Source organism: Vibrio sp. B183, from assembly GCF_000740665.1.
Taxonomy (GTDB): domain Bacteria; phylum Pseudomonadota; class Gammaproteobacteria; order Enterobacterales; family Vibrionaceae; genus Vibrio; species Vibrio coralliilyticus.
In genome coordinates this window covers 1-43,190 of record NZ_JPQB01000034.1, presented here as the reverse complement: position 1 = coordinate 43,190, position 43,190 = coordinate 1, and the positions used below count along the sequence as shown (strand labels likewise).

Genomic DNA, 43,190 nt, shown 5'->3' with positions numbered 1-43,190 from the left:
TATGCAGGTGGATTTTTACTTGTTTTTGAAGTCTTAAGATTTGTGTTGAAAGAGGGCTTATTTCACAAAATCGCAATTTTTAGCCAGCGATTCTGACACAAGGCTGTCATATAACTTTTTTGTGTTTTCGGTAAAACTATCTACTTTCAAATAAAAGAAAGGTTTTTTCGAGTTATTGTTGTCATCTGAAGGTTCTGCTATAACCATAGCCATATGTAATACAGAGAGATTTTTCATGTCGCACTTAAATTACAACCATCTCTATTACTTTTGGATGGTATGTAAACAGGGTTCAGTGACCAAGGCGGCCGATGCTTTGTTCCTTACTCCTCAAACGGTAACAGGGCAAATTAAAGCTCTAGAAGAGCGCATGGATGGCAAACTGACCAAAAGAAATGGCAGAAGTATTGAGCCCACGGAGCTGGGACAGCTAGTGTTTAAATACGCTGATCGTATGTTCGGTCTGAGTTACGAGATGCTGGATATCGTCAACTATAGCCAACGCTCTAATATTCTGTTTGATGTGGGGGTGGCGGATGCCTTATCTAAACGATTGGTCAGTAAGATTTTAATGACTACAGTGCCACCCGATAACAGCATTCATCTGCGTTGTTTTGAATCAACGCATGAAATGCTGCTTGAGCAGCTTGCTCAACACAAATTGGATATGATTTTGTCTGATTGCCCGGTCGACTCTAGTCAAAGCCCTGGTTTGTACAGTAAAAAACTGGGGGAGTGCAATATGAGCTTTTTTTCTAGTAGCACTGTGGATCAGGCGCGTTTCCCGGCAGTATTGGAGCAAAGAAAGCTGTTGATACCGGGTAGCCGCACGGCAATGGGACGTAAGGTCTTACAATGGTTTGATCGACAAGGTCTTCAGCCGAATATTCTGGGAGAGTTTGATGACGTTGCATTAATGAAGTCATTCGCTCGTTACCATCATGATGTCATCTTTCTTGCACCTTCTTTATATGTATCAGAGGTAGAAAGTGATTTACCTTTGCAGTTGATTGGACACATCGATGAACTCAAAGAGGAATATTACGTTATTTTTGCTGAGCGAATGATTCAACACCCAGCGGTGAAGAATGTCTGTGATGCAGACTTCACGAATCTCTTCCAGTGAGGTTCTTTTTCATTTCTACAAATAGATTACTGGATGTAAATAGATTAGTATCAGCTATAAATGTATCAATTTATAAATTGCAGGCTGAGATTTGTTGATGTTTTGTTGTTTCAAGGGGTACTAGCCGATGAATTTACAAGAAATGGAAAAGAATTCTGCCAAAGCGGTGGTACTACTGAAAGCGATGGCGAATGAGAGGCGCTTGCAGATTTTATGCTTATTGCATAACCAGGAATTGTCAGTAGGGGAATTGTGTAGCAAGCTTGAGCTGAGTCAGTCTGCGTTGTCGCAACATTTAGCCTGGCTGCGCCGTGATGGCTTAGTGAATACACGTAAAGAAGCACAAACTGTGTTTTATACATTGAGTAGTGAAGAAGTTAAGTCGATGATCCATCTATTGCACAGTTTATACTGCAGCGAAGCTATGGATTAGGTGTGACATGAGAGCTGGGCGGCTCAGTACTGAATTTGAGATATAAAAAAACCGGCGTTAGCCGGTTTTTTCTTCACTGGGGAATCAGAGTTCTATTAAAGAGCTTTGATTGCAGCAGCGAAACGAGACTTATGACGAGCTGCTTTATTCTTGTGAATAAGGCCTTTAGTTGCCATACGGTCTAGGATAGGTGTAACTACAGCGAATGCAGCAGTTGCAGCTTCTTTGTCGCCTGCTTCAATAGCAGCAACAGTTTTCTTCATGTAAGTGCGCATCATAGAACGACGGCTAGCGTTGTGCTGGCGACGTTTCTCAGCTTGGATAGCGCGCTTCTTAGCAGATTTACTATTTGCCAAGGGTCTAACTCCCAAAAACTTAAGTTCGGTGACAATTTAAGGGCGAGGAATATCCCTCATTTGCGCTTAAATGTCAAATGATTTGTGTAAAAACCAATCGGAGCCAAACAAATTTTGGATTAGATAGGTCTTCACGGTTAAGATGGCGGGGATTCTATCAGTATTTTTTTTTCATTGCTAATACTAATCTGCTCTAGCCCTGACATTCCTGTCATAGAGTGGAGCCTTATTGAAAGTATTGCAGGATTCCCGAGGTAGCTGTGAGTAAACGTCTGCTCAAGTCAGGCATGATTGTTAGTGCTATGACTTTGATTTCTCGTGTGCTTGGTTTAGTGCGCGATGTAGTAGTGGCGAATTTGATGGGGGCGGGCGCCAGTGCTGACGTCTTCTTCTTTGCCAATAAAATTCCGAATTTCTTACGCCGCTTGTTCGCCGAAGGGGCGTTTTCTCAGGCGTTTGTACCAGTATTGACAGAGTACCATGCCGCAGGCGATATGGACAAAACCCGCCAGTTGATTGCCAGAGCAGCGGGTACTTTAGGCGTGCTGGTCTCTATTGTTACAGTGCTAGGAGTTTTAGGTTCTGGTGTGGTTACTGCACTGTTTGGCTTTGGCTGGTTCCTTGATTGGTTGAACGGTGGTCCATCGGCTGAAAAATTTGAGTTGGCGAGCTTTATTCTCAAAATCACCTTTCCTTATTTATGGTTCATTACTTTTGTCGCGTTATCTGGTGCGATTCTCAATACCATGGGTAAGTTCGCGGTGTCGTCTTTTACTCCAGTGTTTCTCAACGTCATGATCATCCTCTCTGCGTGGTTTATTTCGCCGAATATGGCGCAGCCTGAAATCGGTCTTGCTATTGGGGTATTCCTTGGTGGCTTGGTTCAGTTCTTGTTCCAGATCCCTTTCCTTATTAAAGCAGGCGTCATGGTTAAGCCTCAATGGGGATGGCGTGACCCTGGAGTAGTGAAAATCCGCACTCTAATGATCCCTGCTTTGTTTGGTGTATCGGTCAGTCAGATCAATTTGCTGTTTGATACCTTTATTGCCAGTTTCCTTCAGACGGGCTCTATCAGTTGGCTCTACTATTCTGATCGCCTGTTGGAATTTCCGCTCGGATTGTTTGGTATTGCCATCGCAACGGTCATTTTGCCGGCACTATCACGCAAACATGTCGATTCCCACAGTGATGGTTTCTCACACACGATGGATTGGGGAATCCGCATGGTGACACTGCTTGGCATTCCCGCGATGCTAGGCTTGATGGTATTGGCGAAACCTATGCTGATGGTGTTGTTTATGCGCGGTGAGTTCAGCCCACAAGACGTCCAGTTTGCTTCGATGTCTCTGGTTGCCTATGCCTCTGGCTTGCTCAACTTTATGTTGATCAAAGTGTTAGCGCCGGGGTATTACTCTCGCCAAGACACTAAAACACCAGTCAAATATGGCATCATTGCCATGGTGACCAACATGGTCTTTAACGCCATCTTTGCTTGGTTCTATGGTTATGTTGGTTTGGCAATCGCAACGGCATTGTCTGCGTTTGTTAACATGTCTCTATTGTATAGAGGTTTACACGTAGCGGGTGTTTACAAGCTTACTCGTCGCACGGTTGTCTTTGTGACTAAGCTGGCTGTTGCAGGAGGGCTGATGGTGGCAGCGATTCTTTGGCAGTTGGAAGAGATGTCGGTGTGGCTGACGTGGAGCCTGTTTGAGCGAGTGATGTCACTGACCATTTTGATTGGATTAGGTGCGGGTGTTTACCTGGTATCGCTCCTCATAATGGGTGTGCGTTTAAAAGATTTAAAAGCAGCGACAGAATAAGTAGGATTAGTATATAATCCGTCAGTTTCACGCTTTGCTAATAATAAAAGAGACAGGAATTAGAAGCTTCCAATGGAATTGATCCGAGGTATTCACAATATCAAAGCACACCATTCAGGGTGTGTCCTGACGATAGGAAACTTCGACGGTGTGCATTTGGGTCACCAAGCAGTACTGCGTCAAGTATCTGAACAGGCAGCTAAATTAGGCTTACCTGCAACGGTCATGACTTTTGAACCTCAACCTTTGGAATTGTTTGCAAAAGAGAAAGCACCAGCACGATTAACTCGGTTGAGGGACAAATTTGTTCAACTGAGCAAATTGAACATAGAACGCTTACTTTGTGTGAATTTCAACAAGCGCTTTGCTAATCAGACTCCAGACGAGTTTATTAGCGACTTGTTGGTGAAGCGATTGGGTGTTAAGTTTCTCGTCGTTGGTGATGATTTCTGCTTTGGCAAAGGCCGCAAAGGCAACTTCAAGATGCTCAAAGAAGCCGGTGAAAAATATGGTTTTGAAGTGGTGAGCACACAAAGTTTCTGTCTTGAGCAATTGCGTGTCAGCAGTACTGCGATACGTAAAGCATTGGCAAGCGATGAGTTGAACTCAGCAGCCGAAATGCAGGGTCGAGATTACAGCATCAGTGGTCGAGTATCACACGGTCGTAAGTTAGGAAGAACCATTGGTTTTCCTACCGCGAATATCCCACTGAAGCGTTGCGTGTCACCTGTATCGGGTGTTTATGTCGTTGAGGCCTTAGGCCTTGGAGGCAAACCGATTGGGGGCGTAGCAAATATTGGCAACCGACCAACCGTGAACGGGGTTCGCCAGCAACTAGAAGTGCATTTATTTGACTTTCAAGCCAATTTATATGGCAAGCAGCTAGAAATTGTACTTTTACATAAGCTTCGCGATGAGCATAAATTTGACTCATTTGAAGCATTGAAACAACAAATTGAATTGGATGCTGAAGCAGCAAGGGTGTGGCTGCGTCAGCGTAATCGCTAAACGGTCTAGTCCACCGCTTGGCATAATGTCTAACATTCGCCCAACACAACGGAATTAAGAATCGATGAGTGAGTATAAAGATACCCTGAACCTTCCTGAAACAGGGTTTCCGATGCGCGGCAATCTGGCGAACCGCGAGCCAGAAATGCTTAAGCGTTGGTATAAAGAAGACCTTTACGGCGAAATCCGTAAAGCGAAGAAAGGCAAAAAATCTTTTGTTCTACACGATGGCCCTCCATACGCCAACGGTGACATTCATATTGGTCACGCACTAAACAAGATTCTTAAAGACATTATTATTAAATCCAAAACACTTTCAGGTTTTGACGCTCCTTACATTCCTGGCTGGGACTGCCACGGTCTACCTATTGAACTAATGGTAGAGAAAAAGGTTGGTAAGCCAGGTCAAAAAGTGACAGCGGCTGAGTTCCGTCAGAAATGTCGTGACTATGCTGCGGGTCAGGTTGAAGGTCAAAAAGAGAGCTTCAAACGCCTAGGTATTATGGGTGAGTGGGACAAGCCTTACCGCACTATGGATTTTGCTACTGAAGCAAACATCATCCGTGCTCTAGGTAAGATTGCAGACAACGGCCACCTACTAAAAGGTTTCAAACCTGTTCACTGGTGTACAGACTGTGGCTCTGCGCTTGCAGAAGCAGAAGTAGAGTACAAAGATAAAGTATCGCCATCTATCGACGTGCGCTTTAAAGCGGCAGATGAAGCAGCGCTTCTCTCTAAGTTCTCATTGAACGAAGGTCATGAAGGTGAAGGCGAGATCTCAATCGTTATCTGGACCACCACTCCATGGACATTGCCAGCAAACCGTGCAGTCTGTCTACGTGATGATCTAGAGTACGTATTAATTCAAGTAGAAGGCGATTCTAAAGAGCGAATCATCGTTGCTTCTGAGCTAGCGAAAGACGTGATGGATCGTGCGGGTATCGAGCACTTCCATAACCTTGGTTTTGCCAAAGGTAGCGATCTTGAACTATCTCAGTTTAACCACCCGTTCTACGATTTCACCGTTCCTGCGATCCTTGGCGATCACGTAACAACGGATTCTGGTACTGGTGTGGTTCACACTGCACCTGGCCACGGCCAAGAAGACTTTGCAGTCGGTAACAAGTACAACCTAGAAGTCGCTAACCCTGTAGGTTCAAACGGCGTTTACCTGCCGGATACTGAGCTGTTTGCTGGTCAACATGTATTTAAAGCGAACGATGCAGTTGTTGAGACGCTAAAAGAAAAGGGCGCGCTTCTACATCACCACGCTTACGAGCACAGCTACCCACATTGTTGGAGACACAAAACGCCAATCATCTTCCGTGCAACACCACAATGGTTCGTCTCTATGGACCAAGCGGGCCTACGTGCAAAGGCACTAGAGTCAATCAAAGGTGTTGAGTGGATGCCTGAGTGGGGTCAAAGCCGTATCGAAGGTATGATTGAAGGTCGCCCAGAGTGGTGTATCTCTCGTCAACGTACTTGGGGTGTGCCAATCGCTCTATTCGTTCATAAAGAAACGGCAGAGCTTCATCCAAATACGATCGAATTAGTAGAGAAAGTGGCTCTGCTGGTTGAAGAAAAAGGCATCCAAGCTTGGTGGGATCTAGAAATCTCAGACCTACTAGGTGAAGAAGCTGATAAGTACGAGAAAGTACTGGATACGCTAGACGTATGGTTTGATTCAGGTGTGACTCACTACTCAGTGGTTGACGCTCGTGAAGAGTACAACGGCGCGTCGGCAGACCTCTATTTAGAAGGCTCTGACCAACACCGTGGTTGGTTCCAGTCTTCGCTCATTTCATCTATCGCGATGAAAGATGAAGCGCCATACAAGCAAGTGCTTACTCATGGTTTCGTGGTTGACGGTCAAGGCCGTAAAATGTCGAAATCTATCGGTAACGTGGTTGCGCCAAAAGATGTGACTAATAAGCTAGGTGCTGACATTCTGCGTCTATGGGTTGCTTCAACGGACTACACGGGTGAAGTGGCGGTTTCTGATGAAATCCTAAAACGCTCTGCAGATGCGTACCGTCGTATCCGTAACACTGCGCGTTTCTTCCTTGCCAACCTAAGCGGCTTTAACCCAGCAACGGACCTTGTTCCTGCTGAGGAAATGGTGGCGCTAGACCGTTGGGCTGTAGGTCGTGCACTGGCTGCTCAAGAAGAGATCGTGAAAGCGTACGGTGAGTACAACACGCACGCAGTTACCCAGCGATTAATGCAGTTCTGTTCTATCGAAATGGGTTCATTCTACCTAGACGTGATTAAAGATCGTCAGTACACAGCGAAACTTGGCGGCCACGCTCAACGTAGCTGTCAGACTGCGCTTTACTACATCGTAGAAGCGCTTGTTCGTTGGATGGCGCCAATCATGTCGTTCACTGCAGACGAGATCTGGAACGAGATGCCGGGCGAACGCGATAAGTTTGTCTTCACAGGCGAGTGGTACGAAGGTCTGTTCGGTTTAGCTGAAGGTGAAGAGCTTAACAACGAATTCTGGGCTGAAATCCAAGCGGTTCGTGGCGGTGTGAACAAACTTCTAGAAGATGCTCGTAAAGAGAAGACCATTGGTGGTTCTCTGCAAGCAGAAGTGACGCTTTACGCTGATGACGCACTAGCGGCGAAACTAAGCAAACTTGAAGATGAGCTGCGCTTTGCACTACTGACGTCAGCGGCTGTTGTTAAGCCTCTAAGCGAGAAGTCAGAGGCGGCACAAGCAACTGATGTTGAAGGTCTGTTTGTTGAAGTGAAAGCAACGGAAAACGAGAAGTGTGACCGTTGCTGGCACCACACTCCAGACGTAGGCACAATCGAAGGTCATGAGAAGATTTGTGGTCGTTGTGTGTCTAACGTTGATGGTGAAGGTGAAACACGTCGCTTCGCGTAATTTATAGCAACTAGAAGTTGAACTTTATTGAGATAATATAGCCCCAGTACTGACTGGGGCTACTTTTAGGAATTGTATGAGCGAACAAGCACTCACTTTGAAGCAATCTGGCGTGCGCTGGTTGTGGCTAGCATTGGTTATCTTTCTAGCAGATATCGGTATTAAGCTGTTTGTGATGGATAACATGGGTTATGGCTGGGCGAACCGCATTGAGGTGTTGCCTTTCTTTAATCTGCTTTACGTACATAACTACGGTGCTGCATTTAGCTTCCTGAGCGATCAGGCTGGCTGGCAACGTTGGTTGTTTACGGGGATCGCTTTTGCGGTAACCGCTATGCTGACTTACTGGATGAGTAAACTGCCAGCAAAAGAGAAATGGAACAATGTGGCTTATGCCATGATCATCGGTGGTGCGGTGGGCAATGTGTTTGATCGTGTGGTGCACGGTTATGTTGTCGATTACCTAGACTTTTTCTGGGGTGACTACCACTGGCCAGCGTTTAATTTGGCAGACAGTACAATTTGTATTGGTGCTGCAATGATTATCCTTGATGGATTTCGTAAAAAAGACGCTGAAAAAAAAGCGTAAGCTGATAATGTTTGAATAACCCTAAGCGCTGTCTGTTGATTCAGAGAGCGCTTTTTACTATAACGAAGCCTCTATTGAATAGAAGCCAATATCTCCAATAACAAGGAAACAGTATTGTGACCACTATTGTCCATGAATCCGCAGTAACGCTGCATTTTACTATCAAACTTAAAGATGGCTCGGTTGCGGATAGCACGCATAACATGGGTAAGCCTGCCAAGCTTGTGATTGGTGATGGCAGCCTGAGTGAAAATTTTGAGCAATGCTTGCTAGGACTTGAAGTGGGTGAGCAAAAAGCGATTGAACTGAAAGCGGAAGATGCCTTTGGTGCGCCGAATCCAGACAATGTGCATCATATGGATCGTGCGAGATTTGTTGGTGATGCAGAAGTTGAAGTGGGCACAATCATGGCTTTCTCTGGTCCTGATGGCATGGAAATCCCTGGAATCATTACCGAAATTGCGGGTGACTCAGTGACGGTTGATTTCAACCACCCGCTAGCAGGGCAAGATGTGACTTTTGAAGTTGAAATTTTGTCAGTAGAATAGCGGCCTGAAGCGATAAAATAATCACTATGAGCAATGAAATGAAAATTCTTTTAGCCAACCCACGTGGCTTTTGTGCAGGTGTTGATCGCGCGATCAGCATTGTTGAGCGTGCATTAGAAATGTATCAACCACCGATTTATGTTCGTCATGAAGTCGTGCACAACCGATTTGTGGTCGAGGGTCTTAAGCAAAGAGGCGCTATCTTTGTAGAGGAGCTTCATGAAGTGCCAGATGACAATATTGTGATTTTCTCTGCTCATGGTGTGTCTCAGGCTGTTCGTAAAGAAGCGAAAGAGCGTGATCTGACCGTCTTTGATGCGACTTGCCCACTGGTAACCAAAGTTCATATGGAAGTGGCTCGTGCAAGCCGTCGTCATATGGAAGTGGTCTTGATCGGTCATGCTGGACACCCAGAAGTCGAAGGTACAATGGGCCAGTATGCCAGTGAACAAGGTGGTATGTACTTAGTTGAGACGCCAGCGGATGTGGCCGCTCTCAAAGCAAAAGTCAAAGACCAGAGTAATCTGCATTACGTAAGTCAGACGACATTGTCTGTAGATGAAACCGCTGATGTTATAACTGAGCTGCGTCGCGTCTTCCCAGAGATTCAGGGGCCACGCAAGGACGATATCTGTTACGCCACACAGAATCGTCAGGATGCAGTACGAGAAATGGCAACAGACGTTGATGTAGTGATTGTTGTCGGTTCTAAAAACTCATCTAACTCGACTCGTCTGAAAGAGCTGGCTGAAAAGCTGGGTACTCCAGGGTATCTGACAGACTGCCCGGAAGATATCGAGCCCGAATGGTTTAACGATAAAGTGAAAGTAGGTGTAACGGCGGGGGCGTCAGCGCCAGAAGAGTTGGTTAATCAGATTCTGGAACGCATCAAAGAGCTTGTTGGCACACGTTCGGTAGAAGAAGTACTCGGCCGTGAAGAAAACATGTTCTTTGAAGTACCAAAAGAGCTACAGATTAAACAGGTCGACTAGAGACTTGAAAGGATAACAAGGCGACACTAAGTCGCCTTTTTTACATCTGATTTAAATGCAGAAAACTGGCTTTAATCTGATTTTTCGCTATCGTGAGTATTTTGCTCATCGACGCTTGTTTAGCAGTTTCAGACAAAAGAAAAGGCTCCCTAAGGAGCCTTAATCAATATGCCAATCTATAGACTTAAGCGGTTTCCGTCGCCACTTTGGGCTTGTCTTCATCCGCTAGGTCAGTTTCCCCTTTGCCTTTAGACTTTTTGATGACGTAGGCCGTTGTCGCGAGTGAGAACAAGATACCAGCGATGGTAGAAACGTTCATTGGTAGACCAAACCCTAGCGTGCTGTTGTTTAGGATAAAGGTCACCACGACAGTCGTCATAAAGATTGCTGGAATCGTAGTGATCCAGTGCAGCTTGTTGTGACGAAGTAGGTAAGCTGAAGCCGTCCACAGCATCATAACTGCTGTCGTCTGGTTAGCGAAGCCGAAGTAACGCCAGATAACACCGAAGTCTACCTGAGTTAGGATGCCACCAATCACGAAAAGAGGGACAGCCATCAGTAGGCGGTTACGCAGCGTTTTCTGTTCCATGTTGAAGTATTCAGCCAAGATCAAACGGCTAGAACGGAACGCAGTATCACCGGATGTAATTGGTAAAATCACGACACCTAAGAAGGCAATCACACCACCAAATACACCAAGCAGGCCAAACGAAGAACTGTATACTACGTTACCTGGGCCGCCGTTTTTCACGGCTTCAGAAAGCGCATCAAGGTTACCGAAGAAAGACAGAGCAATCGCACACCAGATAAGCGCAATCACACCTTCACCAATCATGGCGCCGTAGAAAACGAATCGACCGTTTTTCTCATTCTCCATACAACGAGCCATCAAAGGTGACTGAGTAGCGTGGAAACCAGAGATAGCACCACATGCGATGGTGATAAATAGCGCTGGCCATAGTGGCATGTCGTTCGGGTTCAGGTTAGTGAACATATCCGTTACCTGAAAATCACCCATTACGGTGTGCTCGCTAGATAGCGCAACCGCTGTCATTAGGCCAACCGACATAAAGATCAGCAGAGCACCAAACAGTGGGTAAAAGCGACCAATGATTTTGTCGACAGGAACGATAGTGGCGATGATGTAGTAAGCAAAAATAGCAATGACCATGGTCGTCATGCTGACAGACAGGCTGGTCTGATCGTTGATCAGGTTAGTGATCATCCCTGCTGGTGCTGAAACGAATACCACACCGACCAGAAGCAATAGGACAATGGCAAAGATATTCATAAAGTGTTTTGCACCATTGCCTAGATAGCGGCCTGTGATTGTTGGCACAGAAGCGCCACCGTTACGTACCGACAGCATGCCGGAGAAGTAGTCGTGCACGGCACCAGCGAAAATACAGCCAATGACAATCCATAGCATGGCCGCTGGGCCGTAAAGCGCGCCCATGATAGGACCGAAGATAGGGCCAACACCAGCGATGTTCAGAAGCTGAACCAGATAGACTTTCTTAGTCGACATTGGAACATAGTCGACGCCATCAGCTTGTGTGTGGGCTGGAGTTTGGCGTTTTTCATTGATGCCGAAAACTTTCTCAACAAATGCCCCATAAATGAAGTATCCACCTATCAAGGCTGCAACACAGGTTAAAAACCACAACATAGCACTCGTTCCTTAGTGATAATTTAATAAGTTCAGCCTGGATATTACGCTGACTCGAAACAATCCACATTCGGATCTCAATTGAGTGGTCGTATACCCAATTGAGTGGTATTTGGCACCATTAAGTGGTTTTTCCTCTTTGTGAGTGGCAATGTTGAGGATTTAGTGGTTTCATTAATAGAGTTTCTATAAAAACAAGGAAAAACAATGAGAAAACTCATTTTTCTGATGTTGGTATCGACCTTGATGGCTTGCGCCGCCAGTACTGAACAACTGGCCAAGGAAGGGGACTGGTATGAGATTGGGTACCAAGACGGCGTACGTGGTCAAGCTCAGCGTCCGTTTAAAGAGCTGGCCAGCTTGGGCAGTGTCAAACAGGGCGACTATGATCAGGGTTACCTGAGCGGAATTAAAGAGTACTGCAACCCGAATGTTGCCTATCAGATTGGCTTAACGGGGCAATATTATGAGGGCGTGTGTGAAGGCACGGAAGATGCGCAGAAGTTTCGTATGGAATGGAAGCGTGGTTGGGATGAGCACGCTAACGAGTATTACTAAATAAAAAGGCTTGGTGTTTACCAAGCCTTTTTACGTTAATGATTGTGATTTTCTACTGCTCGTCTCAGGAAGCCTTCCTGATGTTGGAGCTGGTTTCTGGCACTGTCGACGTCCATTCCGGTCAGGATCATTAAGATGGCAAGCTTTACGTCATATTCCGTTTGCTCTAACACCGTGACTGCCTGCAGCTTATCACACTCAGTCGCCTGCATGACGATACGAGCGGCACGTGCGACCAGCTTCTTGTTGGTCGCTTTCACATCAACCATCAAGTTTTGATAGCTTTTGCCCAGTCGAATCATACTGGCTGTAGTCAGCATGTTGAGAACCAGCTTCTGCGCCGTTCCTGACTTTAATCGTGTTGAGCCTGTTAACGCTTCAGGGCCTACTACTGGGCTAATCGCGATTTGTGCGACTTCTGCAATGATGGAATCCGGGTTACATGATAGAGCTACTGTAGTCGCTCCAAGGTCGTTGGCGTATTCCAGCGCCCCAATGACGTAAGGTGTTCGACCGCTAGCGGCAATTCCTACTACAACGTCTTTGTCGCTGAACTCTATCGACTTCAAATCAGCAACGCCAAGCTCTGGCGAATCTTCCGCGCCCTCTTTGGCTTTGAGGATCGCATCCGGACCGCCTGCAATCAGACCTATGACCATTTGATCGGAAACACCAAACGTAGGTGGGCACTCCGAGGCGTCAAGGATCCCCAAACGTCCGCTGGTACCAGCGCCCATATACACTAAGCGACCACCCGATTTGAATGCTTGGGTGATTTTGTCCACCGCCTGAGCAATTTCAGGCAGCACTTTTTCTACCGCGAGTGGAACGAGTTTATCTTGCTGGTTAATTCTTTTAACGATTTCCAGAGAAGGCAGCAGGTCAATATCCATCGTTTCTGGGTTACGACCTTCAGAAACCAAATGGGAAAGCGCTGCGATTAGTGCATCGTTGGTCATAATCGTCCTTATTTAATCGGCAAAGTACATCACACCAAGAGAAGCAGGATGGCTCGCTCCGGTGACTTCTGGCAAATTGCTTGGCAGGTTGTGAATGCGGCGATAGGCAAGCCAAGCAAATGCCATCGCTTCCATATTCTGACTGTCGACACCTTGTGAGTCTGTAGAGTCAACAGACCAAGCAGGTAGTAGTGCTTTCAGGCGGCTCATCAACAGTGGATTACAGGCGCCACCGCCACAAATCAATAGTTGTGGCTGCTCTCCCAGCGAGTATTTCTCTACCTCGGAGCTGATGGTTCGCGCGGTGTATTCGCACAGTGTTCGCTGAACATCTTCAGCGCAGCAGTTATGGTTGCTCAGAATAGCCTCTAACCAAGGCAAGTTAAACAGCTCTCGCCCCGTGCTCTTGGGTGCTTTTTGAGCAAGGTAAGGCTCTTGAAGTAAGGTACTGAGCAGTGCTGTATCGACATGACCTTTCTGTGCGAACAAGGCGTCTTTGTCGTAAGGCTGGCCTTGGTGCTGGTGACACCAAGCGTCCATCAACATGTTGCCCGGTCCGGTATCGTAACCGATGACAGGGTGATCAGGTCGAAGCACGGAGATGTTGGCAATCCCGCCGATATTGAGCACTACTATGCTCGATGTATTTGATTGAAACAGCGACTGATGGAAGGCTGGAACCAGTGGTGCGCCTTGCCCACCCAGAGCCATGTCTTTACGCCTGAAATCGGCAATTGTTGTAATGCCGGTTCGTGTTGCAATGATATTGGCATCACCGATCTGAGTCGTAAACGGCGCGTCACCTGTTGGCTGGTGGAAAACCGTCTGACCGTGGTTACCGATCGCGGTAATTTGCTCTTTACTGTGACCTGTTTTTTCAAGTAAAGCTAACACTGCATCGGCATACAATTGGCCCAGTTGGTGATCCAGCGTGCCTACCTGTTTTAAATTGGTTTGTTGGCCGAGACAGATATCGAGCACTTGCTCTTTGACCGCCAAAGGTATTGGGTAATCGGCATGGTCGATTAACTGAATGTGTCCGTCACGTACTTCTACCAGTGCGACATCAATACCGTCCAAGCTGGTGCCAGACATGATGCCAATATAAAGCTCTTTATCCATTACGAATTTCCACCTGTTGTCTGGCTAACAGAGTTGCACCATCAAGTGCATCTCCTTTTGCAGTGATGAGGCGTGAGCGCCATTTATCACTGATATGTTGCTGATAGTATGCGCCCAAACCTCCTAAAAAAGCGATATCTAACTCATTATTTTCACAGCACTTTGTCACAAGCTCATCAATATGATTCTGCCCACGTCTAACAATCTCATGGCTTAATGGACAGCCTTGATGCGCATGGTCCAAAAGGGCAGGGACCAATTGTGCAAAGCGTGAAGCATTCGCTGTGGTCAGCCATTGCAAAATATCACCGCGCTGGCTTCCCAGATGCTGAGACAAATAGTCGGTCAGTGGGCTGATGGTATGTTGCTCAATGGCTTCAATTAATGCCTGCACGGCCTGTTGCCCTAGCCAAGCGCCACCACCTTGATCGCCAATTGGAAAGCCCCAACCGCCATACATGTGAGTTGAGCCGTCGGTCTCTAGCCGGGTAGCGACACTGCCTGTACCAATGGCGAGGCAGTTCACGGCCTGACCTTGATTGACACCTAACAAAGAAATATGAGCATCGGTTGTAACTAAGCAGTTAGGGTATTTGAGTAGCGACTGCTCAAGTGCTTGTTTTGCATTGACGTTGCCAGCGCCGGCAACGCCAATGACAATGAATACCTGCTGAGGCGTCAGTTTTACTTGTGCTAGGCAAGTTTCAATTGCCTCCCGTATTTGATGATGCGCTTGCTCTTTTTGTTGAGTTAGAGAAGACGGGCCCACAGTCAAGATGAAAGCCGGGTTAGTCGCTAGCGAGTCTAAAGCTGTCAGACGTAAGGCGGTTTTGGTTCCGCCTCCGTCGATTGCAAGTAAATGCGTAATCATAGTCGAGCCGTTTGCAACTGCTCTTGTGGCTGTGCTTTACCACACAAGCAGACACCAAATGAAACTAAGGTACCGATACAAAGCTGATAAGGGAACGCTAAGCTCAGCCCTGCCCAATCTGGATTGATGAGCCCGAGCGTGTTGTCCCAAACGTAAGCCTGCAGCAACAGTGTGGTCAGGAAGCCTGCGACCAGTGCCATCGCAACCGAACGCTCACTGCCTCGGTCCGTAAACAGAGCGGTGAAATAGACACCAAGGAGACCCGTGTAGGCAAATACCATCACACTGAGTGCGAACGCGAGCAGTGGCATGTCCGTGTATTGCTGCCAGTAGAAACACAAGATTCCCATGCTACCCAGTGCAACTGCCGCAATTGCCATTCCAAATCGACCGACTTTGACATAGTGGACGTCATCTTGCTGGCCATCACGAGCTTCTTTCCATGGCTTGTACAAGTCTTGAGTGGCAACGGAGGACATTGAATTAAGACCAGAATTCAGCGTCGATAGCGCCGCAGCGACAACCCCTACTGTCACTAGGCCACGTAAGCCTGCTGGCATTTCGTTCAGTACGTAGTACATAAAGATAGTGACATTTTCGCCATTGAAGCTCTGTACGACATCTTGCCCTTCGACTCCCATCAGATCAGGACGCTGGTAGAACACATACAATAGCAAGCCAATAGTCATAAAAATCAGAACAATCGGCAGTGAAAAGATAATCGAGTTCACCATCGCCTGTGAGCCTTGTTTGGCGTTCTTACAGGTTAAAACACGCTGAGTCATATCTTGATCGAGGCCAAACGCACCGATATTCAGTAGCACGAAGCCTGTGATACAGGCCCAGAAGCTAAAAGTTCCTGCTGGTGAGAAATCAAGGCTAAAGTCGAGCAAGGTAAGCTTTGAATCTTGATCTGGCCCTGGGTTCTCTAGAACGTGCATGATCTGACTAAAATCAGCTGGAATCTGACCCAGCAGGTAAATAATTACAGCCAGCGCCGCGCCGACGTAAACAATTAACTGGATCAGGTCACTCCAGATTACAGAGCGAATCCCACCCATGTAAGTGTAAGCAAGGCCAACAACGACCAAAATAACAACCGAAGCGATAACGCTGGTTGGGTTGATGTTGGTAAACAGAATCATCGAGACCGCAATCGCTGCCATATACAGGCGTGAGCCAGAAGCAAAAACGCGTCCAACCAGATACATCAGCCCGGCACGTTGTTTGGTTTTCTCGCCAAAACGTACTTTGAGTAATTCATAAACAGTCGACACTTTATTCTGGTAGAAGCGTGGGATCAGAATCCAAGCAACGAACAGAGCGCCGAGAATACCGCCTATATTAGTGGCTAGGTAAGTTAAGTCACCACGGTAACTGGAATCTGGGCCACCCAGAAATGTCGCCGCTGACTGAGATGTTGCCAGAACGGAAACGGCCACTACCCACATTGGCATACTATTCCCACCAAGGAAGTAATCCTTAGTGGAAGTAATTTTGACTCGGCTGAAATGCCAGCCAGTATAGGCAATGATCGCAAAGTATAAGGCGAACACAGCCCAGTCGAGAGAGGTAAATAAAGAATTCATCGCAGCTCCATAGCCTGAATCATGTAGGGAATCTATTTATCGTTTTTTAGCAGTATGCTGATATGAATAGTTCATTCCTAAGTCTATTCTTTGATGGAATAATGACCGCTTTGATTCTATGATCCTGTTCTCAGTTCACGCGTTAGTCTATTCCAAATTTATGCTTGGATTGGAATAACTATTCCCCTGCTTCACGTGGCTGAGTACACTGCAAATCAAACAGAGGAGGGGAAGATGAAAGGTTTAGCTCGAATTCGTGCACTGTTACCTCAGCTTTCACCAGCAGATAACAAGATAGCTCGATATTTACTCGAATATCCTCAACAGGTAAAACAGTTCTCTTCTCCTGAGCTGGCAAAAGCCATCGGTGTCAGCCAATCGACAATCGTGAAGTTTAGTCAGAAGGTAGGCTACAGTGGCTTCTCCGATTTGAAAATTCGCTTATATGAGAGTGAATTGGCGTATCAACCCAGTTCAAAGAAAGCGATTCACGGCACCATTTCACGTAGCGATAACATGGCTCTGGTGATGGCTAAGTTATTATCGAGTAAACAGCAGTCACTTGACCGAACTGTGGCACTCAATGATGCAGACACGATTCAGCAAGCAGCAGGCTATCTGCACTTAGCCGGGAAAATTCAGATTGCAGGCGTTGGCGCTTCTTCGCTGGTCGCCAAAGATTTGAGCTATAAGCTGACCAAAATTGGTCATGCGGTGCACTGCGAGTACGATGCACATATTCAGATAGCCAACGCCGCAGCGCTGAGTGAGAACGATGTGCTGGTTGCGTTGTCGTATTCCGGGCGAAGTCGAGAGGTGCTGAGCATTGCTCAACTGGCTCGCAGCAAAGGCGCTAAGGTGATTATCATTAGTCAGCTGGCTCCTACACCATTGGATAGATACGCCGACATCAAACTGATGACGGCGGCAGATGAGGAGCAGATAAGAAGCTCTTCCATTACAGCACGAGACAGTCAGCTGCTGATGACAGACTTGCTCTTCATTGCGTTAACTCAGCAGGAAGAGAGCGCTGACCAATTAATTGAACAAAGTAAATCCGCTGTTGCGGTTTTAAAACAGTAAGGAATGATTATGGGACCTTTATGGGTTGATGTAGAAGGTTGCGAACTGACCGCAGAAGACAGAGAAATTCTTGAGCACCCAACCGTCGGTGGCGTCATTCTGTTTGCCCGCAACTATCACGATAATGAGCAGTTGCTGGCCCTGAACAAGTCGATTCGTCAGGCTGCGAAACGTCCGATTCTTATTGGCGTCGATCAGGAAGGCGGCCGAGTTCAACGTTTCAAGGAAGGCTTTTCCCTTATCCCTGCGGCGGAATCCTATGCCAAGCAAGCGAATGGCGAAAAGCTGGCTGAACAAGGCGGTTGGTTAATGGCGGCAGAACTGATTGCTCATGACATCGATCTAAGCTTTGCTCCGGTACTGGATAAAGGTCATGAGTGTAAGGCGATTGGTAGCCGCTCATTTGGTGAAGATGTCGATACCATCATCCGCCACAGCAATGCTTACATGCGCGGCATGAAAGCGGTGGGCATGGCAACGACAGGCAAACACTTTCCCGGCCACGGCGGTGTGATTGCGGACTCGCATCTGGAAACCCCTTATGATCAGCGAGATACCATTCTCGAACAGGATATGGCGATTTTTAAAGCTCAGATCGAGGCAGGGCTATTGGATGCGATGATGCCTGCGCATGTGGTGTTCCCTCATTATGACGACCAGCCTGCCAGTGGCTCTGAGTTCTGGCTCAAGAATGTGCTGAGAAAACAATTGGGCTTCAATGGCATTATTTTCTCTGATGATCTGACGATGGAAGGCGCATCTGTAATGGGTGGCCCAGCTGAGCGTGCTCATCAGTCTCTGGCATCGGGCTGCGACATGGTGTTGGTGTGCAATAAGCGTGATGCGCAGATTGAGGTGTTGGATAACCTGCCTGTAATGGAAACGCCACAAGCGACTGAGCTATTGAAGAAACAATCTTTCACTTTGTCTGAGCTGCGTAGCAGTGATGAGTGGAAGCTAGCATCCGAAGCCATGAAACGCGTTATTGGATAAGTTGAAAGTAACGAGAGAACAAGAGCCGCAATAGCGGCTCTTTTTAGTGGAAGCCGAGCATTTCTTTTAGCGTTTTCAGGTAGCGACGGCTGACAGGAATCGGGTGGTCACTGACAGTGATGATCTCTGCCAATCCGTTCTCTAGCAACTTGATTTCTTTGATCGCTTTGATGTTAACCAGAAACTGGCGGTGGCAGCGCACCAGAGGTGTTTTTTCTTCGAGCACTTTGAGCGTCAGCTGTGAAGTGGCTTTTTGTTCTTCTGTCTGGACATGAACGCCGCTGATATCACTGTAAGCAAACTCCACATCTTGAGTCGGAATGATGACAATTCTATTCAGGCCAATACAAGGCACCTGATCTAGGCTGGATGGGGTGATCGCTGAGAGTTGTTCCTGAGTATTACTGCTGACTGACCTAAGAAGGCGTTTAATGGTTTTGTCCAACCGACAGGTATCTACCGGTTTCAATAAGTAATCGAACGCGTTGTCTTCAAACGCCTGAATAGCGAACTCATCGTAGGCGGTGACAAACACAACTTTTGGCATGGTTTCAGGATCAAGCATCCCAAGTAGCTCAATGCCCGTGATTTGCGGCATCTGAATATCGAGAAAGACCACATCGGGTTTAAGCTGGTTAATCTTTTTCAGACCTTCAATCGCATTACTGGCCTGATCTATGACAGTGATTTGGCCCGATTCTTCGAGCAGCTCAGTCAGCTCTTCACGCGCAAACAGTTCGTCATCTATGACTAAAGCAGAAAGCATATCCGTGTCCTAATCCATTTTCTTTTCGGGAATGAGGAAGCTCATTCTCGTCAGTTGGTGTGGCGTTACATCAATATTGAGTGATGCCGTCTGACCAAATTTGTTGGTCAAACGCTTATCGACGATTTGCATCCCCAGCCCCTGATGATTGTCGGCTGGTGGTGTGTAACTGCCGGCATTGTCTTCCACACACAGCTGATAACCCTGCGCAAGTTTCTGGCTGTAAATGCGGACCTTTCCTCCTTCCAGTAGGTTCGATATGCCATGCTTAATGGCATTCTCGACTAAAGGTTGTAGGGTAAAGGTCGGCAGCTTACGCTTCAGCAATGCGGAATCAATATCAATATCCACCTCTAATCGGTCGGTAAAACGTGCTTTTTCGATGGTGAGATAAGCATTAACGTGCGCCAATTCTTCCTTAAGAGTAACCGTTTCTACGTCTTGTTTGAGGTTACTGCGGAAGAAATGTGATAAGTGCTGAATCAGCTCACGAGCTTTTGGAGGGTCGCGACGAATGACGGCACTGATGGTGTTCAGCGCGTTAAACAGAAAGTGTGGGTTTACTTGCGCATGGAGCAATTTTATCTCTGCTTGAGAGAGTAAAGTGCGTTTCTGTTGGTAGTCACCAAACAGGATCTGACTGGAAAGCAGCTGTGCTATCCCTTCGGCCATCGACATATTGATGGTTGAAAACAGCTTACGTTTCGGTTCGTACAGCTTAATGGTGCCAATTACCTTATCTCCTGAGTGCAAAGGAATAATCAGTGCGGAGCCCAGTTTGCAACTTTTAGAAATTGAACACTGATAAGGTTTGTCTTTGCCGTCGAGGTAGATGATATCGTTGCGTGAGATGGCATCGAGTGTACTTTGCGAAGAGATCGGCGTTTCCGGCTCATGGTGATCGTCACCAATGCCAACAAACGCGAGGATTTTCTCGTTATCAGTGATGGACACGGCGCCCACATTGGTTTCCTCGTAAACGATTCGGGCAATTTTCTCCGCATTTTTCGTGTTGAAACCAGAAGCGAGAATACCAACTGACCGTTCGGCGATATTCAATGCCCGGCGTGAGAAGGTGGCGGAATATTCTTCAAAGATAGTTTTGCGATCCTGCAGTATGCTCATAAACAGCGCTGCGCCGACTGAGTTTGCGATGATCATTGGGGCGGCAATCGCAGAGACTAATGAATACGCCTGATCAAATGGCTTAGCGACGATCAGAATGATCGCCATCTGGGCAATTTCTGCTACTAAGGTGACCGCAAATACCACGCTTGGGTTAAACAGTTGGGCACCTTTGCCTCGCCTGAGCAGGTAGGTGTGTAACAAGCCACCAATCAAACCTTCTGCGGTGGTCGAGATAGCACAAGCCAGGTCGGTAAACCCGCCAAGCGAGTAACGATGCAAACCGCCCGTTAACCCGACAAAGAAGCCAACCACAGGCCCACCAAATAAACCACCCATCACGGCTCCGATCGCACGCGTGTTGGCAATCGCATCATTGATCTGCAAGCCAAAGTACGTCCCCATGACACAAAACAGGGAGAACAGTACGTAGACGCTGAGTTTGTGTGTCAGGCGATTAGAGATACTCAGCAGTGGTAGGAAAATGGGGGTTTTACTTAGCATGTAAGCAAGGACTAAGTAGACACACATCTGCTGAAGTAAGGAAAGAATGAGATCCATGAGTGAAATAAGATGCTGGGTTATAGGCTTATTTTAGAAAAGATAAGTTGAAGAAAACATGCATGAGTCGAAGTTTTTCAACTAACTAGCTCTAATTACAATTATGTAAACTAGGGTTTACAGTGTGTTTTTTTATGTGTACACCTTGAAATTTGTTTTTAGGCTGTTATTTTATGCTTAATCCAGCCCAATAGAGATACTTTAAATTGGGTGTAAAAAAATATATACAGGTTTAAGTTATGCAAAAAAGTGAATTGAGCAACATTAATATTAGTGAAGAACAAGTTCTGATTACACCTGAAGAACTGAAAGCCAAGATACCACTGAGTGATAACGCTCGTCGCTTTATTCAGGAGTCTCGTCAGACTATCGCTAACATTATTCATAAGAAAGATCATCGACTACTGGTAGTATGTGGCCCTTGTTCAATTCACGATCTGGACGCTGCGAAAGAGTACGCTAAGCGTCTTAAAGCATTGTCTGAGCAGCTCAGCGATCAACTGTACATTGTTATGCGCGTTTACTTCGAAAAACCACGTACCACAGTGGGTTGGAAAGGTTTGATCAACGACCCGCATCTAGACGGTACTTTCGATATCGAGCACGGTCTGCACGTAGGGCGCAAACTGCTAGTTGAACTAGCAGAGATGGAGATTCCATTGGCGACCGAAGCGCTGGATCCGATCAGCCCTCAATACCTCGCGGATACATTCAGCTGGGCAGCAATTGGCGCACGTACGACTGAATCTCAGACTCACCGTGAAATGGCGAGTGGTCTATCTATGCCAATCGGCTTCAAGAATGGTACTGATGGCAGCTTAGCAACAGCCATTAACGCGATGCAGGCTGCGTCTTCAAGCCACCGCTTCATGGGTATCAGCCGTGAAGGTCAGGTTGCATTACTGACAACTCAAGGTAACCCAAATGGTCACGTGATTCTGCGCGGTGGTAAACAAACCAACTACGATTCAGTGTCAGTCACCGAGTGTGAGCAGGATATGGCGAAAGCGGGTCTGGATGCTTCTCTGATGGTGGATTGTAGCCACGCTAACTCGCGTAAAGATTTCCGTCGCCAGCCTTTGGTTGCTGAAGATGTGATTCACCAAATTCGTGAAGGTAACAAATCGATTATTGGCCTGATGATTGAGAGTCATATTAATGAAGGTAATCAGTCATCCGATATTCCTCTCAACGAAATGCAATATGGCGTTTCAATTACCGATGCCTGTATCAATTGGGATACAACTGAGGCACTATTGCGTCACGCACACACAGAACTGGTCCCATTCTTGGAAGATCGTCTGAAAGGTTAAGAGAAGAATAACAAGGAACATCATGGCCGTTGAATTGAATGAATTGCGTGATCAAATTGACGCAGTAGACAAACAAATTCTGGATTTATTAGCACAGCGACTGTCTCTGGTGGAGAAGGTCGGTGAAGTGAAAAGCGAACACGGTCTGCCGATTTATGCGCCAGATCGTGAAGCGGCCATGTTAGCTTCACGTCGCGAAGAAGCGGAAAAGAAAGGCGTACCGCCTCAGCTGATTGAAGACATTCTTCGCCGTACTATGCGTGAGTCTTACGCGAGTGAGAAAGATTCTGGTTTTAAGTGTTTGAATCCAGAATTGCGCTCCGTGGTGATTGTCGGTGGTAACGGCCAACTGGGTGGTCTGTTTGGTCGTATGTTCAAGCTGTCTGGTTATGATGTCAAAGTACTTGGCAGCAAAGACTGGGATAAAGCGGATGAAATGCTGGTAGACGCAGGCCTAGTGGTCGTTACTGTTCCGATTCATCTGACCCAGGGCGTGATTGAGAAGCTAGGCAAACTGCCAAAAGATTGCATCTTGTGTGACTTAACCTCGATCAAGTCTAAACCGTTGCAAGGTATGCTCAATGTGCATCAAGGTCCTGTTGTTGGATTACATCCAATGTTTGGCCCTGATGTACCGAGTTTAGCTAAGCAGGTGATTGTTTACTGTGACGGTCGTGGTGAAGAGCACTACCAGTGGCTACTGAAACAGTTCTCTATCTGGGGCGCGAGTTTATGTCAGATTGATGCCTCAGAGCACGATCATGGTATGACTTTGATTCAGGCATTGCGTCACTTTACGTCTTTTGCTTACGGCCTGCACTTGAGCCGTGAAAACCCGAACATTGATAAGCTGTTGAAGCTAAGCTCACCAATCTACCGCTTGGAGCTGGCGATGGTTGGGCGTCTTTTCGGTCAGGATCCAAACCTATATGGCGATATTATCCTTTCCTCAGACGAAAACATTGAGATGATCAAACGTTTCCATCAATGTTTTGGCGAAGCACTGAAAGTGCTGGATGGCAAAGATAAGCAGGCGTTTGTTACAAGTTTTAATAAGGTGAGCGAGTGGTTTGGCGATTACTCTCAGCAGTTTATGCATGAAAGCCAGAATCTACTGAAGCAAGCGAATGATTCCATTCATCGTGGCTAACCTGTAACTCCTAACCAGATATCGTAAGAGCTGTCCTAGGCAGCTCTTTTTTATTGTATGGTGAGAGTATCGGCTAGGTTTTCGTCACGCTTTACCGTATCTACCGGGGCATTCTGATAAGGATGGTTGGTCAGGTTGACCTGTAATCTGACCGTATTGTCTATCAACTCTACCAGTGGTGCCCATTTCACTTTCTTCTCTTTCTCAAACAGATAGTTAAAGTTCTCTGGCGTCCAATCCATGGTGTATTGAGGGTTCAGCGCTCGGCCAAGAAAACGGATCTCATAATGCAGGTGAGGGCCGGTCGAGCTTCCTGAGTTACCACACGTCGCAATTAACTCTCCCTTACTCACAAACTGACCACTGCGTACTTTAAATTTCGCAAGGTGGGCGTATGAGCTCATAAAGCCAAACGAATGCCTCAGAGTAAGGAAATTTCCAAAGCCTTTTGAGCTTGGTCGAACCGTTTCCACCACACCATCGGCTGGGGCGTAGATCGCCTCGCCACGCTTACAGGTCAGATCGATCCCCGTATGGGTATGACGTTTGCCCGTGATTGGATTAATACGTCGACCATAAGATGAAGAGATGCGCAGATAGTCCATCGGTGTATCGTTCGGGATCATGCGAAACATGGTGGCACGTACGGCAGAGTCCACTGCTGCAGCGTCAATACGATTCGCCAAGTTGTACTCTTCAACCTGCGTATCGTCAGCAAGGCCAAGCACTGACTCCACATCATAAACTCGCTTGCCTAGGGTATGGATTTGATCGCGCTTTTCTTCCAGCTCTTGAGACAAAGTATGAGTTTCATTGACCTGCTGTTGGTATTGTTGCTCGGCTTGCTCAAGTTGGTTGCGCAGTTGAACGACTTGAGATTGAGAAGAATTTTGCTGCTGCCAGCTGTAATAGGCGACAGACGCACTGAAGGCAATCGCACTGATTGAACCAGCAATTGTTAGAAGAAGGGCTTTTCTTGAAACGTGAAAATGTTGCTCCCCAGATGAAGAGGGGATAGAGATTATTATCTTTTTGGACATACTGCTTAGTTAGGTGTATTCACCTAAATCTGACAGGTGCTCAATGTCTCTGTGTAGGAGTTCATCGTCACCGACATTCAATTCAATTAACCGCTTCAGATGTCCGATACTTTCAATGTCAATATGATCAATACTCAGACGGATCACATTGTTATTGAGGCCCACAATTTTGCCGACCAGCTCAATCGTGATATCGCTGTCTTGAAGCGAAAACTCTACATCTACCATACTGTCGACATCAAGCGAGTCTGCGTCATCTGACGTCAGCAGCAGTCCATGCAGGGATAAATCACACAAAGAGGATTTCACCACTTTGTTTTCTTGAGATAGCAACGCTTGTGTCTGGTAAACAATGCGCGAAAAGCGACGGCGTTCGATCATAGTTGTCTCTCTTAATGGTATCCAGTAAGGCTATCAAATCAGAAGTGACTGCTATACGCGTCGGTTCGCATTATTGATTCAAAACACGGTAACAACCATAATTATTGTGAACCAATATACAATAAAGGCCGCTAATATTAGCGGCCTTTGCACAAATTTCAAGCAAGATTACTTAGTAATACGCTTGTATTTGATTCGGTGCGGTTCCGCTGCTTCCGGACCTAAGGTCTTCTTCAGCCACTCCATATACTCAGTATAGTTACCTTCGTAGAAGTTCACCTGACCTTCATCACGGTAGTCGATGATGTGCGTTGCGATACGGTCTAGGAACCAACGGTCGTGCGAGATAACCATGGCACAACCAGGGAACTCCAGTAGTGCTTCTTCTAGTGCACGCAACGTTTCAACATCAAGGTCGTTGGTTGGTTCATCGAGTAGCAGTACGTTGCCGCCAGCTTTAAGCAGTTTAGCAAGGTGCACACGGTTGCGTTCACCACCTGATAGTTCACCGATGATCTTTTGCTGGTCTGAGCCTTTGAAGTTAAAGCGAGAACAGTATGCACGTGCAGGAATTTCAAAGTTGTTGATCTTGATGATATCTGCGCCTTCAGAGATTTCCTGGAAGACAGTCTTGCTGTCATCCATGCTGTCACGGAACTGGTCGACAGACGCCAGTTTGACCGTATCACCCATCTCAATGGAGCCCGAATCTGGCTGTTCTGTGCCACTCAGCATCTTGAAGAGGGTAGATTTACCTGCACCGTTGGCACCAATGATACCGACGATGGCACCTTTTGGCATACTGAATGAAAGATCATCAATAAGAACACGGCCGTCGAACGATTTAGTCAGGTTATTCACTTCAATAACCTTATCGCCTAGACGCTCACCTGGCGGGATGAACAGCTCGTTAGTCTCATTACGTTTCTGGTGATCACCGCTTTGAAGCTCTTCAAAACGTGCCATACGTGCTTTTGATTTTGCCTGACGACCTTTTGGATTCTGGCGAACCCATTCCAGTTCTTTCTCAATGGTTTTCTGACGAGCTTTTTCCTGAGATGCTTCTTGTTGTAGACGTGCATCTTTTTGCTCTAGCCATGAGGTGTAGTTACCTTGCCATGGGATACCTTCACCACGGTCTAGTTCTAGAATCCAGCCTGCTGCATTGTCTAGGAAGTAACGGTCGTGCGTGATAGCAACGACAGTACCGGTATAGTCAACCAAGAATCGTTCTAGCCAAGCGACTGATTCTGCATCCAAGTGGTTGGTTGGTTCGTCGAGAAGCAACATATCTGGCTTCTCAAGTAGCAGACGACAGATAGCCACACGGCGACGCTCACCACCAGACAGGTGCTCGATCTTTTGATCCCACTCAGGAAGACGTAGTGCATCCGCCGCACGCTCAAGCGCGTTATCTAGATTGTGGCCGTCTTTGGCTTGAATCAAAGCTTCCAGTTCGCCTTGCTCTTTTGCGAGCGCATCGAAATCAGCATCTGGTTCTGCGTACGCAGCATATACTTCGTCAAGACGCTTCATTGCACCCGCAACATCGGATACCGCTTCTTCAACGATTTCACGTACGGTCTTAGACTCGTCTAATACAGGCTCCTGCGGTAGGTAACCGACATTCAGACCTGGTTGTGGACGAGCTTCACCATCGATATCAGTGTCAATACCCGCCATGATACGAAGTAGGGTCGATTTACCTGCACCGTTCAGACCAAGAACACCGATCTTGGCACCAGGGAAAAAGCTTAGCGAGATGTCTTTCAGAATTTGACGCTTAGGTGGCACGATTTTGCTCACCCGCGACATGGTATATACGTATTCAGCCATTGCCGATCGTTCCTAAAATTTCAATTCACGTAGAGAGGCATTTTATACCAAGATGGGGGGCTTTGTTACCTTCGAAATGAGGATGATGAGGAACTAATTAGTGTTATTGATGGATAAGTGAACAATTCATTTATAGCGATGCCACTTATGTCACAGTTGTGTGAATTTATTATTATTTACATCTATACGCTTTACATGGCTGCTTACAATAAGCATAAATTAATAACCACACTAATTATTCTCAACAGGACGAGAATTTATGATGCTGACGTTTTCAAAGTCGCTGCATCGCATTCCTTCATCGATTCTGACCTGGGTCTCGATGGTTTGCAGCGCAAGCTTAGCCACTTCAGCAATGGCGAGTGATCTCCAGCAACAACGGAAAATTTATGACCAGGCGCAAGAATACCTCGACAATAATCAGGTAACTCAATATCAAAAAATCCGTAATAAAATCAAAGATTACCCTCTAACACCTTATACGGATTACCGTGCTTTTTTAGTTGATATCGGGCAACACTCACCGGCGGAAGTAGAAGCGTTTATTGATACTTATAGTACGTTGCCATTTTCAGCTCGCATTCGAGCTCCATATATCGACAGTCTTGCCAGACAAAAACAATGGCAAAAGCTGACAGAATTTCAGACCGTAGAACCACGCGGTGAAACGTATCAATGTCACTACTACCATGCGCTTTATCGAACAGGTCATAAGGACCAAGCTTTTGAAGGCGCAGAGAAACTTTGGCACTCTGGGCAGAGTATTGCTGATGCTTGTGACCCGCTGTTTGAGGTTTGGGACAAAGCGGGATTAAGAACCGATCAGCAAATTCTTGAGCGTATGCTGCTAGCGTTTGAAGCACGTAATGGCTCGCTAATGAACTACCTCAAAAAGCAGCTCAACTCTGATAAAGCACGTAAGCAAGCCTCTGATATGAAGGCGTTGTTTAATCGACCAGAAAATGTCGTTAACTTTGCTCGCCAGCACAGCGATAGTGATTTCAACCATTCTCAGACAGGGCTGGCGTTGAAAAAGCTGGCGCGAAAAGACGTTAGAATGGCGCAGCAAGCATTTGACCAGGCCACCTCTGCACAAAAAATGCCTAAAGAAGAGGCGCAGAAGCTGGCTGACTATATAGCCTTCCGGCTGATCAACACAGATTCCGAGGCGCTGGCGCAATGGCGCGATAAAAAGATAGAAACGTCCAGTAATAATGATTTGATTGAGCGCAGAGTTCGCTTGGCGATTCAAGAAGCAGACTGGCGTGGTGTGGAAGATTGGATTGGACACTTGCCAGAGAAAAAGCAGCAAAGCTTGCGCTGGCAATATTGGTTAGGACGCAGTGAAGTCGCATTGGGGGATATCACCAAAGGCAGCCAGCGTCTTGAAAATCTGGTTGGTCAGCGAAACTTCTATAGCGTTGCAGCAGCGAAAGAGATCAAGCGATCGATCAATTACCCAGTCTCCACCATTTCTTTTGAGCAGCAAGCGGTCAAACCGTTTATGACAGCCTTAGTGCGCATCGAAGAGCTGATTGAACGGGATAAAATTGCCGCAGCGAAAAGCGAATGGCGTTGGTTGCTCAATCGAGCCAATGCTGAACAAAAAGAGATGCTAGCGGCGTACGCCTCTTATAAAGATTGGTCTCATTTGACCGTTACGGCGAGTATCAAAGCCAAAATGTGGGACAACCTAGAGCTGCGTTTCCCGGTGGCTCATCGCTGGTGGTTTAACTTCTATGGCGAAAAGCACAGCATTGATCCAATCACTCTGATGTCATTGGCGAGACAAGAGAGTGGTTTGGATGTTGAAGCGCGTTCTCCTGTTGGTGCGCGCGGTATCATGCAAATTATGCCATCAACGGCTAAGTACACTGCGCGTAAATATCAGCTGTCGTATCGCAGTAGCAATGACTTATATGAGGTTGGCAAAAACATAGAGATAGGCAGCCACTACCTGAAAGGCTTACTCGAGCGATACGATAATAATCGAATTTTCGCGCTTGCTGCGTATAATGCTGGACCACACCGAGTGAAAACCTGGCGTGAACGTACCCAAGGCAAACTGGATGCTTACGCATTTATTGAAGCCATTCCATTTAAGGAAACCCGTGGTTATGTGCAGAACATTCTGATGTTTGAAACATACTACCGTAACCTGTTGGGGGTCGATGGGGCGTTTCTCAATCAGAATGAGATTGATACCAGATACTAGTTTTATGACGTCCTAGGCAGCGAGAGCAAATGGCAACACAACCTGAGTACACCGACTGGCAACAGATCTTAGATTTGATTAAAACGAGCAGCGAATCCGACCAACACGAGATGTTGCTGACCATGCTGCTCACACCCGATGAGCGCGAATCTTTAATCGCAAGGGTCAATATATGTCGCGAATTGCTTAAAGGTGAATTGTCTCAGCGCCAAATCAGTCAGATGCTAGGGGTAGGTGTCGCCACCATTACTCGCGGCTCCAATGAGCTGAAGTCGAAGAGCGAATCAGAAAAGGCTGAAATCTCAGCCTTACTTGAACCCAAATAAAGGTGCCATCGGCACCTTTGTTTTTATTAGGGTCTGTTGACCTTTTGAGCTGATTTTTGCAGCAGTTTGTGGGTTCTTTATACAAGGCAGAGGATTTGAAACGTAGTTGCCCTACCTGATAAGCCGATAACGCAGTAGAAAGGAACCACAAACGCTGCCCAGAGGGTTCGGCTAAAAGCGTTTTACTCTTTGTTGAGAGGTGTTTTGCTTAGGTCACTAGGCGACAAACCTCTCGCCGCGACTAAAACGCTTTTATCTCGAACAAAATTTAACCGCAAAAGGTCAACAGACCCTAGAGATTAGCGGGGAAGTGCTCTGGATTGGTAAATGGAATTAATGCCAATATCAACGCCTGATGATACACACTGCTACGCGTCAACTGGTCTTGCGTCAGTAGGCTAATGGCGCCACCTTTCTGTTTAATGTTGTCAGTGCCAAACACTTCGTCCATTACATCACCCAGCTCATTAGCCTTAGCCAGTTTTTCAATCACAACCGGTGGTAGCATCAAGCTAGCAGAGCGAGACTCACCACGATGTGTTTCTGACTCAATCACCATCCAAGCAAAGGTCACATTACCTTCAATACCAGCCTCGAGGCCAACATAATAGTCGCCATTGGGTTGAGACATTTTAGCGTTGCGGACTCGGTTGAGCGCACCTGTGTGCGTTTCTTCATTGCTCATTGGTTGATCGGCCACTTCACTAGCGACACTCACACCGACAAACTCGAACGTTTGTGAGTCGAAAGCTGCCTGAAATGCGCTTTTGACCGCGTTAATTTTGGCTGGGTTAAGCGAAGCGACAATAACTTTCTTCACCGACATGCTGGTTTCCTTGTGTGGATGAGTCGAGGAATTTCAGCTCAGACAATGAAACCGGAGGGGAAAGGAAATAACCTTGCATGTAGTCACACTGATTCTCCGCCAGCCATTGATGCATTTCCTGTGATTCAATGCCTTCAGCAGTCACTATCATTGACTGTGAATGACACAAATCCACCAGTGGCTTCACCACCTTCTGATTATTGGTTTTGATCAGAGCGGTAAGAAATTCACGGTCGAGCTTAATTTTCTGTACCGGGTATTCTACAAGCTGAGTGATAGATGTATAGCCGGAACCAAAATCATCAATCGCTAACTTAAAGCCCATCAATGACAGTTCATGTAGCAGAGAGTAGCTCTGGGAGTCTGTGGCAAAAGTTTCTGTGATTTCAAAATCCACCAAGCCGGGAATTACGTGATATTGATTGGCGGCGTGCTGTATGTCTCGCGCCAGTTGCAAGGAGTCCAGCTCTGCAGAAGAGAGATTGATTGACAGTTGAATCGGATGATCAAAACAGTTTTGCAGGGCGACAAAGTCTTTAAACGCCTGAAGTATGACCCAGCGATCAATCTTACCAAATAACCCCGTTTTCTCTGAGATAGGGATAAACTCGCCCGGATTGACCTTGCCCATTTTGGGTGACTCCCAACGCAATAGAGCCTCCACGCCGACAATGGTCTTACCCGAGCGATCAAAGTAAGGCTGATACATCAAATGGAACTCATCGTCGAACTCGCCATTTCTCAAGGCGCGCTCAATCTGAGTTCGGCGACGAACAATCTGATCCAGCTCTTCTGAATAACGTGCGACCTGGTTTTTCCCTGCACGTTTGGCCTGATACATCGCAGTGTCCGCATTAGACAGCAGTTTGGCTAAATCCTGCCCGTCTTGAGGGTAGCTCGCCACGCCGATACTGGCGGTAATCGGAAAGCTGCCTAGCGGTGAACTCTGAGGGTTTTGAATCGGTTCTAAAACCGCTTGGGCCACCTTGTCTGGGTAATTGTTGTCGTGTGCGGAAGCTATGAAAATAGCAAACTCGTCACCAGACAACCTTGAAGCGATGCACTTCACGCCATAAGACAGTTCATACTGATGACAGATTTCACGAATATGGTCGGCAAAGTTCACCAGCAACGAATCACCCAAATGATGCCCGTATTTGTCATTAACGTACTTAAAGTTGTCCAAGTCGATATACAGAATCCAAGCGTGGGTGTGGAGCAGTTTGTTGGCAATTGTACGCTCGACATAGACTTGAAACTGGTAGCGATTGGCCAGTTGTGTCAGGTGGTCGTTCTCCGCCATTGCTTTGGTTTTCTGGTAACTTGAATTGAGCTCTTTGTACATATCATAAAAACGAACCGACAAACGGCCGATTTCATCGTCGCTGCTGAGCCGTTCAATGTTATGGCGCTTACGTTGTTCGACTTCTTGAAGTTGGTGTTCAAGACGGGTAATTGGACTGATGACGCGGCGATGGAGCAGAAACAGTAGGATCAGGATCGTTGCCGCAGTGGAGGCGCCAAAGAACAACAGCAGCCTTTGTTCGATCTTATGGAGCTTTTCGGCCAGCAGATATTGCGCAGGATCCAACACCGCATAGAGGCTGGGCTTGAGCTCGACCGACTGAGTTAACCCTGATTTTATGATTGGTTGGTCAGCGAAAAATATGCTGCTGTCATTATCAAATTCGATGATGTGTTTTAGTTGGTCAAACTTATCCAAAGACAGATAAACAACGATAAAAAATACCTGATCGGTATTGTAACTAAGCGGAGAAATCAGCGTATTGGTATCAAGGACATCGTAGCGTACTAAAATGCTCTGCCCTTGGTGGTTTTGCGTGAAACCGGTGTAGGACGTGTTACCCGTGCGGCGGTATGTTCGATCCACAAAGCGGAACACATTCTGGTCCAGTTTAGAAAAAGGATCGGACTGATTATCTGCATAGAACTGCGGGGCGCGATTATGATTTAGAATCGCGACGGCAATATCGTTCTGCTTGTTGGCCTGCAGATTCTCTATCGTTGTCTGTAGGTTATCGATCAGCTCCATCTCCCGATATGGGTTGTCCTGCTGACCAAAGTAATGACGGATAATGTCACTCTTGGTTAAGGTGAGGGAATAGCTGTTCAGCAGTGCCACTGATTGGCGAAAGTGACCTGCGAGCTTTTCCATCGTTAACTGGAGATAACTGTTTTCGCGTTTAATTAACGCATCTTTTTGGTTGTTGTATATGCCGTAGCTAGAAAACGCAGCACTGATTAGGATGACTGGGGAAACTAGCAACAGAACTCTAGTACTGAGCTTCATGACGTTTCAGAATGCGATTTATTATTTTTGCTCGTAAGCTGATATTTGATGCCGAGAGTTCGCTATCTACGCGCCCTTGCTCGACTCGCTGTTGTTCTGGAAACAATGATGCATCATCTAGATACCAATCCGGCATCTGTTTTAATGCCGTTAAGTTTGGCGTTGCAGCTTTGATGTCTGTTGCATTTGTTGCAGCAATAGTGGGATCCATAAGGTACTCAAGGAAGGCTTTAGCCTTCTCCTTATTGATTGAATGGCTACTGACGGCCAAACAGTCAACCCACAAAAACAACTCACCTTCAGGAACGATGAAATCCCACTGATTACCAGTGTAGTAGCGATTTAATGAGTATTGGTCACCACTGTAAGCCAGAGCCATTGCCAGCTTTGCAGCATTTCTATTACTACGGATGTAGCTGAGAATGTATTCGTAGGTGAGGACTTTATCGCTGAAAGATTGCAATTCGGGGTAGGCTTGCTGGAAGAGCGATTCTTGTTCTTCTGTTGGAGAGATCCCCAAGCTGTAAAATACTGGTAGAAAGCTTTCGACGCTGTCATTGATCATGCCAATCCGCCCCTCTAGAGCCTTCGGTGGATGGACAAATTCTTGCCAGCTTGTTGGAGGTGTTTTCACTATGTCTTTTCGATAAGCTATTCCCACTGTTCCCCAAAAGTAAGGAACAGCGTATTTTCCACAGGCTTGAAGCCATTTGTCGTCGTTATGATGACGATTTTTCAGTTGGGTAAGATCTTCAAACGATCCCAAACGTCCATATATTTGAGCCGAAACATTATCTAAAACCACGAGATCAAAAGGTAGCTGAATACCTTTCATCATCAACAGGCTACGTTCATCATCATTATCAAAATGGGACAGCTTAAGCGGTGTGCCTGTGCTCGATTGCCAGCTTTCGATGACATTCGGTGAGAGCGTATCCTCCCACATGTAGACGTTGAGTGGAGAGTTTGCGTGAGTAGAAAAACTGGGCACGGAAAGTGCGGCGGTAAGTAGAAATAGTGATCTCATATCAGCTAGGAAGTGGCCTTCTGACCCATGAATGGATAACGCCTATCAGAGTGATATGTTGAAAGGACTGACACACACCTAATATGCAACTAAGAAGCGGAATATTAGGTTCATTTATGAATAGTGTCAGTCCTTGTAAGTAATTTATTTGATCTGCATTGTTTAATTACTGAAGTTTCACTGTCGTTGGCTTGACATTCTCACTTGGGTAACAACCCAAAACTTTTAAATGTTTAGTCAGTTGCGTTAGCTCATTCAGGGCTTGCTGCATCTCTTCGGATTCAAGGTGAGATTCAAGATCAACATAAAACATCTCTTCCCAAGGGTTCCCCATAATTGGACGTGACTCCAATTTGTTCATGTTGATTCCGTACTTTTGTAGTACCAGTAAGGTCGCGACCAATGAACCGGCGTCTTGGGAGGTTGACATGATGAGTGTCGTTTTTGCTGGGATCTGGCTGGAAACTTCGACAGGTTTACGTGCCACTATAATGAAACGGGTGTGATTCTCCGTTTGGTTGGCAATGTTACCTTGGATCGGTTGTAGGCCATAGAGCTTGCCACTCGAAGCATTACCAATAGCGGCAACATCGCTGCGGCCCATTTCTTTAACCTTCTGCATCGCATCAGCTGTGCTAGCACAAGACTCCAACGTGACACCTTTCATTCGGCTCAGGAACTCACTGCATTGTTGATGAGGCTGTGGGTGTGAGTAGAGTGTTTTTATCTCTTCTAAACGAATGTCTGATGTTGCAACTAGGCAATGTTCAATCGGCAGGGTCATTTCACCAACGATATACAGCGTTGTATGTTGCAGCAGGTCGTAAACTTCATTAATGGAACCAGAACTGGTGTTTTCAATCGGCAGTACGCCATAATCGGCATGACCAGATTCAACCGTCTGTGTCACTTCTTTGAAGTGCTCACAATTGAGCTCGATTAGTTCTGTATTTTTACGGCTGAAATACTCACGGCTAGCAAGATGGGAGTATGAGCCTTTAGAGCCAAGAAAAGCTACACGAGCCAGCGGCTTACGGCTCAATTCAGGATTGGCTAGATTCTGCAGGTAAGATTGTTGCAGTAAAACGGAGTCTTCAATGATGGTGTGGAACAGCTTGGTAATGTACTGAGCATCAAGTTCGTACTTGTCACGACCTGCGTTGATCAGTTTCACCAACAGCTGCTGTTCTCGGCTTGCGTCACGAACCGGTTTGGATGTCTGAACTTTACTCTTAGCCACCTCAATGCTCATCTTTCTTCGTTCAGATAAGAGCTTCAACAGTTCGTCATCCAGCTCATTTAAACGTAAGCGAATTTCATCGAGTGAGTATTTTTGTTCGGTCATCCTGCATTCCTTCATAAAAAAAGCCTCCCGTTTGGGAGGCTTCCTGTTCGTTTTTGACTTTTCTTTCGAAAACGAGAGAGCCTCCAAGCTTAGTGGAGAAAAAAGAAGTCAAAAAAGAACAGGTTGTTGTGAGTCATAAATTATTACTTTTGTTGTGATGCTGCCAACACAATAAGCAACCGCTTAGTGAGCGTCAAGCAAAAAAATAGCGCCTTTCGGCGCTATTTTTTAAATCCTCCGTAACTCATCAATATGAGTTAACAATTATTCGCTTTCTATCTCTTCAAGCTCTGGTTTCTCTGCGCGTCGTGCTTCAGGCTTGTGACGAAGTTTGTTGAGCTGACGTTCCAGTTTTTGTTCTACCTCATTGATAGCAACGTACAGATCTTCGTTGGTTGCAGACGCAACAAGCTGGCCTTTAGGGACGGTAATGACAGCTTCAAATTTCTTCTGTTTATTCGGCTCCTCACTGAAGCTTGCCTGACATCCGATGATGTCTACTTGCCATTTTTCCAGCTTTTTAAATTTGCTCTCGATATGAGCTCGGATTGCAGAGGTGGTTTCGATGTTTTTACCAGTGATGTTTACTTTCATAGATGTTTTCCTCTGTAGCATCCCTTATGGGTTAACTTCAGATTACTCGCCTAAGCTTAAAATAATGTGACTCAAGTCACCTTTTTGTTGGTGTGTTTTTAGATTGAAATTAAACGTGATCTATCTCAAATACTTGGTTTGTTTGACGCTGAAAAAGCTTGTGCCCCAAAAAAATATCGCTAGATTGGAGAAGGTAACATACTAAAAATCATCCGCTTTTTAGGGCTCTAATTCGACCTGATAAAAATGGCTGGTTAATTGTTGCTCAACTACCAACGTGACTCTCTTCGCATTCTCTTCTGTAGTTTCCCGAACCTCTTCTTGATGTACTTTCCCGGTCAGCGCTACTGATCGATATTAGGAACGAAGAGATCTGGTGTGCCTGCATTACTAGATTGGTGTTGACGCTGCTCTTTTAGGGCATTGAGCTGCTTGTAAATGACAAAATAGCGATTGATGTTGGATACATAGTGAACCGGTTCACGGCCAATATTCCGTCTTGCCATGATCTCCACATGCCGGAACCATCGATTGGGATCATATCCATTTTGCTTGGCCAAACTGCGCATCTTACGAATATTGGCAGGCCCAGCGTTGTATGCTGCCAAGGAAAAATAAACCTGATTATCGGGCGTGATGTCATCATCACTAAAATAGCGATCTTTGAGAAAGCGCATGTATTTCACGCCAGCATGGATATTGTTATCAACTTGATAGATGTCGGGAATGGCGACATTAGGATCCCTAGCAGTGCTGGGTAATACCTGCATGACGCCTACTGCGCCTTTGTGTGACACCTTGCTCTGATCTAAACCGGACTCCTGAAATCCTTGGGCTGAGATCATCAATGGGTCAAAGTCATATTGTTCGGAGTAGTTGGCGAAGATGCCTGATAACGAGTCTAGGCGAGTAATATGATCAGGGTTTAGAATACGTTTCAGCCAGCCTGTTTTATCAAGATATTTGCCGTAAATGACGTTACCTAACAAGGTGCCTGAACGGGTTTTCTTTAGATATTGGTTAACGAACGACTGTAAATCGGGGCTATTTTTGCGCATCGCCCAAGCAATCTTGCCATCAACTCTGAGAGGAGCTTGGTCGTGCACCTCAATGTTTTCCATTACCTTCAGCCAAAGCTCAGTTTTGTGGCTGTCCAAAACCGTGGCATCGATGTGGCCTTGATTAACCAATTCAATAATTTCAATATCTTGTAGCGTTTCTTCTACAAAGCGAATGGTGACGGGTTGCAAGTCATGCTCATCGAGCATTTGATTGACTTTTTGTAAGCTTTCGAAGTAACTGGAGCTGGCTCGAACCCAAATCTCTTTACCACTGAGTTGCGTCAAGTCAGTAATTGGTGGGGTGGTACTACGAGTGACGAGCAGCTCACTGACGCCTTGTAAAACTGGAATGCTAAAATCGATATGTTTTGAGCGATAGGAAGTGATAGTAAGGTTTGCAACGATCAGATCGCCATAACCTTTTTCTAATGAAGGTAGTAACTCGTCTCTTTGTACCGGAATAATCTGCAGATTGAAGTAAGAGGAACGTTGTCTGAGTTCTTTCTCAAAGTGATACAGCAGCTCAGCAAGAATGCCTTTAGGTTTGCCCCCTTCAATATAATAAAAGCCGAGATCGGCAGAAACCAATACACGTATAGCCCCTTTCTTTTCAAGCTCAGTCAGGTCGCCAAAGTAAGGATCTTTTTGTAATGGTGACAAAGAAAGCGCTGCCGCTTGATGGGAGATGGCGGCGAATAAAACCAGAATTAAGACAACTCGACTCATGAAGTACCCTCGATAGATCATCTATTAAAGGTAGTTCTTAACAAGTCACTCAGCAAAATAGGCAATAAAAAACCGCCTCAGTGTGGAGGCGGTTTTCTTTAACTTCTAAGTAGTTACTGAGGGTTTAGCTCGATAAGTTGCCTGGTGCGCTTAGCGGCATCTTCTAGCCCAAGTTTTTCATAGGCTTCTAGTTGGATCTCGAGTGACTTACGAGCCGCTTCTGTATCCGGGTAAGTCTTTTGCAACTCTTGTGTTCGGTTAATGGCGGCGATCCAAGCTTCACGACGCAGGTAGAAGTCTGCCGTTGCCAGATCGTATTCCGCTAAACGATTTTTCAGGGCAAACATACGTTTTTGAGCGTCTTCTGCATAAGGGCTATTTGGATAACGTTCTAGCAGCTTTTTGAAATCAGCAAAGGCTTTTTTCACTGGTTCAGGGTCTCGATCACTACGGTCAACATTAAATAGATCGTGCATAAAGTTACGATCCTGTGCCATGTGAGTTAGACCACGCATGTACAAAACCCAATCAAGTTTTTCGTGAGTTGGATTGAGACGAGAAAAACGCTCAATCGTCGCAAGACCAAGCGCTAAATCGTCATTTTTGTAGTAGGCATAAATTAGATCCAACTGAACCTGCTCGGAGTATGCGCCAAACGGGTAGCGAGAATCCAGCGCTTCCAGTTTGTCGATGGCTGTTAACCAGTTGCCACTTTGCAGCGATATCTGTGCTTCTGAGTAGAGTTCCGATGGCGGTATATCCGGGACGATTTCTTCGCTGCTAGAACAGCCAACCAAAACGGATAATGCCAATAAGCCAGATAAAGTATGCTTTTTCATGTCAGGATTCGATTCCTTGAGATAAATATTTCTTGCGCTTCCGTTACTTTCTTGCCGGTAGCAGATACAATGGAGCGATATTCTTCCACACTAGTGACAATTAGTCTCACAGTTTTTAAAAAAGTTCGATATGGCTCAGCAGATTGAATTAACGCATACAGTAAAAGATAGTCAATTAGGTCAACGTCTTGACCAGGCGATCGCAGAATTATTCGCCGACTTTTCCCGCTCTCGCCTGAAAGAATGGTTGGTCGACGGCAAAGTTCAGGTCAATGGTGAGGTGGTTACCAAACCCCGCACGAAAGTGATGGGCGGTGAAATCATTACGCTACAGGCCGAACTGGAAGACGAAGAGCGCTGGGAAGCGCAAGATATCCCATTGGATATCGTTTATGAAGATGACGATATTATGGTTATCAATAAGCCAAGAGATTTTGTTGTTCACCCAGGTGCCGGTACTCCGGATGGGACGGTCTTAAATGCTCTGCTGCATCATTACCCTGATATTGCCGAAGTGCCTCGAGCGGGTATTGTTCACCGTCTTGATAAGGACACTACAGGTTTGATGGTGGTAGCGAAAACAGTACCAGCACAGACTCGTCTCGTTCGAGCACTGCAAAAGCGTAACATTACTCGTGAGTATGAAGCGATTGCGATTGGCCGTATGACTGCGGGCGGACGAGTGGAGCAGCCGATTGGCCGTCACTCAACGAAGCGTACTTTGATGGCGGTTAGCCCAATGGGTAAGCCAGCGGTTACGCACTATCGAGTCGCAGAACATTTCCGTGAGCACACCCGTATTCGCTTACGTCTTGAAACTGGGCGAACTCACCAGATCCGAGTGCACATGTCTTACCTTCAGCATCCATTGCTGGGTGATTCTGCTTATGGTGGTCGCGCGCGAATTCCTTCGGGTGCTTCAGAAGAACTGGCGGAAATGATCCGTAAGTTTGATCGTCAAGCGCTCCATGCTGTGATGCTAAAGTTTGATCATCCGGTGACCGGAGAAGAGTTGGAGTTCCACGCGCCAGTACCAGATGACATGGTCGAAATGGCCGAAGCGCTTCGCCAAGATACGCAACAACACGGATTAGAAGACGAATTTTAAGATGGATATGATCATCCCTAACTGGCCTGCGCCGAGCAATGTGAAAGCTTTTGCCTCGACTCGACAGCAAGGCTTTTCTACTGGTGTTTATCAAGGGTTAAACCTTGGCGCTCATGTTGGGGATGAACTTGCGATTGTTGAAAAGAACCGCCAATGGTTAACACAGCAATCCCAAATGCCGACAGCTCCAATCTGGCTTAACCAGACACACTCTACGCTTGTATTGGAAGCTGACAAACCAACACAAAATGTGCTGGATGCTGACGGCCTCTTTACCCAACAGGCAGGCGTAGTGTGTTCTGCTATGACCGCTGATTGCTTACCCGTTTTGTTGACGAATACTGCTGGTACGCAAGTGGCTGCGGTTCATGCAGGCTGGCGTGGTTTGGCTGATGGGATTGTTGAAAATGCTGTTTCGAAATTTGACGGGCAGGTGATGGCCTGGATTGGTCCGGCAATCGGTGCTTCGGCGTTTGAGGTCGGTCAAGACGTACTGGATTCATTTGTCTCGTTCGACTCTGCGGCTAAAAAGGCATTTGTGCCACGCGAGAAGCCGGGGAAATGGCTGGCAGATATGAGCATGCTTGTTACTCAACGCTTGAATAAAGTGGGTGTGACTGACGTTTATTACAGCGAACTGTGTACTTATCTCGATCAGGAGCGCTTCTTTTCTTATCGCCGAGATGGTTCCACTGGAAGGCAAGCAACATTTATCTGGCTGGAAAAGTAACTCTCAGAATTGCTAAGGAAACTTAGTTCTCTCCCCTTGAAAATCGATTCTTGCGTATCCATCTCTCATACTGACTATAAGAGTATTCTCCGTTAAGGTTAGGAAGGTAGGTATGCGTCTCGACAGATTCACAAGCAAATTTCAAATCGCGATATCTGACGCACAATCGCTCGCGCTGGGGCGCGATCACCAATACATCGAACCAGTGCACTTAATGGTCGCGCTGATGGATCAGAATGGCAGCCCTATTAGGCCATTGCTGACCATGCTTGATGTCGATGTTACCCATTTACGCTCTAAGCTGAGTGAAATCCTTGATCGTTTACCCAAAGTAAGCGGTATCGGCGGGGATGTTCAGTTATCCAGTGCGATGGGCACGCTTTTCAATTTGTGTGACAAAGTCGCGCAAAAGCGTCAGGACGCCTACATTTCCTCAGAAGTTTTCCTTCTTGCTGCCATTGAAGATCGCGGACCACTCGGTGAGCTTTTAAAAGAGTTAGGTTTAACCGAAGCTAAGTTGAGTGATGCCATTGATAAGGTGCGCGGTGGGCAAAAAGTTAATGATCAGAATGCTGAAGACCTACGCCAAGCTTTGGAAAAGTTCACCATCGATCTAACCGAACGAGCTGAGCAAGGTAAATTAGACCCGGTCATCGGCCGTGATGACGAGATTCGCCGCACGATTCAAGTACTGCAACGTCGAACCAAAAACAACCCAGTGATTATCGGTGAACCGGGTGTCGGTAAAACCGCGATTGTTGAAGGGTTGGCACAGCGCATCATCAATAATGAAGTTCCGGAAGGTCTACGTAACAAGCGAGTTCTGTCGCTCGATATGGGCGCTTTAGTTGCTGGCGCGAAATACCGTGGTGAATTTGAAGAGCGTTTGAAGTCAGTTCTTAATGAGCTGTCTAAAGAAGAGGGCAATGTCATCCTCTTTATTGACGAGATTCATACCATGGTTGGAGCTGGTAAAGGTGAAGGCTCTATGGATGCCGGTAATATGCTCAAACCTGCATTAGCACGTGGAGAGCTTCACTGTGTTGGTGCCACTACATTAGATGAGTATCGCCAATATATTGAAAAAGATCCGGCATTAGAGCGTCGTTTCCAAAAAGTGCTGGTGGATGAGCCTTCGGTTGAAGATACAGTGGCGATTTTACGTGGACTGAAAGAGCGCTACGAGCTGCATCACCATGTAGAGATTACCGATCCTGCGATTGTCGCTGCAGCGAGTTTATCTCATCGTTACGTTTCTGATCGTCAATTGCCTGATAAAGCGATTGACTTGATTGATGAGGCGGCATCAAGCATCCGCATGCAGATCGACTCCAAACCTGAATCACTCGACAAGCTGGAGCGTAAAATTATCCAGCTTAAAATTGAACAGCAGGCGTTGACCAATGAACATGATGAAGCAAGTGAGAAGCGCTTAAGTAATCTCAATGAAGAATTGGAAGACAGAGAACGCGCATTTGCCGAGCTTGAAGAAGTGTGGAATGCAGAAAAAGCGGCGTTATCGGGGACGCAACATATCAAGAGCGAATTAGAGCAGGCTCGAATGGATATGGAGTTTGCTCGTCGAGCAGGTGATCTCAATCGTATGTCTGAGCTTCAATATGGCCGTATCCCTGAGCTGGAGAAGCAACTGGATCTTGCGACGCAAGCTGAGATGCAGGAAATGACCTTGTTGCGTAACAAAGTCACAGACAACGAGATTGCTGACGTATTGTCGAAGCAGACTGGTATTCCTGTCTCCAAAATGTTGGAAGCGGAAAAAGAAAAACTTCTGCGTATGGAAGAGGTATTACACGCGCGTGTTATTGGCCAAAGCGAAGCCGTAGAAGTGGTTTCAAATGCTATTCGCCGCAGCAGAGCTGGGTTGTCGGATCCAAATAAACCGATAGGCTCCTTCTTATTCTTAGGCCCGACAGGTGTGGGTAAAACAGAATTATGCAAAACGCTGGCAAGCTTTATGTTCGACAGTGAAGATGCCATGGTTCGAATTGATATGTCGGAGTTTATGGAGAAACACTCGGTAGCTCGCCTAGTGGGCGCGCCTCCTGGATATGTTGGTTATGAAGAAGGTGGTTACCTGACGGAAGCCGTACGCAGAAAACCTTATTCAGTGATTCTGTTAGATGAAGTTGAAAAAGCGCATCCAGATGTGTTCAATATTTTATTGCAAGTGCTTGACGATGGCCGTTTAACGGATGGCCAAGGTCGCACCGTCGATTTCCGCAATACGGTTGTCATCATGACATCCAACTTAGGCTCGGCGAGAATCCAGGAAAACTTTGGTTCTTTGGATTATCAAGGCATGAAAGAACAGGTAATGGAAGTCGTCAACAAACATTTCCGCCCAGAATTTCTGAATCGTGTCGATGAGAGTGTTGTTTTCCATCCACTTGGTCAGGAGCACATCAAGTCGATAGCATCTATTCAATTGCAGAGACTATCCAAACGTATGGAAGAAAGGGGTTATGCGTTAGAGGTTTCAGATAAAGCGCTGGATCTTATTGCCCAAGTTGGCTTTGATCCGGTATATGGTGCTCGACCTCTGAAAAGGGCAATTCAGCAAAATGTTGAAAACCCACTGGCTAAAGCAATACTGGCTGGGAAAGTCGTGCCAGATAAACCAGTTAAGCTACTGGTCAGTAAAGATCAGATTATTGCCCATCAATGATGAGGCGTATAGAAAGGGCTCTTGGGAGCCCTTTTTGCTTTCATTTACGCCGCTTTGATTAAATTGCGAGCGAACGAAGTAAAAACTACAAGTTTTTTCAATTTCCCCCTTGTACTGTCGAGTGAACTCCCTATAATGCGCCCTCGTTGTCACGGGATACTAAACAAATCTCGCCGATGATAAGACGGCTTGAAGTTAATCATTTAACTTTAAGAGAAATAACAAAAAAAGTGTTTGACACTATGAGTTATCTCGCTAAAATGGCCGTCCGTTTTGAGCAAAGCTTAAAGCACAGCTCTTTAACAATATAAACCTATCAATCTGTGTGGGCACTCGTTGATGATAATCCAATTAGAAGCTTCGGCTTCAAATTAGGTTTCAATGATACGAAGTGACCATTGAATCTTCGGATTCAGCACAGTCAATTCAAACATTACTTTATGTAATGTTCAGTATTCATTGAGCCGAACAAAATCTTAAATTGAAGAGTTTGATCATGGCTCAGATTGAACGCTGGCGGCAGGCCTAACACATGCAAGTCGAGCGGAAACGAGTTGTCTGAACCTTCGGGGAACGATAACGGCGTCGAGCGGCGGACGGGTGAGTAATGAC

Annotated in this window: 36 protein-coding genes, 1 rRNA gene and 1 other annotated feature; of the genes, 19 read left to right on the top strand and 18 right to left on the bottom strand. The window is 46.4% G+C overall.

The features are described from left to right. Positions 1–235 precede the first annotated feature (235 nt). Both nhaR and IX95_RS24605 read left to right on the top strand, forming a co-directional pair. Positions 236–1,126, top strand: a complete 891-nt coding sequence (nhaR, locus tag IX95_RS24610; RefSeq protein ID WP_019275515.1) for a transcriptional activator NhaR — start codon at positions 236–238, stop codon at positions 1,124–1,126. Between the two features lie 127 nt (positions 1,127–1,253). Then, positions 1,254–1,559 (top strand): ArsR/SmtB family transcription factor, encoded by a 306-nt coding sequence (locus IX95_RS24605; protein ID WP_006957719.1) that lies wholly within the window; start codon positions 1,254–1,256, stop codon positions 1,557–1,559. Between the two features lie 95 nt (positions 1,560–1,654). Here IX95_RS24605 and rpsT read toward each other — a convergent pair whose 3' ends face one another. Then, a complete protein-coding gene (gene rpsT / locus IX95_RS24600) occupies positions 1,655–1,915 on the bottom strand; it encodes a 30S ribosomal protein S20 (RefSeq protein WP_006957718.1) in 261 nt (86 codons plus the stop codon). A 260-nt stretch (positions 1,916–2,175) separates the two neighbouring features. Between rpsT and murJ the strand changes: the two genes are divergently transcribed. From murJ to ispH, 6 genes are all read left to right on the top strand, one after another. Then, on the top strand, positions 2,176–3,738 hold the full coding sequence (murJ, locus tag IX95_RS24595; protein WP_038164771.1) for a murein biosynthesis integral membrane protein MurJ: 1,563 nt from the start codon (positions 2,176–2,178) through the stop codon (positions 3,736–3,738). Positions 3,739–3,810: 72 nt separating this feature from the next. After that, positions 3,811–4,746, top strand: a complete 936-nt coding sequence (gene ribF / locus IX95_RS24590; RefSeq protein WP_038164762.1) for a bifunctional riboflavin kinase/FAD synthetase — start codon at positions 3,811–3,813, stop codon at positions 4,744–4,746. A gap of 64 nt (positions 4,747–4,810) precedes the next feature. After that, positions 4,811–7,639 carry an isoleucine--tRNA ligase gene (ileS, locus tag IX95_RS24585; RefSeq protein WP_038164760.1) on the top strand — a complete coding sequence of 943 codons (2,829 nt, stop codon included), beginning with the start codon at positions 4,811–4,813 and terminating at the stop codon, positions 7,637–7,639. A 76-nt stretch (positions 7,640–7,715) separates the two neighbouring features. Continuing rightward, on the top strand, positions 7,716–8,228 hold the full coding sequence (gene lspA, locus IX95_RS24580) for a signal peptidase II (protein ID WP_006957711.1): 513 nt from the start codon (positions 7,716–7,718) through the stop codon (positions 8,226–8,228). 116 nt (positions 8,229–8,344) lie between these two features. After that, positions 8,345–8,776 (top strand): FKBP-type peptidyl-prolyl cis-trans isomerase, encoded by a 432-nt coding sequence (gene fkpB, locus IX95_RS24575; protein ID WP_038164758.1) that lies wholly within the window; start codon positions 8,345–8,347, stop codon positions 8,774–8,776. Positions 8,777–8,802: 26 nt separating this feature from the next. Beyond that, positions 8,803–9,768, top strand: a complete 966-nt coding sequence (gene ispH, locus IX95_RS24570; RefSeq protein ID WP_006957707.1) for a 4-hydroxy-3-methylbut-2-enyl diphosphate reductase — start codon at positions 8,803–8,805, stop codon at positions 9,766–9,768. Positions 9,769–9,952: 184 nt separating this feature from the next. Here ispH and IX95_RS24565 read toward each other — a convergent pair whose 3' ends face one another. Continuing rightward, a complete protein-coding gene (locus IX95_RS24565; protein ID WP_021456367.1) occupies positions 9,953–11,437 on the bottom strand; it encodes a carbon starvation CstA family protein in 1,485 nt (494 codons plus the stop codon). 207 nt (positions 11,438–11,644) lie between these two features. Between IX95_RS24565 and IX95_RS24560 the strand changes: the two genes are divergently transcribed. Next, entirely contained in the window at positions 11,645–11,995 is a 351-nt protein-coding gene (locus tag IX95_RS24560; RefSeq protein ID WP_038164755.1) for a DUF2799 domain-containing protein, read from the top strand. Positions 11,996–12,030: 35 nt separating this feature from the next. Here the strand turns inward: IX95_RS24560 and murQ are convergent, their stop codons facing one another. The 4 genes from murQ to IX95_RS24540 are packed head-to-tail and all read right to left on the bottom strand — an operon-like array spanning position 12,031 to position 16,536. Beyond that, entirely contained in the window at positions 12,031–12,954 is a 924-nt protein-coding gene (gene murQ, locus IX95_RS24555) for an N-acetylmuramic acid 6-phosphate etherase (protein ID WP_038164750.1), read from the bottom strand. A 12-nt stretch (positions 12,955–12,966) separates the two neighbouring features. Continuing rightward, positions 12,967–14,076: an anhydro-N-acetylmuramic acid kinase gene (locus tag IX95_RS24550; RefSeq protein WP_038164748.1), complete on the bottom strand. Its 1,110-nt coding sequence runs from the start codon at positions 14,074–14,076 to the stop codon at positions 12,967–12,969. Next, positions 14,069–14,947, bottom strand: a complete 879-nt coding sequence (locus IX95_RS24545) for a BadF/BadG/BcrA/BcrD ATPase family protein (protein WP_038164746.1) — start codon at positions 14,945–14,947, stop codon at positions 14,069–14,071. Before IX95_RS24545 ends, IX95_RS24550 begins: the two co-directional genes overlap by 8 nt. Then, the gene (locus tag IX95_RS24540; RefSeq protein ID WP_038164744.1) at positions 14,944–16,536 is read right to left on the bottom strand and encodes a sodium:solute symporter; all 1,593 of its coding nucleotides are present in this window, start codon (positions 16,534–16,536) and stop codon (positions 14,944–14,946) included. The genes IX95_RS24545 and IX95_RS24540 overlap by 4 nt, the downstream gene beginning before the upstream one ends. Before the next feature lie 234 nt (positions 16,537–16,770). On the opposite strand from IX95_RS24540, the gene IX95_RS24535 reads away from it, so the two are divergent. Continuing rightward, entirely contained in the window at positions 16,771–17,619 is an 849-nt protein-coding gene (locus IX95_RS24535; RefSeq protein ID WP_038164742.1) for a MurR/RpiR family transcriptional regulator, read from the top strand. Between the two features lie 9 nt (positions 17,620–17,628). After that, entirely contained in the window at positions 17,629–18,612 is a 984-nt protein-coding gene (gene nagZ, locus IX95_RS24530) for a beta-N-acetylhexosaminidase (RefSeq protein WP_038164740.1), read from the top strand. A 43-nt stretch (positions 18,613–18,655) separates the two neighbouring features. On the opposite strand, the gene btsR is transcribed toward nagZ, so the two are convergent. Beyond that, positions 18,656–19,378, bottom strand: coding sequence for a two-component system response regulator BtsR (gene btsR / locus IX95_RS24525; RefSeq protein ID WP_038164738.1), 723 nt, complete (start codon positions 19,376–19,378; stop codon positions 18,656–18,658). A gap of 9 nt (positions 19,379–19,387) precedes the next feature. Further along, entirely contained in the window at positions 19,388–21,064 is a 1,677-nt protein-coding gene (locus tag IX95_RS24520) for a sensor histidine kinase (RefSeq protein WP_038164736.1), read from the bottom strand. Positions 21,065–21,303: 239 nt separating this feature from the next. Here IX95_RS24520 and IX95_RS24515 point away from each other — a divergent pair, with 239 nt between their 5' ends. Next, positions 21,304–22,377: a 3-deoxy-7-phosphoheptulonate synthase gene (locus IX95_RS24515; protein ID WP_021456376.1), complete on the top strand. Its 1,074-nt coding sequence runs from the start codon at positions 21,304–21,306 to the stop codon at positions 22,375–22,377. A 22-nt stretch (positions 22,378–22,399) separates the two neighbouring features. Then, positions 22,400–23,527, top strand: a complete 1,128-nt coding sequence (tyrA, locus tag IX95_RS24510) for a bifunctional chorismate mutase/prephenate dehydrogenase (RefSeq protein ID WP_006957684.1) — start codon at positions 22,400–22,402, stop codon at positions 23,525–23,527. 50 nt (positions 23,528–23,577) lie between these two features. Here the strand turns inward: tyrA and IX95_RS24505 are convergent, their stop codons facing one another. From IX95_RS24505 to ettA, 3 genes are all read right to left on the bottom strand, one after another. Then, on the bottom strand, positions 23,578–24,567 hold the full coding sequence (locus tag IX95_RS24505) for a M23 family metallopeptidase (RefSeq protein ID WP_038164733.1): 990 nt from the start codon (positions 24,565–24,567) through the stop codon (positions 23,578–23,580). 9 nt (positions 24,568–24,576) lie between these two features. Further along, positions 24,577–24,948, bottom strand: a complete 372-nt coding sequence (locus tag IX95_RS24500) for a PilZ domain-containing protein (protein ID WP_006957680.1) — start codon at positions 24,946–24,948, stop codon at positions 24,577–24,579. A 168-nt stretch (positions 24,949–25,116) separates the two neighbouring features. After that, complete coding sequence (ettA, locus tag IX95_RS24495) at positions 25,117–26,784, bottom strand: energy-dependent translational throttle protein EttA (RefSeq protein WP_038164731.1); 1,668 nt, start codon at positions 26,782–26,784, stop codon at positions 25,117–25,119. A 259-nt stretch (positions 26,785–27,043) separates the two neighbouring features. On the opposite strand from ettA, the gene sltY reads away from it, so the two are divergent. Continuing rightward, a complete protein-coding gene (gene sltY / locus IX95_RS24490) occupies positions 27,044–28,999 on the top strand; it encodes a murein transglycosylase (RefSeq protein ID WP_038164729.1) in 1,956 nt (651 codons plus the stop codon). Positions 29,000–29,028: 29 nt separating this feature from the next. After that, entirely contained in the window at positions 29,029–29,325 is a 297-nt protein-coding gene (gene trpR / locus IX95_RS24485) for a trp operon repressor (RefSeq protein ID WP_038164727.1), read from the top strand. A gap of 292 nt (positions 29,326–29,617) precedes the next feature. Here trpR and yjjX read toward each other — a convergent pair whose 3' ends face one another. From yjjX to IX95_RS24450, 7 genes are all read right to left on the bottom strand, one after another. Continuing rightward, a complete protein-coding gene (gene yjjX / locus IX95_RS24480; RefSeq protein ID WP_006957672.1) occupies positions 29,618–30,151 on the bottom strand; it encodes an inosine/xanthosine triphosphatase in 534 nt (177 codons plus the stop codon). Continuing rightward, positions 30,117–32,462: a putative bifunctional diguanylate cyclase/phosphodiesterase gene (locus IX95_RS24475; RefSeq protein WP_021458316.1), complete on the bottom strand. Its 2,346-nt coding sequence runs from the start codon at positions 32,460–32,462 to the stop codon at positions 30,117–30,119. Before IX95_RS24475 ends, yjjX begins: the two co-directional genes overlap by 35 nt. Beyond that, positions 32,446–33,489, bottom strand: a complete 1,044-nt coding sequence (locus IX95_RS24470) for a polyamine ABC transporter substrate-binding protein (RefSeq protein ID WP_038164725.1) — start codon at positions 33,487–33,489, stop codon at positions 32,446–32,448. The genes IX95_RS24475 and IX95_RS24470 overlap by 17 nt, the downstream gene beginning before the upstream one ends. 166 nt (positions 33,490–33,655) lie before the next feature. Further along, positions 33,656–34,834 (bottom strand): prephenate dehydratase, encoded by a 1,179-nt coding sequence (gene pheA / locus IX95_RS24465; protein WP_006957666.1) that lies wholly within the window; start codon positions 34,832–34,834, stop codon positions 33,656–33,658. A 13-nt stretch (positions 34,835–34,847) separates the two neighbouring features. Further along, positions 34,848–34,969: a sequence feature (Phe leader region), on the bottom strand. Positions 34,970–35,098: 129 nt separating this feature from the next. Further along, entirely contained in the window at positions 35,099–35,428 is a 330-nt protein-coding gene (gene hpf, locus IX95_RS24460) for a ribosome hibernation-promoting factor, HPF/YfiA family (protein ID WP_006957664.1), read from the bottom strand. Positions 35,429–35,772: 344 nt separating this feature from the next. Further along, positions 35,773–37,215, bottom strand: coding sequence for a lytic transglycosylase F (locus tag IX95_RS24455; RefSeq protein ID WP_038164722.1), 1,443 nt, complete (start codon positions 37,213–37,215; stop codon positions 35,773–35,775). Between the two features lie 113 nt (positions 37,216–37,328). Further along, a complete protein-coding gene (locus tag IX95_RS24450) occupies positions 37,329–38,054 on the bottom strand; it encodes an outer membrane protein assembly factor BamD (protein WP_006957661.1) in 726 nt (241 codons plus the stop codon). 130 nt (positions 38,055–38,184) lie between these two features. Here IX95_RS24450 and rluD point away from each other — a divergent pair, with 130 nt between their 5' ends. The 4 genes from rluD to IX95_RS26720 form a co-directional block, all read left to right on the top strand. After that, on the top strand, positions 38,185–39,162 hold the full coding sequence (rluD, locus tag IX95_RS24445; RefSeq protein ID WP_038164719.1) for a 23S rRNA pseudouridine(1911/1915/1917) synthase RluD: 978 nt from the start codon (positions 38,185–38,187) through the stop codon (positions 39,160–39,162). Between the two features lies 1 nt (position 39,163). After that, positions 39,164–39,892, top strand: coding sequence for a peptidoglycan editing factor PgeF (pgeF, locus tag IX95_RS24440; protein WP_038164717.1), 729 nt, complete (start codon positions 39,164–39,166; stop codon positions 39,890–39,892). Between the two features lie 112 nt (positions 39,893–40,004). Then, on the top strand, positions 40,005–42,578 hold the full coding sequence (gene clpB, locus IX95_RS24435; protein WP_038164714.1) for an ATP-dependent chaperone ClpB: 2,574 nt from the start codon (positions 40,005–40,007) through the stop codon (positions 42,576–42,578). 478 nt (positions 42,579–43,056) lie between these two features. After that, positions 43,057–43,190 (top strand): 16S ribosomal RNA (locus IX95_RS26720); the annotation flags it as partial.

Bases quoted from the DNA above. Each gene is read 5' to 3' on its own strand.
- nhaR (WP_019275515.1), top strand. From the start codon at position 236: ATGTCGCACTTAAATTACAACCATCTCTATTACTTTTGGATGGTATGT.
- IX95_RS24605 (WP_006957719.1), top strand. From the start codon at position 1,254: ATGAATTTACAAGAAATGGAAAAGAATTCTGCCAAAGCGGTGGTACTA.
- ribF (WP_038164762.1), top strand. From the start codon at position 3,811: ATGGAATTGATCCGAGGTATTCACAATATCAAAGCACACCATTCAGGG.
- ileS (WP_038164760.1), top strand. From the start codon at position 4,811: ATGAGTGAGTATAAAGATACCCTGAACCTTCCTGAAACAGGGTTTCCG.
- lspA (WP_006957711.1), top strand. From the start codon at position 7,716: ATGAGCGAACAAGCACTCACTTTGAAGCAATCTGGCGTGCGCTGGTTG.
- ispH (WP_006957707.1), top strand. From the start codon at position 8,803: ATGAGCAATGAAATGAAAATTCTTTTAGCCAACCCACGTGGCTTTTGT.
- IX95_RS24565 (WP_021456367.1), bottom strand. From the start codon at position 11,437: ATGTTGTGGTTTTTAACCTGTGTTGCAGCCTTGATAGGTGGATACTTC.
- IX95_RS24560 (WP_038164755.1), top strand. From the start codon at position 11,645: ATGAGAAAACTCATTTTTCTGATGTTGGTATCGACCTTGATGGCTTGC.
- murQ (WP_038164750.1), bottom strand. From the start codon at position 12,954: ATGACCAACGATGCACTAATCGCAGCGCTTTCCCATTTGGTTTCTGAA.
- IX95_RS24550 (WP_038164748.1), bottom strand. From the start codon at position 14,076: ATGGATAAAGAGCTTTATATTGGCATCATGTCTGGCACCAGCTTGGAC.
- IX95_RS24545 (WP_038164746.1), bottom strand. From the start codon at position 14,947: ATGATTACGCATTTACTTGCAATCGACGGAGGCGGAACCAAAACCGCC.
- IX95_RS24540 (WP_038164744.1), bottom strand. From the start codon at position 16,536: ATGAATTCTTTATTTACCTCTCTCGACTGGGCTGTGTTCGCCTTATAC.
- IX95_RS24535 (WP_038164742.1), top strand. From the start codon at position 16,771: ATGAAAGGTTTAGCTCGAATTCGTGCACTGTTACCTCAGCTTTCACCA.
- nagZ (WP_038164740.1), top strand. From the start codon at position 17,629: ATGGGACCTTTATGGGTTGATGTAGAAGGTTGCGAACTGACCGCAGAA.
- btsR (WP_038164738.1), bottom strand. From the start codon at position 19,378: ATGCTTTCTGCTTTAGTCATAGATGACGAACTGTTTGCGCGTGAAGAG.
- IX95_RS24520 (WP_038164736.1), bottom strand. From the start codon at position 21,064: ATGGATCTCATTCTTTCCTTACTTCAGCAGATGTGTGTCTACTTAGTC.
- IX95_RS24515 (WP_021456376.1), top strand. From the start codon at position 21,304: ATGCAAAAAAGTGAATTGAGCAACATTAATATTAGTGAAGAACAAGTT.
- tyrA (WP_006957684.1), top strand. From the start codon at position 22,400: ATGGCCGTTGAATTGAATGAATTGCGTGATCAAATTGACGCAGTAGAC.
- IX95_RS24505 (WP_038164733.1), bottom strand. From the start codon at position 24,567: ATGTCCAAAAAGATAATAATCTCTATCCCCTCTTCATCTGGGGAGCAA.
- IX95_RS24500 (WP_006957680.1), bottom strand. From the start codon at position 24,948: ATGATCGAACGCCGTCGCTTTTCGCGCATTGTTTACCAGACACAAGCG.
- ettA (WP_038164731.1), bottom strand. From the start codon at position 26,784: ATGGCTGAATACGTATATACCATGTCGCGGGTGAGCAAAATCGTGCCA.
- sltY (WP_038164729.1), top strand. From the start codon at position 27,044: ATGATGCTGACGTTTTCAAAGTCGCTGCATCGCATTCCTTCATCGATT.
- trpR (WP_038164727.1), top strand. From the start codon at position 29,029: ATGGCAACACAACCTGAGTACACCGACTGGCAACAGATCTTAGATTTG.
- yjjX (WP_006957672.1), bottom strand. From the start codon at position 30,151: ATGTCGGTGAAGAAAGTTATTGTCGCTTCGCTTAACCCAGCCAAAATT.
- IX95_RS24475 (WP_021458316.1), bottom strand. From the start codon at position 32,462: ATGAAGCTCAGTACTAGAGTTCTGTTGCTAGTTTCCCCAGTCATCCTA.
- IX95_RS24470 (WP_038164725.1), bottom strand. From the start codon at position 33,489: ATGAGATCACTATTTCTACTTACCGCCGCACTTTCCGTGCCCAGTTTT.
- pheA (WP_006957666.1), bottom strand. From the start codon at position 34,834: ATGACCGAACAAAAATACTCACTCGATGAAATTCGCTTACGTTTAAAT.
- hpf (WP_006957664.1), bottom strand. From the start codon at position 35,428: ATGAAAGTAAACATCACTGGTAAAAACATCGAAACCACCTCTGCAATC.
- IX95_RS24455 (WP_038164722.1), bottom strand. From the start codon at position 37,215: ATGAGTCGAGTTGTCTTAATTCTGGTTTTATTCGCCGCCATCTCCCAT.
- IX95_RS24450 (WP_006957661.1), bottom strand. From the start codon at position 38,054: ATGAAAAAGCATACTTTATCTGGCTTATTGGCATTATCCGTTTTGGTT.
- rluD (WP_038164719.1), top strand. From the start codon at position 38,185: ATGGCTCAGCAGATTGAATTAACGCATACAGTAAAAGATAGTCAATTA.
- pgeF (WP_038164717.1), top strand. From the start codon at position 39,164: ATGGATATGATCATCCCTAACTGGCCTGCGCCGAGCAATGTGAAAGCT.
- clpB (WP_038164714.1), top strand. From the start codon at position 40,005: ATGCGTCTCGACAGATTCACAAGCAAATTTCAAATCGCGATATCTGAC.